The organism is Streptomyces sp. NPDC000983 (assembly GCF_040299205.1).
Lineage (GTDB): Bacteria > Actinomycetota > Actinomycetes > Streptomycetales > Streptomycetaceae > Streptomyces.
Window position 1 is genome coordinate 1 of record NZ_JBEPBM010000018.1, and the last position, 55,712, is coordinate 55,712.

Consider the following 55,712-nt stretch of genomic DNA (forward strand, 5'->3'; position numbering starts at 1 on the left):
CTTGTCTGTGAGGGCTCCTGACCCGCGGGACGCAGATCGGCCCACGGATGCATTTCGTATCCGGTCGGCATCTGGATGCGTCGGCCGCCGGCCCGGGTCCCGCCGTGCGCGTCAGCCCTGGGTGCGGGCGGGGAGCCGCCAGCCGGGGCGCGGGAAGTGGCAGGTGTAGCCCTCGGGGTACCGCTGGAGGTAGTCCTGGTGCTCGGGCTCGGCCTCCCAGAAGGGGCCGACGGGCTCCACCTCGGTGACGACCTTCCCCGGCCAGATGCCGGAGGCGTCCACGTCGGCGATGGTGTCCTCGGCGACGCGCTTCTGCTCGTCGTCGACGTAGTAGATCGCCGAGCGGTAGCTGAGGCCGATGTCGTTGCCCTGCCGGTTCCTGGTGCTCGGGTCGTGGATCTGGAAGAAGAACTCCAGGAGTGCCCGGTAGTCGGTCCGCTCGGGGTCGTACAGGATCTCGATGGCCTCCGCGTGCGTGCCGTGGTTGCGGTACGTCGCGTTCGGCACGTCGCCGCCGGTGTAGCCCACCCGGGTCGCCGTCACGCCCGGAAGGTGGCGGATCAGTTCCTCCATCCCCCAGAAACATCCGCCCGCCAGCACGGCCCTCTGCGTCTGCGCGGCCATCACGACCCCTTTCCCTGTCCGTCGTCTCGATAGGAGCGGGCAGCCCGGTCCACACACCCCCGGCACTCCCTGCCCGCTCCCCTCAACACATCGAACCGCCGCCCCATTCCATCGCCGCCGCCGGCCCGGCCCCCGCCCGAAATCGGGTGGCTCCCCGGACCGGGCCGCCTGCACGCTGTTCCCATGGACGCACCGCAACGCGTGATCCGCGCGGCCCACACGGATTCCACGATCACCGTCTACCAGGCCTACTCCCCGGAGATCGGCCTGCCGGCAGCCCGCGAGGGCCGCTTCCCGGCGGGGTGGAAGCGGGAGCGCATGACGTGGATCAAGCCCTCGTTCCTGTGGATGATGTACCGCTGCGGGTGGGGGCTGAAGCCGGCGCAGGAGACCGTTCTGGCGGTCGAGATCGAGCGGGCCGGGTTCGACTGGGCGCTGCGGAACGCGTGCCTGTCGGGCTATGTCCGGGGGCTGCACACCGACCGGGCCGCCTGGCAACGGGAGTTGAGGCGGGCGCCCGCGCGGGTGCAGTGGGATCCCGAACGGGACCTGCGGCTGCGGCCGTTGCCGTACCGGTCGCTGCAACTGGGTCTGTGCGGTGAGGCGGTGCGGCGTTACGCGGACGAGTGGATCGTCGGCATCCGCGACGTGACACCGCTCGCCCGGGAGGTCCACGCCCTCGTCGATCGCGGGGACCTGGACTCCGCGGCCCTGCTGCTGCCCCGCGAGGACGCCTATCCCGCCGCGGAGGAGAGCCTTGCCCATCTGCGGGGATGACCGCTCGGCGGGCGGGAGCCGGTGATTACCTTGGCGGCATGACGGAGTTCGATGTGGTGGTGCGGGGGCGCGTCGGTGGTGGGGGCCGGGTGGAGCGGGTGCTGTGTCATCCGCTGCTGCCGCTGGCCGTCGCCTGGGACGTGGAGCGGCCGGCCGTGCGGGTGCTGGACCTGTCCGCGGGGCGGTTGCGCGAGGTCGGGTGCGTGGGGGGCGAATCAGCGCCGTACGAGCGGGAGTTGGGGTGGAATCGGATGCGGCGTACGCCTGCCGCGGCCTGGCATCCTGAGCTGCCCTCCCTCGTCGTGGCGACGGAGGAGGGGCTGGTCGGGTGGGGGGCCGAGGGCGGGGTCGTTCCGTTTCCGGGCGCCGGGGGCGTCGCGTTCCCCGACTCCGGGGGCGACCGGGGCACCGCGTTCCCCGAGGCGGGCGTGAACAGCGCGGGCGCGGGGGCACCGGGTGGGGTTCGGTATCGGGATGTCGCGTTCAGTCCCGGTGGGCGGTCCCTGTGGGCCTCGCCCTCGCCGGAGGGCGGGAGTGATTCGTGGGAGCGGTCCGATGTGATCGATCCCGGGTCGGGGCGGGTGCTGGCCGGGGCCGGTACGCGGTGGGACACCGGGGTCGCGGCGCACCCGGGCGGCGGGCTCGTGGCCACCCTGCGCAGTGATCAGGGCGCCACCCATGTGATCTTCGGGCGGGTCGCGGACGAGGCCGGGCCCGCGCCGATGCGGGTGCTGCGGCGGGCCCTGATCCTCGACGCCGACGGCTACGGGACGCCGGTGTTCAGTGCGGACGGGCGCCATCTGGCGGTCAGGGGCAACGCCTACTTCAACTCCGTCGACGTCTTCGCCTTCCCCTCCCTGGAGCGCGTGCTGTCCGTGCCGCTCGGCGAGCCCAGCCCGGGCTTTCCCTACCCGGACGAGTGGCTCGCCGAGATGCGGTCCTGGTCGCGGCAGAACATCGCGTTCGGCCCGCGGCCGGGCGAGCTGTGGATCGGCACGCCGAAGGGCACGCTCGTCGCGGTCGGGGTGGACGGCGGGGAGGCCGTCGAGCACGACGTACTGACCGGTGCCCCGGTCACGGCGCTCGACGCCACCGCGACCGGTGACCTCCTCATGGCGGACGGACAGGGTGACCTCACGCTCCTGGCCGTACGGTCCGGCACGGCGCCACCCGACCGGGGTGAGCCCGCGGCCGCCGTCGCGGCCTTCCTGGCCTCCACCTCCGAGGTGCCCGAGGACGGCGCCGACCTGCAGGAACACCTGGTGATCACGGACGGGGACCGGTCCTGGGCGGCTGAGGACCTCGCGACCGTGGACACCGCCGCCGAGACCGATCCGAGCTGGCTCCAGATCCAGGCGGCCGTGAACCGGGCGGGCGGTGAGGGGGTGTAGCAGCCCACGAAACACGCCCTAATTGGGTTGCGGGTCCCCGGAGGGGGCGGGCTTGATGGTCGTATGGGCGACATCCAGGGCTCCGGCATCGAGGGCTCCGACATCCAGGGCTCCTACGACGAACTCTTCGCCGCCGTGCCGCAGGCACTGGCCGACCTGCTGGACGGCGGTGACGTCGGCGGCTCGGTCGCGGTCTTCGTGGACGGCGAGCCCGTGGTGGACGTGTGGGGCGGGTACGCCGACCCGGCGCGGACGGCGCCCTGGCGGCGGGACACCCTCGTCAACGTCTGGTCCGTCACCAAGACCATGACCTCGCTGTGCGCCCTGGTCCTCGCCGACCGGGGCGACCTCGACGTGGACGCGCCCGTCGCCCGGTACTGGCCCGAGTTCGCCGCCGCCGGCAAGGAACGGGTGCTGGTACGGCATGTGCTCGCGCACACCGCCGGGCTGCCCGACTGGGATCCGCCGCTCGCCACCGAGGAGCTGTACGACCGGTCCGGGGTCACGGCGAGGCTGGCGGCGCAGGAGCCGCTGTGGGAGCCGGGTACCGCCGCCGGGTACCACTCGCTGACCCAGGGTTTCCTGGTGGGCGAGCTCGTCCGGCGGGTCACCGGCCGCGGCCTGGGCGTGTTCTTCGCCGAGGAGGTGGCGGGTCCCCTCGGCGCCGACTTCCACATCGGGCTGCCCGCCGAGCACGACGTACGGGTCGCGCCCGCCGTTCCGCCGCCGGGCCTGGACGAGGAGTACGCCAGCGGTCCGGGCCCGGCGACCGCGCTCCGGGTCCGCGACGGCAACACTCCGGCCTGGCGCCGGGCCGAGATCCCGGCCGCGAGCGGGTTCGGCAACGCCCGGTCGGTGGCCCTGGTGCAGTCGGCGATGGCCTGCGGCGGAACCGTGGGCGGGGTGCGGCTGCTGTCGCCGGCCGGCTGCGAGCGGGCGTGGCAGGAGCAGTTCAGCGGCGAGGACCGTGTCCTGGGCATGCCCACGCGCTGGGGGCTCGGCTACGGGATGTTCGGCTCGACGTGCGGGTGGGGCGGCTGGGGAGGCTCGCTGGTGATGATCGAGCCGGAGACCCGGTCGGTGGTGGCGTACATGACCAACCAGATGCGCGAGCCCACCGAGGACACGAGAGGACTGGAGATCGTGATGTCCGCGCAGGACGGGATAGGGGCGATGCGCAAGTGACCAGTACGTATCAGCGGGGGCTGCGCGACCGGCTCCTCGCGGCGCCGGTGGTGCCGGCGCCGGAGCCGTGGCGGCCGGTGTTCGGGTCGTACACGGCGAGCGGTCACGCGCCCTGTGCCGCGGTGGGCGGTCTGCTCGGCATCGGTTTCGCCGTCCACCCGGGCAGCGGGCGGGATCTGGTGATGGCCGTGTCGCACGACGGGCACGGTCTCTTCGACGCGGTGAGCGGGGAGAGGATCGCCCGCGACCGCGAGCCGGACTTCGAGGACAGCACGCCCGACTCGGCCCCCGACCTGACCTGCCCGGGACTCGGCCCGGTCGCCGGTACCCGGGTGCACATCGCCGGTCTGTACGGCGGGGGGCTGCACCTGGGCACCGGGGACGGCTGGTTCCTGAGCGTCGAGACACCTCAGTGGCCGGAGGAGCGGGTCCTGCTGGAGAACGGCGGGCAGTTCCACGACAAGCCGCACGGGGAGGGCTGGTGGCACGTCTTCCACTCCACCTGGTCCACCTTCCGGGCCGCGGGCTTCTCCCCCTCGGGCCGGACGCTCGCCGTGGCGACGAGCAGCGACCTCACCCTGTGGATCCGCGAGGCCCCGGCCGAGGGCCCGCGCTGACAGCCTCCGCAGACCCCCGGCCCGGCCCCGCCCTCAGATCGTCGCCGTGTCGATCACGAACCGGTACCGGACATCGCTGGCCAGGACCCGCTCGTACGCCTCGTTGATCTCGCTCGCGGCGATCAGTTCGATCTCGGCGCCGAAGCCGTGCTCCGCGCAGAAGTCGAGCATCTCCTGGGTCTCGGCGATGCCGCCGATCGAGGACCCGGCGAGGGTCCTGCGCTGGCCGATCACCGAGAAGAGGTTGAGGGAGATCGGCTCCTCGGGGGCGCCGACGTTGACGAGGGCGCCGTCGGTCTTCAGCAGGGAGAGGTAGGAGCCGAAGTCCAGGGGCGCGGAGACCGTGGAGACGATCAGGTCGAAGGTGCCGGCCAGCTCCTGGAAGGTCTTGGGGTCGCTGGTGGCGTGGTAGTGGTCGGCGCCCAGCTTCAGCCCGTCGTCCTTCTTGCGCAGGGACTGGGAGAGCACGGTCACCTCGGCGCCGAGGGCGTGCGCGATCTTGACGCCCATGTGGCCGAGGCCGCCCATGCCGAGGATCGCGACCTTCTTGCCGGGGCCGGCGCCCCAGTGCTTGAGCGGGGAGTACAGGGTGATGCCCGCGCACAGCAGCGGCGCGGCCACGTCGAGGGCGAGGCCGTCGGGGATGCGGACGGTGTAGTTCTCGTCCACGACGATCTGCCGGGAGTACCCGCCGTAGGTGGGCTCGCCGCTGCGGTCGACGGCGTTGTACGTGCCGGTCATGCCGCCGTCGGTGCAGTACTGCTCCAGGCCGGCGCGGCAGTTGTCGCACTCGCGGCAGGAGTCGACCATGCAGCCGACGCCCACCCGGTCGCCGACGGCGAACTTCGTGACGCCGGGGCCGACCTCGGCGACCACGCCGGCGATCTCGTGGCCGGGCACCATCGGGAAGATGGCCTCGCCCCAGCCCTCGCGGGCCTGGTGGATGTCCGAGTGGCAGATGCCGGCGAACTTGATGTCGATCAGCACATCGAACTCGCCGACGGCACGGCGCTCGATGGTGGTGCGCTCCAGCGGCGCCTTGGCAGCGGGAGCGGCGTACGCGGCGACAGTGGTCATGGGAGTGGTTCTCCTAGGGGTCGCGTGCCCGGCCGCCTTCCGCCCGGGCACCACTCCAGCCTGCCCCCCGGATCGCGTTCCACCCAGGTCACGGCTTTGCGTACGTCTGCTGTGCCTACCACTGGCGGGGTCAGGCTGGTGGGCGTACGACCGGGAATACTGGACGTATGAACGAGCAGCCCGCACCCCCCGTGGAGCCAGGCGGCGGCCTGGACCGGCGCGCCGAGCTGAGTGAGTTCCTGCGCACCCGGCGCGCCCGGCTGAAGCCGGAGGACGTGGGCCTGCCGGACTTCGGTCGGCACCGCCGGGTGCCGGGGCTGCGGCGCGAGGAGCTGGCGCAGCTGGCCGGGGTGTCGGTGGCGTACTACACGCGGCTGGAGCAGGGCAACGGGCGCAACGTGTCGGCGGAGGTGCTCGACTCGATCGCGCGGGCGCTGCGGCTGAGCGACGCCGAGCACGCGCATCTGACGCATCTGGCGCGGCCGAAGCAGCACAAGAAGAAGTCCGCGGGGCGTCCGGAGCAGGTGCGCAGCGGGCTGCGGCAACTGCTGGACTCCATCGACGGCGTCCCCGCGTACATCAGCGGGCGGCGGGCGGACATCGTCGCCTGGAACCCGATGGCGGCGGCCGTGTTCGGGGACTGGGGCGAGCTGCCGGCGGCTGAGCGGAACTGGGCGCGGCTGGTCTTCCTCAAGCCGGAGTACCGCGAGCTGTTCGTGGAGTGGGACCAGAAGGCGTACGACGTCGTCAGCTATCTGCGGATGGACGCCGGCTGTCACCCCGACGACCCGCGGCTCTCCGCGCTGGTGGGTGAACTCTCCGTCAAGAGCGAGGAGTTCAGGCGTCTGTGGGCCACCCACGACGTCAAGGAGAAGAGTTACGGCATCAAGCGGGTGCGGCATCCGCTGGTCGGTGAACTGACCCTGAACTTCGAGACGTTCGCGCTGACGGACGGCTCGGAGCACCATCTGGTGACGTATCACCCGGAGCCGGGTTCGCCGTCGGCCGAGGCGCTGCGGCTGCTGGCGAGCTGGGGTGCGGACGCCACCCGGGCCGGGGCCTCGGCACCGTCCGCGCCCTGAACCTCGGCACCGCCCGCACCCCCGGCCTCAGCCCTGGTAGGGCGGGGCGGCTCCCCAGGTCCACTTGGGCACCGGCTGCGGCGCCGGGGCCTGCGCGTCGGGGCCGGAGAAGTACACCGCGAGCCGGGTGCCCCACTCCACGTAGGCGAGGAAGGCGGAGCGGAACTCCGCGTCCGTGGGCAGGCCGGCGTCGTCCGCCGCGTCCTGGACGAGGTTGACCCAGCGGCGGCGCTGGGTCTCGGTGATGCCCAGGCCCCGGTGTTTGGCGACCATGTGGTCGTGGCCGCCCTGGGTGCCGGAGTAGGCGGGCGGGCCGCCGAAGACCTCGCCGAGCCAGAGGGCGACATGTTCCGCGTGGTCCGGGTCGAGTCCCTCGAACAGCGGGGCGAGCAGGTCGTCCTTGCGGACCCGGTCGTAGAAGGCCGCGGTCAGGCGGCTGAGGGCGTCGGCGCCGCCCGCCCAGGCGTACAGGGTCGGCACCGCGGAGCCGGTGCCGCGCACCTCGGTCGGCCGGTAGTGGCGCATCTCCTCGATGTCGCCGATGTACGGGCGGATCTCGGCGAGGAAGCCGGGGAAGAGGTCGGAGGTGCGGAAGCCCTCGATGTGGTCCTGGGCCGAGGTCCAGGTGATTCTCAGGATGTAGTGCGCCAAGTCCTCCTCGCAGCGGGTCAGTTCGTAGTCGACGCACTGCGGGGCCGCCGCGAGGGAGGCGGCGGCGAGGGCGTAGGCGGCGAGGAACTCCGCAGCCTGTTCCTCGGGGACGCGGTACCGGACGTATTCCACCGTGTGAGCCGTCATGGGCCCACACAAGCACGGCGAAACGGTGGAAGGCGGGCTTCCGGCAGGGCGCCGGGCGGTGTCAGCGCTGGGCGAAATCCGGCCGCTCTGACAGGGGCGTGCGGGGCGGCTGACGGGTCACGGACAGCCTTCTCATCCTTCTCTTATTTCCGCCTTACCCCTTCATCACAAGCCCTCCATAGCTTGCGGCGCATGTTCTTCACCTACCTGAGGCGCGAGTTGCGCCGCCGCAGAAAGGCGGCCCTCGTCGTCGCCTCCGGGCTCGCGCTGGGCATCGCCCTGGTCATCGTGGTCAACTCCGTGTCCTCGGGCATGGGAAAGGCCCAGGACAAGGTCCTGGAGTCGCTGTACGGGCTCGGCACCGACATGACCGTCACCAAGGCGGCGCCCGCCGAGGGGAGCCGGCCCGAGCGGCCGCGCTTCGAGTTCGACGCGCGGGACGAGGGCTCCGACGAGGAGCAGAGCAGTGACCAGGTCATGGTCCAGGGCTTCCAGACCCTGGCCGGCTCGACCGTGGACAAGGTCGGCGCGCAGAGCGGTGTGTCGGACGCGGTCGGCGGGCTGAGCCTTCAGGTCATCAAGGTCGACGGGCAGTTCCGCCGGGGCGAGTTCCAGCAGGACGGCGACGGCGGGCAGGGCGGTCGCGGCGGCGGGACGCAGATGCCCGAGGGCCGGGTCGAGGGCGGCGGCGCCGAGTTCGACGTCAACAGCTACTCGGTGTACGGCACCGATGTCACCGAGCCCGCGCTGGGCCCGCTGACCTCCTCGAAGATCACCAGTGGTCGTACGTTCAAGTCGTCGGAGACGAACGCGAAGGTGGTCGTCGCCGACGCCGCCTACGCCAAGGAGAAGGAGTTGAAGGTCGGCTCCGAGGTCACCATCAAGGGCACGAAGTTCGAGGTCATCGGTATCGCGACGCCGGAGAGCGGTGACGCCTCGGCCAATCTGTACATCCCGCTGAAGCAGGCGCAGACGCTGAGCGACTCCAAGGACAAGGTCACCACGATCTACGTCAAGGCGACGGACTCGCAGCGCATCGAGGCCGTGAAGTCTCAGATCCAGAAGAACATCTCCGGTACGACGGTGACGACTTCGGCGGATCTGGCGGACACCGTGTCGGGCTCGCTGTCGACGGCGTCGGACCTCGCGAGCAGTGTCGGCAAGTGGCTGTCGATGGCGGTGCTGGCGGCGGCGTTCCTGGTCGCGGGGCTGCTGACGTCCTCGGCGGTGTCGCGCCGGGTGCGGGAGTTCGGCACGCTGAAGGCGCTGGGCTGGAAGTCGGGCCGGGTGACCCGTCAGGTCGTCGGTGAGGCGGTCGTCAACGGGCTGGTGGGCGGTGTCCTCGGCATCGCGGTCGGCCTGGCCGGCGCGTACGCGGTGACGGCGATCAGCCCGACGCTGGAGGCGCAGCTCGGCTCGACCGGCGGCGGCTTCGGCGGCCCGGGGGGCGGCGGCATGGGCGGCGGCCCCGGTGGAGGCATGGGCGGCGGTCCGGGTGCCCAGCAGACGTCGAACGCGCTGGAGGTGGCCCTCACCGCCCCGGTGAGCGCCACCACGATCGCCCTGGCGGTGGGTCTGGCGGTGGCGGGCGGTCTGATCGCCGGCGCCTTCGGCGGCTGGCGCGCCTCCCGGCTGCGTCCGGCGGACGCGCTGCGCCGGGTCGAGTAGCGGCCGCTCCACCCCCACCGACCCCAATCCACCAGGAGCCACCTCATGTACGAACTCAGAAATGTCACCAAGGTCTACAGCCGCGGCAAGGAAACCGTGCGCGCCCTCGACGGGGTCGACCTCACCATCCCCGACGGGGACCGGCTGGTCATCCAGGGGCCGACCGGCGGCGGAAAGTCCACGCTTCTGCAGATGCTCGGCGGACTCGACCGGCCGACGTCGGGAGAGGTGGTTCTGGACGGCACGGATCTGGCCAAACTCTCCGAGGGCAGGCTGACCGGCGTGCGCAGCGAGAACATCGGATTCGTCTTCCAGAGTTTCAATCTGATCCCCACGCTGACCGCTCAGGAGAATGTCGAGACGGCGCTCGTCCCGCTCGGCGTGAAGGTGCGGGACCGGCGTGAACGGGCGGCACAGGCACTGAAGTCGGTCGGTCTCGGGGAGCGGCTCGCGCATCTGCCCTCGGAGATGTCCGGCGGTCAGCAGCAGCGCGTCGCGATCGCCCGGGCGCTGGTCAAGGAGCCGAAGGTGCTGCTGGCCGACGAACCCACCGGAAACCTCGACGAGTCGATGCGCGACGAGATCATGGAGGTGCTCGAACGGATGTGGAAGGAGCTGGGACTCACCTTCATCATGGTCACGCACGATTCGTCGATCGCGAGAAAGGCCCCCCGCGTCGCGACCATCCGCAAGGGCAGGATCTCCGTCAAGGAGAACGCGCAGAACACCTGATATGCCGCCAGTACGGCGCCATATCCGGCCGGTTCTGTCCGTAGCCGTTCTCTTGAGGTAACTGATCACCCCCCGGCATACTTGCGTATTCCGGGGGGTGCACGTACGTCTGTGCAGGACCACCCCCGGCCGGGTGAACGGGGAAATCCACCCGGTACTTCAGCAAGGGGGAAACTTGCGCAGACAAGTGAAAAAGGCATGCGCGGCCACGGTCGCCACGGCGGCCGCCGTCGCCCTCGCCGCCGGCATGACCAGCCCGGCGTCGGCGAAGCAGGAGCAGGAGCGGGCGGGTTCCGCCGCACAGCTCGGCGCCCACCACCGCATCACCCTGATCACGGGGGACCGGGTCGCCGTGGACGCCAAGGGCCGGGTCGTCGGCCTGGAGCGGGCGGAGGGGCGGAAGCACATACCCGTCCAGGTCCGGAAGATCGAGGGGCACACCCTCGTCATACCCGCCGACGCGGCCCGGCTGATCGCCGCCGGCAAGCTCGACCAGCGGCTCTTCGACGTCACCGAGCTGAGCAAGTCGGCGACCCGCAAGTCGCAGGCCAAGGGCCTGAAGGTGATCGTCGGCTACAAGGGCGCCGCGGCCGGTGCCAAGGCCGACGTCCGGGACGCCGGTGACCTGCGGCGCACCCTGAAGTCCCTGAACGCGGACGCCGTGCAGACGCCGTACGCGGAGACTCCCGAGCTGTGGGACGCCGTGACCAACGGCGACCGCACAGCCTCGGGCATCGCGCACATCTGGCTCGACGGCACCCGCAAGGCCACGCTCGACACGTCCGTGTCCCAGATCGGCGCCCCCAAGGCGTGGTCGGCGGGGTACGACGGCAAGGGCGTGAAGATCGCGGTCCTGGACACCGGTGTCGATGTGAACCACCCGGACCTCAAGGACCAGGTGATCGCCTCGAAGAACTTCACCCCGGCGGCGACCGCCGAGGACAAGGTCGGCCACGGCACGCATGTCGCGTCCATCGCGGCGGGCACCGGCGCGAAGTCCGGCGGCACGTTCAAGGGCGTGGCGCCCGGCGCCCAGGTCCTCAACGGCAAGGTCCTGGACGACACCGGTTCCGGTGACGACTCCGGGATCCTCGCCGGCATGGAGTGGGCGGCCGAGCAGGGCGCCCAGGTCGTCAACCTCAGCCTCGGCGGCACGGACACCCCCGAGGTGGACCCGCTGGAGGCGGCGGTCAACAAGCTGTCCGCGGAGAAGGGCATCCTGTTCGCCATCGCGGCGGGCAACTCGGGCCCGGAGACGGTCGGTTCGCCGGGCAGCGCGGACGCCGCGCTCACCGTCGGCGCCGTCGACGACAAGGACGAGCTGGCCGGCTTCTCCTCCACGGGCCCGCGGCTCGGGGACGGCGCCGTCAAGCCGGACGTGACCGCGCCGGGCGTGGACATCACGGCCGCGTCCGCCAAGGGCAGCCTGATCGAGCAGGAGGTCGGCGAGAAGCCGGCCGGCTACCTGACCATCTCGGGTACGTCGATGGCGACGCCGCATGTCGCCGGTGCCGCCGCGATCCTCAAGCAGCAGCACCCGGAGTGGACGTACGCCGAGCTGAAGGGCGCGCTGACGGCGTCCACGAAGGGCGGCAAGTACACGCCGTTCGAGCAGGGTTCGGGCCGGATCCAGGTGGACAAGGCGATCAAGCAGACCCTGATCGCCGACCCGGTGTCGCTGAGCTTCGGCGTGCAGCAGTGGCCGCACACCGACGACACCCCGGTCACCAAGGAGCTGACGTACCGCAACCTCGGTACGGCGGACGTCACCCTGAAGCTGTCCTCGACCACGATGGACCCCAAGGGCCGGCCGGCCCCGACGGGCTTCTTCAAGCTGAGCGCCACCTCGGTGACCGTCCCCGCGGGCGGCAAGGCGACCGTGAACGCGACGGTCAACACCAAGCTGGGCGGCACCCTGGACGGCGCCTACTCCGCGTACGTCACGGCAACGGGCGGCGGCCAGAGCGTCCGCACGGCGGCGGCGGTGCAGCGGGAGTCGGAGTCGTACGACGTCACCGTCAAGCACATCGGCAAGGACGGTCAGCCGTCCGACACCTACCTCACCGACCTGATCGGCTACGCAGGTCTGGGCAAGGACCGCGCTTACAGTGTTCCGCCGGTCGCCTCCGGCACCACAACGTTGCGTGTCCCCAAGGGCACCTATCTCCTGGACGCCTGGATCGTCAAGGACTTCGACACCTTCGAGGGCGGCGTCGACTGGCTGGTCCAGCCGAAGCTGAACGTCACCAAGAGCACCTCGGTGACGATCGACGCCCGGAAGACCGAAGCGGCCGACATCACCGTGCCGGACGCGCAGGCGAAGCCGCACTCCGCGATGATCAGCTACATGTACGACCCGGCCATGATGGGCATCGGCCTGGGCGCGGACAGCTTCGCCAACATCCGCGTGGCTCACCTGGGCGGCGAGGTCTCCGGTCTCCAGCAGACCTGGAGCGGCCAGTGGGCCAAGGGAGCCGACGCCGAGTACGACGTGGCCACCAGCGCGACGGTGAAGAAGTTCCAGGGCGACAAGGTCCGTCACTTCAAGGCGGGCGAACTCGCCACGGTGAAGAACAAGTTGGGTGCGGCCGCGGCCGGCAAGACCGGCGGGCTGAGGGCCATCGGCCTCTTCCCGAATGACATCAGCATCGGAAGTCTCATCGAGCAGAAGCTGCCCGACACCCGTACGGTCTACGTCTCGACCTCGGACCAGGTCCAGTGGACGTTCGACTTCGAGCAGTACAGCGGCCACGACGCCGACGGCTGGCCGATCGCGGACGCGTACTACACCCTGGGTGACCCGAAGACCTTCAAGGCGGGCAAGACCTACTCGCAGACGTTCAACACGGCCGTCTTCGGACCGCACCTGAACAGCGATTTCGGCCTGTACCGCGACGGCAACAACATCTACGGGTACCTGCCGCTGTTCGCCGACGGCGCCAAGCACGCCGGCTCATCGAACTTCACCTCGGTGAACACCACCCTGTATCGCAACGGCACCAAGATCGGCTCCAACGCCGACCCGCTGTTCGGCGAGGCCTTCAAGGTCCCGGCCGCCGAGGCCGAGTACAAGCTGACGACCTCGGTGAAGCGGAGCGTCAAGGTGGCGGCCGCCTCCACGCGGATCGACGCGAGCTGGACCTTCAAGTCCAAGAAGCCCGCGGGCGGCGACCTGGCCAAGCTGCCGGCCTCCAGCGTCCGTTTCGCGGCCACCACGGGCCTGGACAGCCGGGTCGTGGCGGGTCACACGAAGACCGTCCCGGTCGTCGTGGAGGGCGCGGCCAAGGGCGCCAACCTCAAGTCGCTCGCGGTGTACGTGTCGTACGACTACGGCCAGACCTGGAAGAAGGTCACCGTCACGGGCGGCAAGATCAAGGTCAAGAGCCCGGAGAAGGGCAAGGCGATCTCGTTCCACGCGAAGATCACCGACAAGAAGGGCAACAAGTCCACCGTCTCGATCTACAACGCGTACTACGGGAAGTAGTCCGCAGGCGGTGACAGACGGAGCGGCCCCCGGGACTCAGGTCCCGGGGGCCGCTTCTCGTTGGTGGAGGGAGGAGGCGGATCAGACCGCCGAGCCCGCCTTCCAGTCAGCCCAGCTCATGTTCCAGCCGTTGAGGCCGTTGTCCGGGGAGACCTGCTTGTCGCCGGTGTTCTCGACGACCACGACGTCGCCGACCATCGAGTTGGTGTAGAACCAGTAGCCTTCGGTGCCCTTGTCGTCGGCGCCCTTGGTGTCGTTCAGGCCGACGCAGCCGTGGCTGGTGTTGACGTTGCCGAAGACCGAGTCGGCGCCCCAGTAGTTGCCGTGGATGAAGGTGCCGGAGTTGGTCAGGCGGATGGCGTGGGGCACGTCCTTGATGTCGTACTCGCCCTTGCCGTCGTCGTCGGTGAAGCCCACTGTCGCGCCGTTCATGCGCGTTTCCTTGAACATCTCGGACATCACCATGGTGCCCTCGTACGTCTTGTTCTCCGGCGAACCCGCGGAGATCGGGATGGTCTTGACGATCTTCCCGTCCTGCGTGACCTTCATCTGCTTGGTGTTCGCGTCGACGTAGGAGACCTGGTTGCGGGCGATGGTGAAGGTGACCGTCTTCTGCTGGACGCCGTAGACGCCCTCGGCGCCCTCGACACCGTCGAGCGCGAGCTTCAGCGTGACGGTGGAGCCCTCCTGCCAGTACTCGTCCGGCCGGCAGTCCATGCGGGTGTCGTTGAACCAGTGGCAGGCCACTTCCTGGCCGCTGCTGGAGGTGACGGTGACGCCCTTCTGGACGTCCGCCTTGTTGGTGATCGCCTTGTCGAAGTTGAGCGACACCGGCATGCCCACGCCGACCTTGGAGCCGTCCTCGGGGGTGAAGTAGCCGAGGAAGCTGTTGTCGGGGGAGACCGTGCTGAACGAGGCGTTCTCGTGGGCGACGCGCCCGTCGGCGTCCTCGGCCTCGACCGCGATCTTGTAGGTGGTGGAGCGCTCCAGCTGGGCCTCGGGCTTCCAGCTCTTCTTGTCGGCGGATATCGCGCCCGCGACGGCGGTGCCCTCGGAGGTGGTCATCGTCACCTTGGTGAGCGTGCCCTTGCTCACGGTGACGGCCGCGGAGTTGTTGATGGAGGCGTTGTCGGTGCCGTCCTTGGGCGTGATCTTGATCTGCGCCTCGGAGGTCTTCTGGGCCGCCGCCTCGTCCACCTTGGCCTGCGAAGTGTCCTCACCGTCGCCCGCGGAGGCTTCACTGCCACCGGAGCACGCCGAGAGCAGCAGCACGCTGCCGAGCATGGCGGACGCGACCGTCAGGCCCCTGCGCCGCTTACCGACCGTCATCACACGCTTCTCCATCGTTGCCGAAATCCCCAAAACCCCGAGAGTCCCCGTTAAGAATCTTCAACGCTACGACCGGTTCGTCCCGTTCCACATCCCTGGAATGTGTGGGCCACACCACGTTCGCCGGGGCGGGTGGTGCTGGTGTTCGGCCTGTGCGCCCGTTGAGACGACGAAACCCCGGACGGCGGTTGCCGTCCGGGGTCACGATTTCCCCAAGCGGGCTCAGCCAACCGTCTCTTCTTCGTCGTCCTCGTCGCCATCATCCTCGTCGAGGTCCCAGTCCGGCGAATCCGGGTCGTAGTCGATCCGCTCGCTGGACCAGGACGCCTGCGCGAGTTCGACCCCGGGCACCCCACTGACCAGGTCGAACGGGTCGACGAGATAGGCGAGGGCCTCGGCGGTGTCTTCCGTCACAGCCTCCTCGGCGTGCACCCGCTCACCGTCGGGCATGTCGGTGTCGCCGGCGATCCGCTCCAGGGCGGCCTTGGTCACGGCCTCCGCTTCGTCCACTTCCAGAACGAGTTCAACTCGAATCCGGACAAACCGTGATGTCTCTTCAGTGCTCATGGTCGGAGCGTACGTCCCTGGCCGAGCTCGAGGCTCCCACGACTTTCCCGCGACCCGGCCCTTTCATTAACATCGCCCCACACGGCCAATTCGCCAGCGCCACAAGGGGATCGATATTCCGTGTCATCCGCTCGCCGTCCGTTGCTGACCGCCACCGCCGCGGGGGCGCTGCTGTGCGCCCTGTGGTTCGTCCCGTCCGCGAAAGCGTCCGCGGACGAGCCGTACAGACCCGCGTCCGCGTCGGGCCCGACGACGCAGATGACGCAGACGACCCCGTTGACCGGGGCGACCGAGGTGACCGAGGCGACCAAGATGGCGCAGATGACGCAGCAGGTGCCCGCCGGCACCACGAGCGTCTCCCACGTCGAACTCGCCGACACCGGCAGCTTCGACACCACGCCGTACGTGCTGGGCGGGACCGCCTCGCTCGCCCTGGGCGCCGGGTTCGTCGTGTACTCGATTCGCCGGGAACGCCACGGTTTCTGAACTGACTTGACGATTCTTTAAACAAACCTTCATAGTCCGGCCCATGAAGAGATCATCGAGGGCGCGCATGGGCGCCACGGTCGCCATGGGCGCGGTTGCGCTCGCCCTCATCACGGGCTGCTCCAGCGAGGAGTCCGGCGGCTCCGAGTCCACGGACAAGGGGAACGCCTCCCCCACCCAGGCCGCGAAGGCGCTGAGCGCCACGGAGCTGGAGAAGCTGCTGCTCGCGCAGGGCGACGTCAAGGGCTACAAGGTCGACGCCGGGGACGACACGCTCCCCAACTCCAAGTCCGAGGTGAAGACGGACAAGCCCGCGTGCGACCCGCTGGCTTGGGCCACGGCCGCCCTGGCCCCGGGCGACACCGAGGCGAGCGCCTCCAACACCCTCGCCGAGGACAAGGCGGCCTCCGCGACCGCCGCCCCGGAGAGCGTCGAGGACGCCTTCGACATCAACATGACGTTCGTGGGCCTGTCGTCGTACGACGGTGACGGCGCCGAGCAGGCCGTGAAGGCCGTCAAGGACGGCGTCGCCGCCTGCTCCGGCGGCTACGGCATGAAGGCGGCCGGCGAGAACTCCAAGGTCGTCGAGGTCGCCGAGGCGAAGGGCTCCGGCCAGGGCGACGAGTCGGTCGCGTTCTCCCAGGGCGTCGACATGGACGGCGAGGGCACGGCCACCTTCACCACCGAGGTGGTCCGCAAGGGCAACACCGTGGCCACGTTCTACACCGTGAACTTCGCCTCCCTCGGCACCGGCAAGGCCGCCACCACCCCGGCGGCGCTCGTCGAGGCTCAGGTCGGCAAGATCAAGTAGATCCCACGGAGCCCCGCCGTCACGTCCGGACGGCGGGGCTCCGTGCTGTCCGCTACCGGAGCGGCCCGGTGACGCTCTCGGCGGCCGCCACCAGGAGCCCGTCCCGTACGAAGGCGTCGGCGGCGGCGAGGTCGGGGGCGAGGAAGCGGTCCGGCCCGGGGCCCTGGACGCCGGCCTTGCGCACGGCGTCGATGACGGCCCGGGAGGCCGGGGCGGGGGCGAGCCCCTCGCGCAGTTCGATACCGCGGGTGGCGGCGTACAGCTCGATCGCGACGACCCGGGTGAGGTTGTCGATCGCGGTGCGCAGCTTGCGGGCGGCGGACCAGCCCATGGACACGTGGTCCTCCTGCATCGCGGAGGACGGGATCGAGTCCGCCGACGCCGGTACGGCGAGCCGCTTCAGCTCGCCGACCAGGGCGGCCTGCGTGTACTGGGCGATCATCAGCCCGGAGTCGACACCGGCGTCGTCGGCGAGGAACGGCGGCAGGCCGTGGCTGCGGTTCTTGTCGAGGAGCCGGTCGGTGCGCCGCTCGGCGATGGAGCCGAGGTCGGCGGCGGCGATGGCGAGGAAGTCCAGCACATAGGCGACCGGGGCGCCGTGGAAGTTCCCGTTGGACTCCACCCGGCCGTCCCGCAGCACCACGGGGTTGTCCACGGCCGAGGCCAGCTCCCGCTCGGCCACCAGCCGGGCGTGCGCCATGGTGTCCCGCCCGGCGCCCGCGACCTGCGGGGCGCAGCGCACGGAGTAGGCGTCCTGGACCCGCGGGGCGTCGTCCTGGTGGTGGCCGGTGAGCTGGGAGTCCTTCAGTACGGCGAGCATGTTGGCGGCGGAGGCGCCCTGGCCCGGGTGGGGGCGGATGGCGTGCAGCTCCGGCGCGAGCACCCTGTCGGTGCCGAGCAGCGCCTCCAGGGACAGCGCGGCGGTGATGTCCGCGGACTTGTACAGCGTCTCCAGGTCGGCCAGGGCCATGACCAGCATGCCGAGCATGCCGTCGGTGCCGTTCAGGAGGGCCAGGCCCTCCTTCTCGCGCAGCTCGACGGGGGTGATGCCGGCCTCCGCGAGCAGTTCGCCGGCGGGGCGCACGGTGCCGTCGGGGCCCTCCGCGTCGCCCTCGCCCATGAGTGCGAGGGCGCAGTGGGAGAGCGGGGCGAGGTCCCCGGAGCAGCCGAGGGAGCCGTACTCGTGGACGACCGGGGTGATGCCGGCGTTCAGGACGTCGGCCATGGTCCGCGCGACCTCGGGGCGGACGCCGGTGTGGCCCGAGCAGACGGTCTTCAGGCGCAGGAACATCAGCGCGCGCACGACCTCGCGCTCCACGCGCGGCCCCATGCCGGCCGCGTGCGAGCGGACGATGTTGCGCTGGAGCTGGGCGCGCAGTTCCTGGCTGATGTGCCGGGTCGCCAGGGCGCCGAAGCCGGTGGAGACGCCGTAGACCGGTTCAGGCTTGGCCGCGAGCGCGTCCACGATCTCGCGGGCGGCGGCCAGGGCGGCCACCGCGTCCTGGCCCAGCTCGACGCGGGCGCCGTCGCGCGCCACGGCGAGGACGTCGGACGCGGTGACCCCGGACGTCCCCACCACCACAGTGTGCATATCCATATTCAGGAGCGTACGCAGTGAATTCCGAGATGTCACCAGTGGGGGCCGGGTTCGCCCCTTACCGCCTCCGGCGGTCAGCGGCGCCCCCGGAACCGGCGGCGCTCGGCGGTGGACGGCTGCCCGGAGGGCTCGTCGGCGAGCTGGACGACCGGGTCGTCGGGGCCCTCCCGGCCCGCGACCACCGGCTTCGCGGCGTGTACGGCCTTGGCCCGGTACTGGGCGGCGTCGGCCAGCCGGAAGAGGCGGCGGGCGGAGCGGACCGGGCCGATGGGGTCGCCCGTGGAGGCGACCCCGCAGGCGACCCCGTCACCGAGCTCCAACTCGGACGCCCTGCGGCACAGTTCGTCGGCGGCGCCGACGACCTCGTCGGCCGACGGGCCGACCGCGAGGAGGCAGAACTCGTCGCCGCCGAGGCGGGCGGCGAGGGTGCCGGGGAGCATGGCGCCGCACAGTGAGAGCACCGAGCCGAAGCGCTCCAGCAGCCGGTCGCCGACGGCGTGCCCGAGGGTGTCGTTGACGCGCTTGAGGCCGTTCAGGTCGCAGACCACGAGGCTGACCACGACACCGTCCCGGCGGTGCCGGTCGACCGCCTCGTCCAGCCGCCCGTCGACGGCACGCCGGTTGGCGAGGCCGGTCAGCGCGTCCGTGAACGCCAGCCGCCGGGCCTCCTCCAGCCGTTCCGCCTGCGCGATCCCGGCGGCGACGACCGCGGCGAGGACGGTGGCGAAGTCGGCGTCGGCTCGCTCGAAGACGGGCACGCCGGCCGGGCGGGCGACGTAGAGCTCGCCCCAGGCCCGGCCGTTGAGCACGATGGGCGCGACGACGCAGCAGCCCCGGCCGCGCCGGCGCAGCGCGGCCACCCGCTGGTGGACGTACCCGGGGCGGCGGCCGGCCGCGGGCCCCTCGGCCGTCTCCACCCAGGCGTCGGGCTCACCGCCCCCGGCCCACCGCTCGTGCAGGAACTCCGTGATCTCCGGGAACTGGTGGACGGGATAGGCCTCGTCGTCGGGGAACTCCGCCTCACCGGCGGCCCGGTCCCCCACGTTCACCAGCACCCGCAGCCGCCCCAGTTCCCGCTCCCACACCGACAGTGCGGCGAAGCTCCCGCCGAGCGCCCGGCAGGCCCCACCCGCGGCGGCCCGCCAGGCTTCCCGTGAGCCATGAGCCGCCGCCATCCCCTGCGCCAACCCCACAACGGCCGCCAGCCGATCGTCCTCTCCCATCACCCCAGGCTAGGGAGGTTCACGACAAACAGGGACATTGATACGGCGAACAGGTGTAGCCCCCCAGGTCCGACCTCGCCCGTCCCCGGCCGCCCCGGCGTCACTCCCCCGGCCAGGCGGGCCTGCGCTTCTCGTTGAAGGCGGCCACACCCTCCGCCCGGTCCCCGGAGAAGGCCACCGACCGCCAGGCCGCGTCCTCCACCTCCAGGCCGGCGCGCAGGTCAAGACCGTGCCCGAGCCGCAGCGCCCGCTTCGCCGCACGCAGCCCCACCGGCGAGTTCGCGGCGATCCGCCCGGCCAGCGCGAGCGCCTCCGTACGGTCCTGCCCGGCCTCGACCAACTGGTCCACCAGGCCCAACTCCCGCGCCTCCGCGGCCTCCAGCCGCCGCGCCGTGAAGATCAGCTCCGCCGCCCGGGCCGCCCCGACCCGGCGCGGCAGCAACTGCGTACCGCCGCCGCCCGGGATCACGCCCACCGACACCTCCGGCAGGCCCACCACGGCCGTGGCGTCGGCCACGATCAGGTCGCAGGAGAGCGCCAGCTCGAACCCGCCGCCCAGCGCGAACCCGTGCACCGCGGCGATCGTCGGCACCGGAAGCTCCAGCACCCCGGTGTACGCCCCGCGCGCCACCGGCCGCTGGCGCACCAGGTCGGCGTCGGTGAAGGAGTTCCGCTCCTTGAGGTCGGCGCCGACGCAGAACGCCCGCTCGTGCGTCGAGGTCAGCACCACGACCCGTACCTCCCGGTCCGCGCCCAGGGCCGCGCAGGCCGCGCCGACGGAACGGGCCATCTCCGTCGAGACGGCGTTCATGGCCTTGGGCCGGTCCAGGGCGAGTTCCGCGACATGCCCGCCGTCCCCGTGCCGCCGCACCAGCACGAACTCCCCGAACCGCTCCTCGCTCATGACACCCTCCGGTTAACGCGGGTTAACAACAGACGCCCTGATCATCGCAGCCCGGCCGCCCCGACGGAAGGCACCCCGTTCGGGTGACATGCCCGCAAACCGCGCTCCGGCGCCCACCGGAGCACATAGCGTGCGTCCGCCACGGCGCACCGGGAGGATCGTGATGGCGGTGACACAGGCACCGGAGTCGGTGTCCACGGACGGCACCTCGGACTCACCCGCGCCCCGGCTCTTCGGCCCGCGCGGCCGGCACCGCAGGCCCCGCCCCCGCAAGGTCCTGCTCGCGGCGGGCGGCCTGGCCCTGGTGGCCGGCGCCCTGACCCTCGTACGGCTGTCCCCCGGACCGGGGCCGGACACCCTCGGCGCGCCGGGGGCGGAACCCTGGGCGGACCGGGAGGGGACCGCGGGTCCCCGTACGGACCGGGCCACCAACGCCGCCGCGACCGTGGACACCGTCCCCCGGGCCGACCCCTCGGCGACCTCCGCCCAGGGCGGCCGCACCGCCTCGCCCACGGCGACCGCGAGCCCCGTGCCGACGGCACCCGCCACGGCCGTACGGCCCCAGGACCCGGTGGCGCCCGCCCCGCGACGCCCGGACACCGCGCCCGGGCCGACCGAGTCGCCCGAGCCGCCCGCCGCCACGACAGCCCCCGCACCTCCGCCCGCGGCCGCGCCGGCCCCGGCGCCCGGTACGAGCAGCAGGCCCCCGCAGACCCCGAGCCCGAAGCCGACGCCCAGCCCCTCCGGCCTGCCCGGCGTGTGCATCCCGGTGATCGGCCTGTGCGTGGACACGCTGGACGCGCGGCGTCCGTGAGCGGGCCTGCCTAGGTCGTGTCTGACAATTCCCGTCTGCCCTGCGGGCGACGACGGGAATTGTCAGACACGACCTAGAGCGGAGGCGCGTCCCGGCGGGAGAGGAGCCAGGGTTCGACGACGCCGAGGCCGCGGACGGGCCGCTGCCACATCGGCTGGAGCGCGAAGCGGTACACCGGCGGCTCCTCGCCCTCCTTCTCGGCGGCCGCGGCGGCCTCCGCCGCCTCCGCCTCGGAGGCGGGTGCCTCACCGGTCCTGATCAGCTCCTCGGCGAAGGCGCTGTCGACCAGGACGGCGTCCCGGGGCGCTATCGACGTCAGCCGGGAGGCCAGGTTCACGGTGGTGCCGAAGACATCGCCCATCCGGGTGGTGACCGTGCCGAAGGCGATGCCGACCCGCAGTTCGGGCATGGTCTCGTCGTTCGCCATGGTCTCGATCAGCCGGATCGCGATCTCGGCGGCGACGCCCGCGTCGTCGGCGGCGTAGAGCACCTCGTCGCCGAGCGTCTTGATGAGCCGTCCGCCGCGGGCGGCCACCAGGTCGGCGGCGGTGGTCTCGAAGGCCTCGACGAGCTCGCCGAGCTCCTCCTCCTCCATCCGCCGGGTCAGCCGGGTGAAGCCGACCAGGTCGGCGAAGCCGACGGCCAGGCGCCGGTCGACCATCTCCTCGTCGTCGGCGGCCTGCACGACCCGGCCGGTCGCGGCGGCGAGCTGCCGCCGCCACACGTAGACGAGGAACTCCTCCAGCTCGGGCAGGAGCAGTTCGACCAGCGGATAGGTGACCTCGGTGCGGGTCATGCCCGGCTCGGGGGGCTCGGTCAGGCCCTCCAGGAAGGAGTCGATCTGCCATTCGGCCAGCCGGGCGGTGGTCTGCCCGGTGGACCTGGCCACCTGCACGGCCATGGCCTCGCTCAGCAGCCCCGCCTCGACCAGACCCGCCAGACGCCTCAACGCCAGCACGTCGGCCTCGGTCAGCGCCTTGGCCTGCCCGATGTCGGCGAAGCCCATGGCCCGCCAGAAGCGGGACGCCAGCTCCATGGAGACACCGGCGCTGCGGGCGGCCTGAAAAGGGGTGTAGCGCCGCTCCGCGCCGAGGATGAGCTGTTCGAGACGCAGGGCGAGGGGGTCCTCGCCGGGGTCGGCGGCGTAAGGGTCCATGCCGGAGCCCGTGTCGTCGACGGTCACGCCTGCTGCCCTTCCGATCTGCCGCGGTCAGGTATCGACCGGCCCCAACTCTACGGCAGGTGTGCGCCAGCTCACTCCGTCGAGCGGTGCCGAGGGTTTCCCGATCGCGTCCGGTCCTGTACGTGCGGTCGTTCCGCCGGGAGCCTGGGTACCCGGGCACCGGCCGGGCAGACCTGCCCGATCCGGCCACCGCGGCTCAGGCCGGGCGCAGGTGCACGATGTCGCCCGCGCCGACCGGCGCCTGTACGCCGTCCTCGGTGGCGATCACCAGCCGGCCGTCCCCGTCCACCGCCACGGCCTCGCCGACCAGCGTGCGGTCACCGGGCAGCTCCGCCCGCACCTGCCGCCCCAGCGTGGCGCAGCCCGCCGCGTAGGTCTCCAGCAGCCCGCTCGCCGAGGGGTCGCCGCCGGCCGAGCGCCAGCGCCCGTACCAGTCCTCCAGCGACCGCAGCACCGCCCGCAGCAGGGGGTCGCGGTCCGTGTTCGCGGCGCCCGCCAGGGCCAGCGAGCCCGCCTGGGGCACCGGCAGCTCGTCCGCGGCGAGGGTGACGTTGATGCCGACCCCGACCACCACGCCGTCCTCCCCGGCCCGCTCGGCGAGGATGCCGCCGGCCTTGCGTTCCGCGCCGTCGACGGTCACCAGCACGTCGTTGGGCCACTTGAGTGCCGTGTCGACGCCGGCGGCCCGGGACAGCCCCGTCGCGACCGCCACCCCGGTGAGCAGCGGCAGCCAGCCCCAGCGGGCCACCGGGACCTCGGCGGGGGTCAGCAGCACCGAGAAGAACAGGCCGGAGCGGGCCGGTGCCGTCCACTGCCGGTCCAGGCGGCCCCGCCCGGCGTCCTGCTCCTCCGCGACCAGCACCGCGCCCTCGGCGGCCTTGCCCGCGGCGGCCAGGGCCACCAGGTCGCTGTTGGTGGACCCGGTGCGCCGCACCACCTCCACCCCGCTCCACAGTCCACCGTCGCGGACCAGCGCGCGGCGCAGCGCCGCGGCGTTGAGCGGAGGGCGGTCCAGGTCGGACCAGCGGCTGTCGTCTGAGGCATCCTGAGGCGTCATGCAAGCCACCCTAGGTGTGGTAAACGCCGCACTGCCGATCGGTAGGCGCGCCACTACTCTACGGATGAGTAACCGTCCCCCCTTTTGAGCAGGCAGGGAGCCGCGATCCCGATGTCCGAGCCGGAAGAGCAGATCGACATCCACACCACCGCGGGCAAGCTCGCGGATCTTCGGCGTCGTGTCGAGGAAGCGACACACGCCGGCTCGGCCCGTGCGGTGGAGAAGCAGCACGCGAAGGGCAAGCTGACGGCCCGTGAGCGGATCGAACTCCTCCTGGACGAGGGGTCGTTCGTGGAGCTGGACGAGTTCGCCCGGCACCGTTCGACCAACTTCGGCCTGGAGCACAACCGCCCCTACGGGGACGGTGTGGTCGTCGGCTACGGCACCGTCGACGGGCGTCCGGTGGCGGTGTTCTCGCAGGACTTCACCGTGTTCGGCGGCGCGCTGGGCGAGGTGTACGGGCAGAAGATCGTCAAGGTGATGGACTTCGCGCTGAAGACGGGCTGCCCGGTCATCGGCATCAACGACTCCGGCGGCGCCCGTATCCAGGAGGGGGTGGCCTCGCTGGGCGCGTACGGGGAGATCTTCCGCCGCAACACCCACGCCTCGGGGGTGATCCCGCAGATCAGCCTGGTGGTGGGGCCGTGCGCGGGCGGCGCGGTGTACTCACCGGCCATCACCGACTTCACCGTGATGGTCGACTCGACGTCGCACATGTTCATCACCGGCCCGGACGTCATCAAGACGGTCACCGGCGAGGACGTCGGCTTCGAGGAACTCGGCGGCGCGCGCACCCACAACGCGGTCTCCGGGGTGGCGCACCACATGGCCGGCGACGAGAAGGACGCGGTCGAGTACGTCAAGCAGCTCCTGTCGTATCTGCCCTCGAACAACCTCTCCGAGGCGCCGGCGTTCCCCGAGGAGGCGGACCTCGACCTGTCGGACGAGGACCGCGAGCTGGACGTGATCGTCCCGGACAGCGCGAACCAGCCCTACGACATGCACACGGTCATCGAGCACGTCCTGGACGACGCGGAGTTCTTCGAGACGCAGCCGCTGTTCGCGCCGAACATCCTGACCGGGTTCGGGCGGGTCGAGGGACGGCCGGTGGGCATCGTGGCCAACCAGCCGATGCAGTTCGCGGGCTGCCTGGACATCGACGCGAGCGAGAAGGCCGCGCGGTTCGTGCGGACCTGCGACGCGTTCAACGTGCCGGTGCTGACCTTCGTGGACGTGCCCGGCTTCCTGCCCGGCGTGGGCCAGGAGCACACCGGCATCATCCGCCGCGGCGCCAAGCTGATCTACGCCTACGCCGAGGCGACGGTCCCGCTGATCACGGTGATCACCCGCAAGGCGTTCGGCGGCGCCTACGACGTGATGGGCTCCAAGCACCTGGGCGCGGACCTGAACCTGGCCTGGCCGACCGCGCAGATCGCGGTGATGGGCGCGCAGGGCGCGGTCAACATCCTGCACCGGCGCACCATCGCCGAGGCGGAGAGCGCCGGCGAGGGCGAGACCACCCGCGCCCGCCTGATCCAGGAGTACGAGGACACCCTCCTCAACCCCTACATCGCGGCCGAACGCGGCTACGTCGACTCCGTCATCATGCCCTCCGAGACCCGCCGCCACATCGTCCGCGGACTGCGCCAACTGCGCACCAAGCGGGCCTCCCTGCCCCCGAAGAAGCACGGCAACATCCCCCTCTAGCCCAGGAGCCGTCATGACGATCAAGGTGCTGCGGGGCAACCCGACACCGGAGGAGCTGGCCGCCGCCCTGGCGGTGGTCCGCGCCCGCGCCGCGGCGGCCGCGGCCGTGCCGTCCGGCGCGGAGCGCCCGAGGGACGCCTGGTCCGATCCGTCCCGGATCGCCGCCCACCGCCTGCCCCAGCCCGGGCCGACGACCTGGGCCCGCAGCCACTGGCCCGGCTGACCCCGCGGCCCAGGTGGAATGCCGGGCGCCACTTTGAGTACGCGTACTCAGGCGCCCGGCGCAGGCCGGCCGCACCCTGGAGGCATGCTGTGGTCCGACCCCGAAGACGAGCCGCCCCAAGAGCTGCGCGACATGCAGAACATGCTGCGCAGACTGGGCGTGTTCGTCGCGCTGGCCATGGTGCTCGCGATGCTGGTCACCGGTCTACGCTGACCCCATGACAGATCAGCCCCGCCGCCGGCTCGTCCTCGCCTCCCAGTCCCCCGCCCGGCTCGGTCTGCTGCGCCAGGCCGGTCTGGACCCCGAGGTGATCGTGAGCGGCGTCGACGAGGACGCCGTCACCGCACCCACCCCCGCCGAGCTGGCGCTCGCCCTCGCCGAGGCCAAGGCGTCCGTGGTGGCGGCCCGGCCCGAGGTCATGGGCGCCCTGGTGATCGGCTGCGACTCGGTCCTCGACCTGGACGGCGCGGCGCTCGGCAAGCCCGCGGACGCCGAGGAGGCCACCGCGCGCTGGAAGGCCATGCGGGGCCGCGCCGGGACGCTCCAGACGGGCCACTGCGTCTGGGACACCGTCAGCGGGCGGTACGCCTCCGCGACCGCCTCCACCGTCGTCCGGTTCGGCGAGCCCAGCGACGAGGAGATCGCCGCGTACGTCGCCTCGGGCGAACCCCTCCACGTCGCGGGGGCGTTCACGCTCGACGGCCGCTCGGCCCCGTTCATCGACGGCATCGACGGCGACCACGGCAATGTCATCGGCATCAGCCTGCCGCTGCTGCGGCGGCTGCTGGGCCGGCTGGGCACCCCGATCACCGACCTGTGGACGTGACCGCGCCCGCCGCCGGGTGACGTTCCCTCAGCGGCGGCGCGGCAGGGGGCGCGTCACGCCGGTGCCGCCCCGTTCGTCGGCTCGGGGCCGCTCTCCGGGCGGGCGTCGGCCGGTGCGGCCGGCTCCGGCCGGACCTCGTACGTCATGAGCAGCAGCACGATCAGTGCCAGCACCACCATCATGAACAGGAACGCGGTCCATCCCACGAGGCCCCAGGAGAAGGCGCCGAGCAGGCCGTGCACGACCGCCGCGCTGATCAGCAGCGCCCGGCCCAGCGCCGACGCCGGCCGGTCCCGCAGGGCGACCAGCAGGGCCACCAGGCCGCACAGCGCGAAGTAGAGCCCGAAGGCGATGCCGCCGATCTTCGAGGACAGCGACATCACGTCCGGGTCGAGGCCCGCGAGGGACATGTCCTGACGGTCGACCACGACGCCCATGAACCACTGGACCGCCGCGATGCCGAACCCCTCGGCGAACAGCACGACCGCCACCACCCATGCCACCGGTCTGCGCACCACCGGCCCCCACCCACTTCCGCGGCTCCAGCGCCGTCCTAGCAGGACTGCGGTTACTCCAAGTACGTTCGAGACATCGCGAACGCTACTAACGGGTAAACCTCGGGACAAGGGTTCTGGGAGGGGCAAAGAATCATTGGGCCATTCGTAGGGACTCCACAAAGAATCGGAGTGCGGCGCGGCACGCTCTCACAGAGACCTTGACCACATCAGAGGGCTAGGGTTTCCCCGAGGAGTCCTGGTTACCGCGGTGCGACAAGGGATTTCGCGGGTCGAGCGAGCCTCGAATCACGCTCCGTGTGGGCAAGCTCACCATTGGGGACGGGTCGAAGTGCCGTGTCGGCTGTCCCTAAACTCGGCTTGTTTCAAGGAGGGAGCCTCAATCGTGCGCAAGGTGCTCATCGCCAACCGTGGCGAAATCGCTGTCCGCGTGGCCCGGGCGTGCCGGGATGCCGGTATCGCGAGCGTGGCCGTCTATGCCGACCCGGACCGGGACGCTCTGCATGTCCGCGCCGCGGATGAGGCGTTCGCCCTGGGCGGTGACACCCCGGCGACCAGCTATCTGGACATCGGCAAGGTGTTGAACGCGGCCCGTGAGTCGGGGGCGGACGCGATCCACCCCGGTTACGGGTTCCTGTCGGAGAACGCCGACTTCGCGCAGGCGGTCCTGGACGCGGACCTGATCTGGATCGGCCCGCCCCCGCAGGCGATCCGGGACCTCGGTGACAAGGTCGCCGCCCGGCACATCGCCCAGCGCGCCGGCGCCCCGCTCGTGGCGGGCACCCCCGACCCGGTCGCGGGTGCGGAGGAGGTCGTGGCGTTCGCCAAGGAGCACGGCCTGCCCATCGCGATCAAGGCCGCGTTCGGCGGCGGCGGGCGTGGCCTGAAGGTGGCCCGCACGCTGGAGGAAGTGCCGGAGCTGTACGAGTCGGCGGTGCGTGAGGCGGTCGCCGCGTTCGGCCGCGGCGAGTGCTTCGTCGAGCGCTACCTCGACAAGCCCCGCCATGTGGAGACCCAGTGCCTGGCCGACTCCCACGGCAACGTGGTCGTGGTCTCCACCCGTGACTGCTCCCTGCAGCGCCGCCACCAAAAACTCGTCGAGGAAGCCCCGGCGCCGTTCCTGTCGCAGGCGCAGGTCGAGGAGCTGTACGCGTCGTCGAAGGCCATCCTCAAGGAGGCCGGCTACGTCGGCGCCGGCACGGTGGAGTTCCTCGTCGGCATGGACGGCACGATCTCCTTCCTGGAGGTCAACACCCGCCTGCAGGTCGAGCACCCGGTCACCGAGGAGGTCGCCGGCATCGACCTGGTACGGGAGATGTTCCGCATCGCCGACGGCGAGGAACTCGGCTACGGCGACCCCGCCCTGCGCGGTCACTCCTTCGAGTTCCGCATCAACGGCGAGGACCCGGGCCGGGGCTTTCTGCCCGCCCCCGGCACCGTCACCCTCTTCGAGGCGCCCACCGGCCCCGGCGTCCGCCTGGACGCGGGCGTGGAGTCCGGCAGCGTCATCGGCCCGGCCTGGGACTCCCTGCTCGCCAAGCTGATCGTCACCGGCCGCACCCGCAGGGAAGCCCTCGAGCGGGCGGCGCGGGCGCTGGCGGAGTTCCGGGTCGAGGGCATGGCCACCGCCATCCCCTTCCACCGCGCGGTCGTCACCGACCCCGCCTTCGCCCCCGAACTGACGGGCTCCGCCGACCCGTTCACCGTCCACACCCGGTGGATCGAGACCGAGTTCGTCAACGAGACCAAGCCCTTCGCCGCCCCCGCCGACACCGAGGGCGACGAGGAATCGGGCCGGGAGACGGTCGTCGTCGAGGTCGGCGGCAAGCGCCTGGAGGTCTCCCTGCCGTCCTCGCTGGGCATGTCCCTGGCCCGCACCGGCCTCGCGGCCGGCGCCCGCCCCAAGCGCCGCGCGGCGAAGAAGTCCGGCCCCGTCGCCTCCGGCGACACCCTCGCCTCCCCGATGCAGGGCACCATCGTCAAGGTCGCCGTCGAGGAGGGCCAGGAGGTCAAGGAAGGCGACCTGATCGTCGTCCTGGAAGCCATGAAGATGGAACAGCCCCTCAACGCCCACAAGTCCGGCACCATCAAGGGCCTGTCCGCCGCGGTCGGCGGCTCCCTCACCTCCGGCGCCCCGATCTGCGAGATCAAGGACTGAGCGACACCGGCATCGGGGCGCCCGGCGGACCAAGCGGTACGGTCCGCCGGGCGCCCCGATGCCGTGGTCCGCGATGGCATCCTGAGTACAGACCCTGGCGCGGACGAGAGCAGGTGGGAGCCATGGCGGACGGCGACGCGGTGGCATCGCGGGTCGCGCCGCGCGCGATGCGTGCGGATGCCCGGCGCAACTACGACCGCCTGCTGTCCGAGGCCCGCTCCGCGTTCGCCGCGCACGGTACGGACGCCTCGCTGGAGGACGTGGCCCGCCGGGCCGGCGTCGGTATCGGCACGCTCTACCGTCACTTCCCCAACCGTCACGCCCTGCTGAGCGCGGTCTTCGAGGACGCGGTGAGCGATCTGCTCGCCCGGGCCCGTGAACTGGGCGGGGCGGCGGAGCCGTGCACGGCCCTGGTGACCTGGCTGCGCGAGATGGTCGAGCACGCGGTGGAGTACCGGGGCCTGTCCCGGGCCCTGATGTCGGTGACGAACAACAACGGTTCGGCCCTGTCCCGATGCAGCGACCCGATCCGCGAAGCAGGCACGACCCTACTGACCCGAGCCCAGCAACAGGGCACGATCCGCAACGACGTGGCCATCACCGACCTGCTCCAACTGACCCACGCCATCGCTCTGGCAGCAGAGGAATCCCCAGGAGACCCCCACCTGACCGACCGACTCCTCAACCTAACCCTCAAGGGCCTGAAACCAGCCCACCCCTAGCCCGAGCCAACCAACCCCGCCCGGGCAAACCCACCCAGCCGACCAACCCCGCCCGGGCAAACCCACCTAGGGGCGCGGGGAACTGCGCGACAAGCCACGACGGCGCCGCACAAACCCCCAACACGCACCCCCACTCACCCAGGGGCGCGGGGAACTGCGCGACCAGCCACAACAGGCGCCGCACCCAACACACAACCCCCCTGCCACATCACAGCGAAGCGCTCAGCGACGCCGCAAATCAGCCACCCGAGCCCGCTCGGCCCCCGGGACAGGCTCCCGCTCCCTCTCCCCCAGCACCGTGGACCGAATCCCCGGCGCCGCCCGCCGAGGGCCCGGCACCGCCCGAGCCCTCCGCGCCGCCGGAACCTCATCTCCCCCCTGCCCCCCACTCGCCCCGGCCACGGCGATCTGCACCCCCTGATCGGCAAGGGCCTGCAGCTCGGTCTGGGCGCGGTCGTCATGCCCCGGCGGCTCGTCGGTTACCAGCCGCGTGATCACATCCGTGGGCACGGTCTGGAACATCGTGTCCGTACCGAGCTTGGTGTGATCGGCGAGCACGACGACCTCCGCCGCCGCCTGCACCAGCGCCCGGTCGACGGACGCCGAGAGCATGTTGGACGTGGAGAGACCGCGCTCGGCGGTGAGCCCGCTCCCGGACAGGAAGGCCCGGGAGACCCGCAGCCCCTGCAGGGACTGCTCCGCGCCGGAGCCGACGAGGGCGTAGTTGGAACCGCGGAGGGTACCGCCGGTCATCACGACCTCCACGCGGTTGGCGTGGGCCAGCGCCTGGGCCACCAGCAGGGAGTTGGTGACGACGGTCAGACCGGGCACCCGGGCCAGCCGGCGGGCCAGCTCCTGGGTGGTCGTACCGGCCCCGACCACGATGGCCTCGCCCTCTTCGACGAAGTTCGCGGCGAGGTCGGCGATGGCCGTCTTCTCGGCGGTCGCGAGATGTGACTTCTGCGGAAAGCCGGACTCCCGCGTGAACCCGCCCGGCAATACCGCACCGCCATGCCGGCGGTCGAGGAGTCCTTCTGCCTCCAGAGCGCGCACGTCCCGCCGTACGGTCACTTCGGAGGTCTGGACGACGCGGGCGAGTTCACGGAGCGACACGGCCCCGTTCGCTCGCACCATTTCGAGGATCAATTGGCGACGTTCTGCAGCGAACACGAAACTGACAGTAACCCCAACGACCGTCTGGTTTCAGCAGTTTGCGCCGAATTACAGAAGTTGTTCGCACGGTGATACGGGAAGTGGTATAGGGCTTAACCCGGGCGCCTATGCCGTACGCATGCTCGACAACTCCCCGTGACCAGCGGGGAGTCGGTTCGAGCCGTCAGCCCTCGCCGCCGGCCTTGCGGGTGTGCAGCTGCCGTGCGACCTCGGCGATCGACCCCGAAAGAGACGGGTACACGGTGAACGCGTTCGCGATCTGTTCGACCGTCAGATTGTTGTCGACGGCGATCGAGATCGGATGGATGAGTTCCGAGGCGCGGGGCGCCACGACCACACCGCCGACCACGATGCCGGTGCCGGGGCGGCAGAAGATCTTGACGAAGCCGTCCCGGATGCCCTGCATCTTGGCGCGCGGGTTGCGCAGCAGGGGCAGCTTGACCACGCGCGCGTCGATCTTGCCGGCGTCCACGTCCGCCTGGCTGTAGCCGACGGTGGCGATCTCGGGGTCGGTGAAGACGTTCGAGGAGACCGTCTTGAGGTTCAGCGGGGCGACCGCGTCACCGAGGAAGTGGTACATCGCGATCCGGCCCTGCATCGCGGCGACGGAGGCGAGTGCGAAGACGCCGGTGACGTCGCCGGCCGCGTACACGCCGGGGGCGGTGGTGCGGGAGACCTTGTCGGTCCAGATGTGGCCGGAGTCGCGGAGCCTGACGCCGGCCTCCTCCAGGCCCAGTCCGGCGCTGTTCGGGATGGCGCCGACGGCCATCAGACAGTGCGAGCCGGTGATGACGCGGCCGTCGGCGAGGGTGACCTCGACGCGGTCGCCGACGCGCTTGGCGGCGGCGGCGCGGGAACGGGCCATGACGTTCATGCCGCGGCGGCGGAAGACGTCCTCCAGGACGGCGGCGGCGTCCGGGTCCTCGCCCGGCAGCACCCGGTCGCGGGAGGAGACGAGGGTCACCTTGGAGCCGAGTGCCTGGTAGGCGCCGGCGAACTCGGCGCCGGTCACACCGGAACCGACCACGATGAGTTCCTCGGGCAGTTCGTCGAGGTCGTAGACCTGCGTCCAGTTGAGGATGCGCTCGCCGTCGGGCTGGGCGTCCGGCACCTCGCGCGGGTGGCCGCCGGTGGCGATGAGGACGGCGTCGGCGACGAGGGTCTCCTCGGTGCCGTCGGCCGCGGCGACGACCACCTTGCGGGAGCCGTCGAGGGCCTGCATGCCGTCGAGCCGGGCCCGGCCGCGCATGACGCGGGCGCCCGCACGGGTGACGGCGGCGGTGATGTCGTGCGACTGGGCGAGCGCGAGCCGCTTCACCCGGCGGTTGACCTTGCCGAGGTCCACGCCGACGACCCGGGCGGGCGTGTCGACGTGCGGGGTGTCGTCGGCGACGATGATGCCCAGCTCCTCGTAGGAGGAGTCGAAGGTGGTCATCACCTCGGCCGTGGCGATCAGGGTCTTCGACGGCACGCAGTCGGTGAGCACCGACGCCCCGCCCAGACCGTCGCAGTCGACGACGGTCACCTCCGCGCCGAGCTGAGCGGCGACCAGCGCCGCTTCGTATCCGCCGGGTCCGCCACCGATGATCACGATCCGAGTCACGTACTCCATTGTCCCGCACGCGCCCCGGTGCTCCTGCCCAGGGGCCCTCCCGAGACCCCACTGTTACGGGAGGGACGGCCGTTGCGCCTGCCGTACCCTCTCCCCATGTCGCTCTACGCCGCCTACGCCGGCAACCTCGACGCCCGGCTGATGACGCGCCGCGCCCCGCATTCGCCGTTGCGCGCCACCGGCTGGCTGAACGGGTGGCGGCTGACCTTCGGCGGTGAGCAGATGGGCTGGGAGGGCGCCCTGGCGACGCTCGCCGAGGACGCCGATTCGCAGGTCTTCGTCGCGCTGTACGACATCGCCCCCATGGACGAGGAGTCGCTGGACCGCTGGGAGGGCGTGGGCCTCGGGGTGTACCGCCGGACCCGGGTGAGGGTGCTCACCCTGGACGGCGAGGCGTCGGCCTGGACGTACGTCCTCAACGGCTACGAGGGCGGCCTGCCCTCGGCCCGCTACCTGGGTGAGGTCGCCGACGCGGCGGAGTCCGCGGGCGCGCCCCACGACTATGTGATGGAGCTGCGCAAACGGCCCTGCTGAGGCCCGCAGCGGGCGGGTCGGCGTGTCCTCTTCGTCGGAAACAACAAGACAACGATCGCCATCCCGTGGGCTCTGTCATCTACGCGCGTAGGCATTGACCGGCTACCCTCGTCGCGTGAACGCATCTCTTCTTCCGGACGACATCCAGGGCGACCCCTACGCCGCCGCCGACGCCGCCGCCGTTCGCCTGCGCGAACTGACGGGCGCCGAGACCCACGACGTCGCCCTCGTGATGGGCTCCGGCTGGGCTCCGGCCGTGGACGCGCTCGGCGCCCCCGACGCGGAGTTCCAGGTCACCGAGCTGCCCGGGTTCCCGCCGCCCGCGGTCGCCGGCCACGGCGGCAAGGTCCGCTCGTACCGGATCGGCGACAAGCGTGCGCTGGTCTTCCTCGGCCGTACGCACTACTACGAGGGCCGGGGCGTGGCCGCGGTCGCGCACGGGGTGCGGACCGCGGTCGCCGCGGGCTGCAAGACGGTCGTGCTGACCAACGGCTGCGGCGGTCTGCGGGAGGGCATGCGGCCGGGTCAGCCGGTGCTGATCAGCGACCACATCAACCTGACCGCGACGTCGCCGATCGTGGGCGCGAACTTCGTGGACCTGACGGACCTGTACTCGCCGCGGCTGCGGGCGCTGTGCAAGGAGATCGACGGGACGCTGGAGGAGGGTGTCTACGCCCAGTTCCCCGGCCCGCACTACGAGACCCCGGCGGAGATCCGGATGGCTCGGGTCATCGGGGCGGACCTGGTGGGGATGTCGACGGTGCTGGAGGCCATCGCGGCGCGGGAGGCGGGGGCCGAGGTGCTGGGGATCTCGCTGGTGACGAATCTCGCCGCGGGGATGACGGGGGAGCCCCTCAACCACGAGGAGGTCCTCCAGGCCGGCCGTGACAGTGCCACCCGGATGGGTGAGCTGCTGACGCGGGTGCTGGACCGGCTGTAACGGCTCTCAGTCGCCCCCGCCGCCCCTTCCCGTCCCGACCCCAGGGGGCTCCGCCCCCTGACCCCCGCTCCTCAAACGCCGGAGGGGCTGAATTCAGCCGCAACCGGCACTTTCAGCCCGTCCGGCGATTGAGGACGAGGCCCCTTCAGGGCCGAACGGGGGTCCGGGGGCGGAGCCCCCGGGGTCGGGACGGGAAGGGGCGGCGGGGGCGGAAGACATCACTCGAACACACCGAGAGGTTGACCCGTCGTGCACGACGATCTCATCGCCCGGGCCGAGGCGTGGCTGGCCGAGGACCCCGACCCGGAGACCCGGACCGAACTCGCCGGGCTCATCGAGACCGGCGACGTCACCGAACTCACCGCCCGCTTCGCCGGCACCCTCCAGTTCGGCACCGCCGGCCTCCGCGGCGAACTCGGCGCCGGCCCGATGCGCATGAACCGCACCGTCGTGATCCGCGCCGCCGCCGGCCTCGCCGCGTACCTCAAGGCCGAGGGCAGCTCCGGCGGCCTCGTCGTCATCGGCTACGACGCCCGGCACAAGTCGGAGGAGTTCGCCCGCGACACCGCGGCCGTGATGACCGGCGCCGGCCTCCGGGCCGCCGTACTCCCCCGCCCGCTGCCGACCCCCGTCCTGGCCTTCGCCATAAGGCACCTCGGCGCGGTCGCCGGGGTCGAGGTCACCGCGAGCCACAACCCGCCCCGCGACAACGGCTACAAGGTCTACCTCGGCGACGGCTCCCAGATCGTGCCGCCCGCCGACGCCAAGATCGCCGCCGAGATCGACGCGGTCGCCTCCCTCGCCGACGTCCCCCGCCCCTCCGACGGCTGGGAGACCCTCGACGACAGCGTCCTGGACGCCTACCTCGCCCGCACCGACGCGGTCCTCGCCGCGGACTCCCCGCGTACCGCCCGCACGGTGTACACGGCCATGCACGGCGTCGGCAAGGACGTCCTGCTCGCCGCGTTCGCCCGGGCCGGGTTCCCGGCGCCGGAGCTGGTCGCCGAGCAGGCCGAGCCGGACCCGGAGTTCCCCACCGTCGCCTTCCCCAACCCGGAAGAGCCCGGCGCGATGGACCTCTCCTTCGCCAAGGCCCGCGAGACGGCCCCCGACCTCGTCATCGCCAACGACCCGGACGCCGACCGCTGTGCCGTGGCCGTCCCGGACGGCGGCGACTGGCGGATGCTGCGCGGCGACGAGGTCGGCGCGCTGCTCGCGGCGCACCTGGTCCGGCGCGGCGCGCGCGGCACGTTCGCCGAGTCCATCGTCTCCTCCTCGCTGCTCGGGCGGATCGCCGGGAAGGCGGGTCTGCCGTACGAGGAGACCCTCACCGGGTTCAAGTGGATCGCCCGTGTCGAGGGCCTGCGCTACGGCTACGAGGAGGCCCTCGGCTACTGCGTCGACCCCGACGGGGTGCGGGACAAGGACGGCATCACGGCCGCGCTGCTCGTCGCCGAGCTGGCCTCCGAGCTGAAGGAGCGGGGCCGGACCCTGCTGGATCTCCTCGACGACCTCGCCGTGGAGCACGGCCTGCACGCCACCGACCAGCTCTCGGTGCGGGTGGAGGACCTGTCGGTCATCGCGGACGCCATGAGCAGGCTGCGTGAGCGGCCGCCGGCCGAGCTGGCGGGTCTCGCGGTCACCCGTGCCGAGGACCTGACGCGGGGCACGGACCGGCTGCCGCCCACGGACGGCCTGCGCTACACCCTGGACGGGGCCCGGGTCATCGTCCGCCCCAGCGGCACCGAGCCCAAGCTCAAGTGCTACCTGGAGGTCGTGGTCCCGGTCACCGACCACTCCGCCCTCCCGGCGGCCCGGAAGCGAGCGAGCGAACTGCTCACCGCAATCAAGCAGGACCTGTCAACAGCAGCCGGCATCTGATCCAACCCCCGAACCGGCACTTTCTCCGCCCCCGCCGCCCCTTCCCGTCCCGACCCAGGGGGCTCCGCCCCCTGACCCCCGCTCCTCAAACGCCGGAGGGGCTGAATTCAGCCGCAACCGGCACTTTCAGCCCGTCCGGCGATTGAGGACGAGGCCCTTTCGGGGCCGAACGGGGGTCCGGGGGCGGAGCCCCCGGGGTCGGGACGGGAAGGGGCGGCGGGGGCGGAAGACGTCACCTTCGGTCGTGGAACTCGATGGCAAGCGGCAGGGCGGTGAAGAGGGACGAGTACGTGCCTACCGCCAGTCCGATCAGGAGCGCGAGGGCGAAGTCCGTCAGGGAGTCGCCGCCGAGTACGACCAGCGCGGTGACGATGAAGGCCGCGCCCATACCGGTGTGGACGGTCCGGGGCAGGGTCTGCAGCAGCGCCTGGTCGGCGATGCGGGACAGGGGTGCCGTACGGTCTCGGCGGCTGAGTTCGCGGACGCGGTCGAAGACCACGACGGAGTCGTTGACCGAGTAGCCGATGACGGTCAGGAGCGCGGCGAGGAAGACACCGTCCACCGGTTTGTCCAGCCAGGCGAAGACGCCGACGAGGATCACCACGTCATGGGCGAGCGCGGCGACCGCCGCGGTGCCGAGCAGCGGGCGGAACCGTGCCGCGAGGTAGACGAGCTGGGCGCCCAGGGCCACGGCGAGGGCGATCAGGGCGCCCCGGCGCAGCTCGTCGCCGAGGCTCGGGCCGACGGCCTCGTCGCGGAGCTTCTCCGCGCCGCCGCTCAGTCCCCGGACCACGTCGGTGATCTCCGCGGCCCGCGCGTCGGTGAGCGGCCCCGTCCGCACGGTGACCAGGCCGTCGCCGGAGGACTGCACGACGGCCTGCGGGAACCCGGCGTCGGCGAGTGCGGCGCGAGCCCGGTCGGGCCCGGCCGGGGCGGCGTACTCGATGAGGCGGCCGCCGGTGAACTCGACGCCGAGGTCGAGCCCGCGCAGGGCGATCCCGGAGCCGGCCAGCACCAGCGCGACCGCGGAGACGGCCAGCCAGCGGCGGGGCCGGCGCAGCAGCCGGGGGCGGGCCCGGGCGAGGCGGGCGCGGACGGCGCCGGTGTGCGCGATGCCGGTGAGACGGGGCCGGCGGCGCAGCGCGGGGCGTGCCACGGCGTACTCGGCGAGTGCGCGGGTGACCACCAGCGCGCTGAACATGGAGGCGAGGACGCCGATGCCCAGGGTGACGCCGAAGCCCTTCACGGGCCCGGAGGCCAGCAGGAACAGCAGGCCGGCGGCGATGAGGGTGGTGACGTTGGAGTCGGCGATCGCCCCGAAGGCGCCGCGGAACCCGGCGGCCAGGGACGAGCGCGCGGTGGGCCGGTGGCGTACGGCGTACTCCTCGCGGGCGCGTTCGAAGACGAGGACGTTGGCGTCCACGGCCATGCCGATGGCCAGCACGAACCCGGCGAGTCCGGGCAGGGTGAGGGTGGCGCCGAGGGCGGCCAGGGCGGCGTAGGAGATCAGGCCGTAGCAGGCCAGGGCGACGGTGGCGAGGACGCCGACGAGCCGGTAGACGGCGATGACGAACAGGGCGGTCAGGGCGGTGCCGACGGCGGCGGCCCAGGCGCTCGCCTCGATGGCCCGCTCCCCCAGGGTGGCGCCGACGGTGCGCTGTTCGACGGTCTCGACCGGTACCGGCAGGGCCCCGCCGTTGATGAGCAGGGCCAGTTCGCGTGCCTCGTCGGCGTCGAAGGAGCCGGTGATCAGGGTGGAGCCGCCGCCGATGCCGGTGCGGCAGCCGACCGAGGGGTCGACCTGCGGCGAGGAGATGATCCGGTCGTCGAGGGCGATGGCGACGCGGCGGGCCGGGTCTCCCACCGGTTGGCAGGCGGCCTCTCCGGTGAGGCGGGCCCAGCCGGACCGGCCGGAGTCCTTGAAGTCGAGGGTGACGTGCCAGCCGGCGCCGCCGGCGGGGTCGAGGCGGGCGGCCGCCTCCTCGACGTCGTCGCCGGTCAGGAGGGGCGCCTGGAGACGCAGGGGGCGGCCGGTCTCGTCGGGGAGGACCTGTGCGCGGGGCCGCTTGGGCAGGGGGTGCTGCGGGTCGTCGCCCGTGCCGAGCACCTGGTGGAAGGAGAGCTGGGCGGTGCGGCCGAGGACGGCGGCGGCCTCGGCCGGGTCCTGGACGCCGGGCAGGTCGACGACGATCCGGTCGTCCCCGGAGCGGGTGACGGTGGGTTCGGTGACGCCGAGGGCGTCGATGCGGCCGCGCAGCACTTCGGCGGTGCGGTCGGTGACCTCGCCGTCCGTCGCCGCGGTGTCGGCGGGCCGGGTCTCCAGCACGATGCGGGTACCGCCCCGCAGGTCGAGCCCGAGGTCGACGGGGACGGTCAGGGTGACGTAGAGGGACAGGGCTACGGCGACGAGGGCGAGCAGCCCCCGTACGCGCGGACGTCGTTTCACACGGGCCTCCGGCAGGCACGCCGCGGCCAGGTGGGTGACCGCGGTCAGGGGAAGGGGGTGGTGGTGACTTCGGTGCCTGGAGGTGGAGGGGGTGCCCGCAGCGGGTGCCGGGCCGCCTTCCGCGTGGGGCGGGGTGCCGGGGGCTGCTGGGAGGGTGTGACGGCGGGCGCGTGCGGGCCGGCGGTCGTGCGGCGGGCGGGGACCGTGGCGGGGCCGGGCGGGGAGGGGCGCTCACCGGTGTCGCGGGCGGTGAGGGCGGTGAGGCTTCGGAGTGCGGCGGCGGTGTCGTCGGCGCGGAGGGCCTGGTCGGCGTAGGGAGCGGCCCCGGCCCACGACGGGGAGCGTTCGTGCCGTCCGGCGTGGGCCGGGGCGGCGAGCAGGGCCGTCAGCAGGGCGAGGAGTGCGGTGATCGCCGCTGCGGCGCGCAGGCCGGGGGCGGTGTGCGTGGAGCGTGTCATGCCGGGCCGTCCCCTCCTCGGTGCGTGCCGGTGCCGGTGCGGTGATGGGCGTGATGGGCGTGATGAGCCTCAAGGCCCCGGCCGGGGAGTGGGCAGCCGGGGCCTTGAGGCGGTCGGGAGGATCAGGGCTCGATCAGGCCGGCCCGGATCGCGTAGCGGGTGAGTTCCAGCCGGTCGCGCAGGCCGAGCTTGTGCAGGAGGTTCGCCCGGTGCCGGTGGACGGTCTTGATGCTGATGAAGAGCATCTCGGCGATCTCCTTGGAGGAGTGGCCCTCCGCCACCAGCTTGAGCACCTCCTCCTCGCGGACGGTCAGCACCCGGTCGGGGGGTTCCTCGCCGTGGCGGACCCGGTCGAGGTAGTTGCGGATGAGGGCGGTGACCGCGCCCGGGTAGAGGAACGGCTCGTCGCGCATGGCCGACCGGCAGGCGGCGACCAGGTCGCGGTCGGCCACGGACTTCAGTACGTATCCGCTGGCGCCGGCCTTGAGCGCCTGGAAGAAGTACTGCTCGTTGTCGTGCATGGTCAGCATCAGCACCTTCAGGCCCGGCCTGATGCCGACGAGTTCCCGCGCGGCCTGGAGGCCGGTCATACGGGGCATGGCGACGTCCAGCACGGCGAGGTCGACGTCGTGGGTGCGGGCCAGGCCGACGGCCTCGGCGCCGTCACCGGCCTCGGCGACGACCTCCAGATCCGGTTCGCGTTCGAGGATGAGGCGCACCCCGCGGCGGACCAGCGCGTGGTCGTCGGCGAGGAGGATGCGGACCTTGGGCGGCTGGGTCATGGTGACGGCTTTCTGGGGACGGGCACGGTCAGTCGGATCCGTGTGCCGGCCCCGGGTCGGGAGGTGATCTCCAGCGTGGCCCCGACCAGCAGGGCCCGCTCACGCATGCCGCGGATGCCGGCGCCCTCGCGCGGGACGCCGGTGCCGCGGCCGTCGTCGACGACCGAGAGGACCACCGTTCCCGTGCCGTGGTGCAGGCTCACCTCGACATGGCCCGCCTCGGCGTGCCGGGCGGCGTTGGTGAGCGCCTCCTGGGCCACGCGGTAGAGCACCAGCTCCGTCTGGTCGTCCAGGGCGGGCAGGTCGGTGTCGAAGCTGCGCCGCACCCGCAGGCCGGCGTGGGTGGCGAACTCGGTGGTCAGCGAGGTGAGGGCGCTGATCAGCCCGAGGTCGTCCAGGACGCCCGGGCGGAGCCGGCGGACCAGGCGGCGGACCTCGTCCAGGCTCTCCCGGGTGATCTCCTGGGCCTGTCTCAGCTCACCGCGCAGGGGCTCGTGCGCCTCGTCGGCCGCGCGCTCCAGGCCGAGCAGGATCGCGGTCATGCTCTGGCCGACCTCGTCGTGGAGGTCCTGGGCGATACGGCGGCGTTCGCCCTCCTGGGCGAGCAGGACGCGTGCGCTGCTGGTGGCCCGTTCGTGCTCCAGGCGGGCGAGCATGGCGTTGAAGGTGCGGACCAGTTCGGCGATCTCCCCGCGGCCGTTCTCGGGCAGCCGGTGTCCGGGGCGCAGCAGATCGACGGTGGTCATCAGCTTGGTGAGCCGGTCCAGTGGGGCCAGTCCGATCCGCAGCAGGGCGGCGTTGGCGACCAGCATCACGGCGAGGCCCGCCACGAGGATGACCGCCTCGGTGAGCACGACCGGTACGGAGACGGTCACCGGAGCCCACAGCAGCAGCGCGGTGGCGGTGCTCAGCACCACCGCGTTGAGAGCGAAGATCCGCCAGAACAAGGACACCGGGGTGACGCCTTCCTATGTGACACGGCTCTGTGTCTCCACTGTCGGTCACCGCGCACTCCTGGCGTGAACCGCTGTCGCCGGTCCCGACCGGCTCGCGGCTCCAGGCTGCCCTGCCCCGCACAGGGCCGTCGATGGGGCGCAGGCCCCATTTCCGGGGCGTGTCGTGCCCAGGGCCGGATGGGCGGCGGGACCCGGCACAGATGGGTATCGGACCCGATGGGATTCGCGCGGCGCTTCGGCCACGGTGGGAGCAGCGGGCCGGCCGTTCCCCCCGGTCGGCCCGTCGAGGGCGACGGCCGGGGCCTCCCGTGCCGCGCCCTCGACGTACGCCCCTGTGGTGCCGTACGCCCCCGTTGCGGAGAGAAGGAAGGTCGCACCATGTCGCTCGACACGCCGCGCGCCGAAGCCCGTCCCGAGCGTCTGCCCGCGCACGACGTCCACCAGCGCCTCGAACACGAGCGGAACGCGCGGCTGACGCAGCTGCGGGCCGTCGGTGAGGCCGGGCCGAGCGCCGACGAGCACATGATGTCGGCGCAGCGGGAGACCATCGAGCGGGTCCTCAAGGAGATCGACGACGCGTTCACGCGCGTCGAGGACGGCAGCTACGGGGTCTGCCGGGGCTGCGAGCGGACCATCCCGGTGGAGCGGCTGGAGATCCTGCCGTACACCCGGTTCTGCGTGCCCTGCCAGCGGACCGGGGTCTGACCTCCGGGCCCCGCCCGCCCGTTCCGCCGTCTCCCGCGTCCCGAGGGGTGAAGTGATGAACCGCCGTACCGTCGCCGACCACGGCACGTCGTCCCTGTCCGCCGAGGACCTCGCCGCGCTCCGCGAGAACCTGCACGAGCAGCGGCTGTTCCGCCAGGAGCAGTTGCGGCAGATCGCCGGTGCCGCGTGCGTCGCCGCGGGCCGCGCGGAGGGGCCGTCCGACGAGGGGGCCGCGTCCCTGACCGAGGTACGGGAGAAGCTCGCCGCGTCGGCCCGTATGGTCCTGGCCGATGTGGAGGCCGCGCTCTCCCGGATGGACCAGGGCCGGTACGGGGCCTGTCGGCTGTGCCGGCGGCCCGTCGCCCGGGAACGGCTGATGATCGTGCCGCAGGCCCGCTACTGCGCCCGCTGCCAGCAGGTGCGGGAGGCCGACCGATGACCACGGCACCGGCCTCCTGGCACCTCCCCCGGCCCCGGCGGCTCGGGTGTTCGGGCCTCGCCCTCGACCTGGGCAGCTCCCGCACGCGGGCCTGGATCGCGGGCCGGCGGGGTGTCCTCGACATGCCCACGGTGACGTTCCCCGGCGACGGTGACATCCACCCGGTCCGGCGCGGGGTGATCGTCGACACCCCGGGTACGGCCCTCATGCTCGACCGGATGCTCGGCCACCGCATGCCCCGGTTCGGCCGGCGCGTGATCGTGCTGACCGCTCCGGTGCTCGGCGGGAACGCCTTCCGGGCCGCGGCCCGCGCCGCGGTGGAGGTCCTCGGGCCGCGGACCGTGCTGACCGTCCCGGCCCCGCGCGCCGTGGCCATGGCGGCCGGCGCCGACCAGTCCCGTCCCCTGCTCGTCGTCGACCTCGGAGCCCACCTCACCGAGGTGGCGCTCCTCGTCGACGGCGCGGTGACCGACGCCCGGCACACCGCGCTGGGTACCGGGGACCTGGACGGCTCCACCCCGCCCGCCCGGATCGTCGACGCGGTGGTCGCCATGGTGACCGCGATGCTGGCGGAGGACTCCACGTCCCAGGTCTTCGACGCCCTGCGGGCGGGCGCGCTGCTGGCCGGCGGCGGCGCCCTGCGCCCCGACCTGACCTACCGCCTCGCCGACCGGCTGCACGCCCCCGTCAGCCCCGTGCCGGCCCCGCACACCGCGGCGGTACGCGGCGCCGCCAAGCTCCTGCTGGCCGCGACCACCCACCCCTCGGCGGCCCCGCCCCATCCTTGATCAGGCGCGCCCCGCCGCTTCCTTGAGAAGGCGCGCCCCGCCTACATCCCCGCCCGCGCCACGACGACCGCCGCGGTCCAGCCTGCCGCGAGGAGCAGCGCCCAGGGCCACAGCGCGCGTCCGCGCCCCCGCTCGTCGCTTTCGGCCGTGGGCCGCAGTTCCGGGTCGGTGCGCAGGGCGGTGAGCCGGGCCGCCGTCCGGACGTAGGGGTGGGTCAGCCCGCGCCGCCGCTCCAGCCACTTCCAGCGGGGCGCGGAGACCGCCCAGTGGCCCCCGCCCCGCCATCGCAGCCGCAGCTCCAGCGACTGGGCCCGGGCCAGGCGGAAGTCGTCCCAGGGGACGTGGGTCGCGCTGAACAGCCCGTTGATCCACAGCCCGGTCCGGTCGGCGGTGATGCGCCAGCCCACCTTCACGGGCAGCCGGGCCGCTCCGGCCACACCCACCAGGACCACCAGCGCCGTCTCCCAGAGCGGGGTCCCGGGGTCCGTGAAGGTGCCCCAGCCCAGCCAGACAGCCCACTGCGCGAGCAGCAGCGCCGCGAGCAGGTCCAGCCACCCCGCACGCCAGGTCAGCACGGCCTTCGGGGCGATCGTCACGTCCTGGACGGCCGCCCGGTCCCCGGGTGCGGCCGTCACACCCTCGCCGGACATCCGGTGACCGGGGGCGGCCGTCACACCCTCGCCGGCCACCGGTGACTCGGACGCGGACCGGTCCGCCAGCGGTCGTACGGGGCCGCTGGAGCGCTCCACGACGGGCGGCCCGTCGGGGTCCTCGTCGGCGCTGACGATCACGATCTCGGCGCCGTCGTAGGGCGCCCCGTAGAGCACGGCCTCCCGCAGCGGACCGGGCTCGTCGTCGTCGAGCGCGTCGAGGAGGGCCTCGGCGGTGTCCTCGTCGAGCTCGCCCTCGTCGGCCTCGTCGGCCTCGCCGGGTTCCGCTTCGTCCTCGTCGAGGTCCAGCGGCATCGCGGACACGATGAACAGCGGGCGCAGCGCGTCCACGTCGTCGGCGGCGAACACCTCGGTACGGGCCGCCGGGTCGTCCCGTACGAGCACGCGCAGCACCGGCGCAGGTCGCGACCGCAGCCGTGCGGCCCGGCTCCGTCCGAGCGCGGCGGAGGCGAGCGCGGTGAGCCCGAGGCCCGCCAGCAGGAATCCCGGGGCGGCCCAGACCCCGCCGAGGGCGGCCGCCGCCCAGCCGACGGCCAGCGCCAGCAGGCCGCCCGTGCCGAGCCACACCCCCCGTCGCAGCGACAGGTGCGCGCCGGGCACGGGCGCGGTGACGTCCCCGGCGGCGGTCAGCGCGGCCGCCCGCTGGCGTCGGCGCGTCCACAGCCGGGTCTCGGCGAGGGCGAGGGTGACGGCGGCGAACAGTACGGCCGCCACGAGGGCGGGCCGGCCCGCCTCCTCCAGCACGGCGACGGTCACCAGTCCGGGCGCGGCGAGCCGCAGCAGTTCGGGCCGCAGCACCACCCACAGGACCTGGAGCGGCAGCAGCGCGGCGAGATACGGCTCCACCCCGGCGAGCCCGAGGGCGAGCGACACTCCGACCAGGGCGAAGGTGACGAGCTCGCCGTGGCGCCCGTACACCCGGGCGGGGACCCAGCGGGGCGGCAGTGCCCGGGTCCACCGGCGGGCCTGCTCGCCGCTCCAGGGCAGACAGCCGTCGGGCACGGCGGAGCCGGGCAGGGTCCGGGGCAACGGCGGCTGAACTTGAGTACTCATCGCTGGTCAGACACCCGTACGAACGAATTGGTTGCGAAGGAGACGCGGCTCACCGGTGCCGTCGGCGGCACGGGAACCAGCCGGAGTGACAGCCGGCAGGACCGGCGGCGCGGTTCCCGCTCAGCCCACGGCGAGCAGCACCAGCAACAGCACCGCTCCCGCCACCACAGGCGCGATCACCTCGTACGCCCACCGCACGGTCACCTCGGCCGGCGCGGAGTCGGAGCCGGTGCCGTTCTTCTGCGCGGCCTCCCACAGTTCCCGCAGTTCGTCCATCGCCTTGTCGGTCTCGGCGCGGACGGGTCCCTCGGCGTCGGCGTCGAAGCCGCCCTGGCCGAAGCCGATGCCGAAGCCGAGGCCGCCGCCCCGGCCGCGGCCGCCGCCCTTGCGCTCGGCCTCCGCCCGCGCGGTGCGCCTCGCCGCCTTCTTCCGGGCCCGCAGGGACACGGGGACGGCCCACAGCGAGTACTTCGCCTCGGAGTCGGCGACGACCTCGTTGGAGTAGCCGGAGCGCAGGGACGCGACCCGCTCCCAGGGCAGGACGACGGTCCGCAGCGGGTTGCGGACGCGCAGCCGCTCCTCGTTGGCGTAGACGGCCGGCCGCAGGGTGAACGCGGCCACCACGGGCACCAGCAGGATCATCGTGGCCAGCGCCAGCCAGGGCACCCGCCCCGAGCCCTGCGTCAGCGCGTCGATGCCCAGCCACAGCACAATCCCGATCAGCAGCACCCCGCCCACGAAGCCCATGGGCGACCGGTACACGCGGTCCGGGTACGGGGATCGCGGCGCTGATGAGGAGGGTTCCGGGGTCGTCATGGCCCCGATTGTGCCCGACGCGCCCGCCGGCGCTCATCCGTGGTGGCGGCTCCGAGGAAGAGCACGCGGGGGTGTACAGCAGCTACGCGCGTAGATATGCTCGTCTGGTGACCATGCCCACCAATGCACCTACCGCAGCCGAGGCCCTCTCGGACGTGACCGCGTCCGACACCACGCTGCGCCGCTTCCTCCACGGGCTGCCCGGCGTAGACGCGGTCGGCCTGGAGGCACGCGCCGCTTCCCTCGGCACCCGTTCCATCAAGACGACCGCCAAGGCGTACGCGATCGACCTCGCCATCTCGATGGTCGACCTGACGACGCTGGAAGGCGCGGACACCCCGGGCAAGGTCCGGGCGCTCGGCGCCAAGGCGGTCCTCCCCGACCCGACCGACCGCTCCACGCCCACCACGGCCGCGGTCTGCGTCTACCCCGACATGGTGGCCGTCGCCAAGGAGGCCGTCGCCGGTTCCGGCGTCAAGGTCGCCTCGGTCGCCACCGCCTTCCCGGCCGGCCGTGCAGCGCTGGACGTGAAGCTGGCCGACGTGCGCGACGCCGTCGCCGCGGGTGCGGACGAGATCGACATGGTCATCGACCGCGGGGCCTTCCTCGCGGGCAAGTACCTGAAGGTGTACGACGAGATCGTCGCCGTGAAGGAGGCCTCCGGCGCCGCCCGCCTGAAGGTCATCTTCGAGACCGGCGAGCTCTCGACGTACGACAACATCCGCCGCGCCAGCTGGCTCGGCATGCTGGCCGGCGCCGACTTCATCAAGACCTCGACCGGCAAGGTCGCCGTCAACGCGACCCCCGCGAACACCCTCCTGATGCTGGAGGCGGTCCGTGACTTCCGCGCCCAGACCGGGGTGCAGGTCGGTGTGAAGCCGGCCGGCGGCATCCGCACCACCAAGGACGCGATCAAGTTCCTGGTGCTGGTCAACGAGACCGCGGGCGCGGACTGGCTGGACAACCACTGGTTCCGCTTCGGCGCCTCCTCGCTGCTGAACGATCTGCTGATGCAGCGCCAGAAGCTGGCCACCGGCCGCTACTCCGGCCCCGACTACGTGACGGTGGACTGATCGACATGACTTTTGAGTACGCACCGGCACCCGAGTCCCGCTCGGTCGTCGACATCGCCCCGTCCTACGGCCTGTTCATCGACGGCGAGTTCACCGAGGCGGCCGAGGGCAAGGTCTTCAAGACCGTCAGCCCCGCCACCGAGGAGGTCCTCTCGGAGATCGCCCAGGCCGGCGAGGCGGACGTGGACCGGGCGGTCCGGGCCGCCCGCAAGGCGTTCGAGAAGTGGTCGGCGCTGCCCGGCTCCGAGCGCGCCAAGTACCTCTTCCGCATCGCCCGGATCATCCAGGAGCGCAGCCGCGAGCTGGCGGTCCTGGAGACCCTGGACAACGGCAAGCCGATCAAGGAGACCCGCGACGCGGACCTCCCCCTGGTCGCCGCGCACTTCTTCTACTACGCGGGCTGGGCCGACAAGCTCGGCCACGCCGGGTACGGCGCGGACCCGCGCCCGCTGGGCGTGGCGGGTCAGGTCATCCCGTGGAACTTCCCGCTGCTGATGCTGGCGTGGAAGATCGCCCCGGCGCTGGCGACCGGCAACACGGTCGTCCTCAAGCCCGCCGAGACGACCCCGCTGTCCGCCCTGTTCTTCGCGGACATCTGCCGCCAGGCGGGCCTGCCCAGGGGTGTCGTCAACATCCTCACCGGCTACGGCGACGCGGGCGCCGCGCTCGTCGCGCACCCGGACGTCAACAAGGTCGCCTTCACCGGCTCCACCGCGGTCGGCAAGCAGATCGCGCGCTCGGTCGCGGGCACCCACAAGAAGGTCACCCTCGAACTGGGCGGCAAGGGCGCCAACATCGTCTTCGACGACGCCCCGATCGACCAGGCCGTCGAGGGCATCGTCAACGGCATCTTCTTCAACCAGGGCCAGGTCTGCTGCGCGGGCTCGCGCCTGCTGGTCCAGGAGTCGATCCAGGACGAGCTGCTGGACTCGCTCAAGCGGCGGCTGTCCACCCTCCGGCTCGGCGACCCGCTGGACAAGAACACCGACATCGGCGCGATCAACTCCGAGGAGCAGCTGAGCCGTATCACCTCGCTCGTCGAGCGCGGCGAGGCGGAGGGCGCCGAGCGCTGGTCCCCGGCGTGCGAACTGCCCGAGAGCGGCTACTGGTTCGCCCCGACGCTGTTCACCAACGTCAGCCAGGCGCACACCGTCGCCCGGGACGAGATCTTCGGCCCGGTCCTGTCGGTGCTGACCTTCCGTACGCCCGACGAGGCCGTCGCCAAGGCCAACAACACGCCGTACGGCCTGTCGGCGGGCATCTGGTCGGAGAAGGGCTCCCGCATCCTCGCGGTGGCGAACAGGCTCCGGGCCGGTGTCGTCTGGTCCAACACGTTCAACAAGTTCGACCCGACCTCGCCGTTCGGCGGTTACAAGGAGTCGGGCTTCGGCCGCGAGGGCGGTCGCCACGGCCTGGAGGCGTACCTCGATGTCTGATGTCTCTCGACTCTCCGTCTTCAAGACCTACAAGCTGTTCGTGGGGGGCAAGTTCCCCCGTTCCGAAAGCGGCCGGGTGTACGAAGTGACCGACTCCAAGGGCAACTGGCTGGCCAACGCGCCCCTTTCGTCCCGCAAGGACGCCCGTGACGCGGTGGTCGCCGCCCGCAAGGCCGTCGGGCCCTGGTCGGGCGCGACCGCGTACAACCGCGGGCAGATCCTCTACCGCGTCGCCGAGATGCTGGAGGGCCGCCGCGAGCAGTTCGTGCGCGAAGTCGCCGACGCCGAGGGCCTGTCGAAGTCGAAGGCCGCGGCGCAGGTGGACGCGGCGATCGACCGCTGGGTCTGGTACGCGGGCTGGACCGACAAGATCGCCCAGGTGGTGGGCGGCGGAAACCCGGTCGCGGGCCCGTACTTCAACCTGTCGAGCCCCGAACCGACCGGCGTGGTCGCGATCCTGGCCCCGCAGGAGTCGTCCTTCCTGGGCCTGGTCTCGGTGCTCGCCCCGGTGATCGCCACGGGCAACACGGCCGTGGTCGTCGCCTCGGAGAACGCCCCGCTCCCCGCCCTCTCCCTGGGCGAGGTCCTGGCCACCTCCGACGTCCCCGGCGGCGTGGTCAACATCCTGTCCGGCCGTACGGCGGAGATCTCCGCCCCGCTGGCCGCGCACCAGGACGTCAACGCGATCGACCTGGCCGGCGCCGACGAGGTGCTCGCCAAGGAGCTGGAGATCGCCGCGGCCGACAACCTCAAGCGCGTCCTCCGTCCACAGCCTGTGGACAACTGGTCCGCCCCGGCGGGCACGGACCGCATGACGGCCTTCCTGGAAACCAAGACGGTCTGGCACCCCACAGGCAGCCTCGGCGCCTCGGGCTCCGCCTACTAACCCAGAACACAAGTTCCCCGCACCCCCAAAGGGGGCGCGGGGAACTCCCCAAGGGGCGCGGGCAACCTCCGGAGGCACAGCGGGCCGCCCTCCAGAGGCACAGGGAACCGCCCTTCAAAGGGCGCGGGGAACTCCCCTAGGGGCGCGGGGAACTGCGCGACCAGCCACACACGGCCCGCAGCCAAACAAGACCCAAGCCACCCCGAACAGGGGCGCGGGGAACTGCGCGACAAGCCCCCCACAACCCCCGCCGCTCACTCGCCGAGCAGATCCACCGCCTGACCCACCAGCGGAATCGACCCGATCGACTCCGCCTGAGCCACCGGCCCGGTCAGCATCTTCGACGTCAACGGCCGAAAGTCCGCCAACTGCGTCCCGATCCCGTTGTCCAACGGATCCGCCCCCGTCCCGGCCAGCGGATTCGGCTTGAGAGAGGACACCGTCCCGGTCGCATACCGCAGGGACAGCGTCAGCGCGTCCACCCCCGCCCGCGGGTCGATCTGACCGAGCGCGGACGGGGCCGCCCGCCCCGCGTCCCCCACGGCGTCGCCGTCCGCCGCCGCGGCCGTCGCCGCGGACGCGCCGAGCGCCACACCGGCCGTCGCCAGTACGGCCAGCGCCCGCCGTCCGGCGGAGTGCGGATTCCTCTCGGCGTCGCCGGTCTTTTCGGTCCTGCCGTGTCGGGCCATCGCTGCCACCTTCTGCTGCGCAAGGTAATCGGTTCGACACGAAGGGTAGTTGAGGTGTGATGCGGGCTTCAAAGGCGACCCGCGAGGGGGTGAACGGCGCGTGAATGCCTCAGACTGGTGTCCCGTGAGCTCCCATCCGCCCATTCCCACGCGCGTCGTGCTGCTCTGCGGCCCGTCCGGCTCCGGCAAGTCCCTCGTCGCGGCCCGCTCCGGTCTCCCGGTGCTGCGGCTCGACGACTTCTACAAGGAGGGCGACGACCCGACGCTGCCTCTGGTCCTGGCGAGCTCCGACATCGACTGGGACCACCCGGAGTCCTGGGACGCCGACAAGGCGGTGGCGGCGATCGAGGAGCTGTGCCGCACGGGCCGTACGGACGTCCCCGTCTACGACCTCTCACTGAGCGCCCGCACCGGCGGCAAGCCCGTCGACATCGGGCGGACCCCGCTCTTCATCGCCGAGGGCATCTTCGCGGCGGAGATCGTCACCCGCTGCCGTGAGCTGGGGCTGCTGGCCGACGCGCTGTGCCTGAGCCGCGGCCCGGTGACGACGTTCCGCCGCCGTTTCCTGCGCGACCTGCGGGAGGGCCGCAAATCGGTGCCGTTCCTGCTGCGCCGCGGCTGGCGCCTGATGCGCGCGGAGCGGGCGATCGTGGCCCGGCAGACGGCGCTCGGCGCGTACGCCTGCGACCGGGACGAGGCGGTGGGCCGCCTGGCCGACGCGGCCGCCGGACGCCGCACGACGGCCAGGACACCGGCCTAGAAGCACTCCGAACGCACGAAAAGAAAGCGGGACCGGACGGACCCCCCGGCCCTCCGGTCCCGCTTCCTTCGGTGCTTCCCCCGTACTTGCTTCCCCCGTGGCGCTCTCCCCCGAGATCCCCCGTGAGCCCCCCGGTTACCGCTCCCCCGTTACTCGTTCCCCCCAGCCTCAGGCGACCAGCTCGCCGAAGGCGTCCTCCTCGTCACGGCCGAAGCTGAGGACCTCGTCCTCGCGCAGCCGGCGGAGCGACCGCCAGATGCTGGACTTCACCGTGCCGACACTGATGTCGAGGATGTCCGCGATCTCCGGGTCGGTGCGGCCCTCGTAGTAACGCAGGACCAGCATCGTCCGCTGGAGTTCGGGCAGCCGGGCCAGCGCCTGCCACAGGACCGCGCGCAGTTCGGTGCCGCGCATCGCGTCCGTGTCGCCGGGCGTCTCCGGCAGTTCCTCGGTCGGGTACTCGTTCAGCTTGCGGCGGCGCCACGCGCTGATGTGCAGATTGGTCATCGTCCGCCGCAGGTAACCCCCGACGGCGGCCTTGTCGCTGATCCGGTCCCAGGCCCGGTACGTCGAGAACAGCGCGCTCTGGAGCAGGTCCTCGGCCTCGAAGCGGTCACCGGTGAGGTGGTAGGCGGTGGCGTACAGGGAGGCGCGGCGCTCCTGGACGTAGGCGGTGAACTCCGCCTCCGACAGCGAACGACGCTCCCCCGTGTCCTCCCTGTACGCGCTTCCCCCGTGTGCTTCCCCCGTGAAGCCGTCAACCACCGTCATGTACGCGGTGTGCTGACGTCCGGTGCCGCGAGCGCACCCCCGCCCGCTCACGGCACCGGACTTCTCCGAACCCCGGCCCCCGTGCACGTCGTGCAGACGCGTGACAACCGCGCTGGTGCTTGAGCTGTGCAGCGTGTTCATCTCGCGCCCCCCGTCGTGGACTTCCGGACTTCGGTCTGTTTTCCTGCTGTGCCGAGAACTCTGCCGGGGCCACTTCATGGCCGTGTCCGCCGACTGTCACAGACCTGTCACAGGGGTCCGTGCCGCGCGGCACCGCGATGGTCACGGAGCGCAGCGGTCCGGCCACGTACCTGTACAGGTGTCGAAACACGGGCCTGCCATGGGCCAGAATGAGCCCGTGCCTTCCCTGTTGCTGATCGAGGACGACGACGCCATCCGCACGGCCCTGGAGCTGTCTCTTACGCGCCAGGGTCATCGGGTTGCCACGGCTGCCACCGGCGAGGACGGCCTGAAGCTGCTGCGCGAGCAACGGCCGGACCTGATCGTGCTGGATGTGATGCTGCCCGGCATCGACGGCTTCGAGGTGTGCCGTCGTATCCGGCGCACCGACCAGTTGCCGATCATCCTGCTCACCGCGCGCAGCGACGACATCGACGTGGTGGTCGGTCTGGAGTCCGGTGCGGACGACTACGTCGTCAAGCCGGTGCAGGGCCGCGTCCTCGACGCCCGGATCCGGGCCGTACTGCGGCGCGGGGAGCGGGAGTCCAACGACGCGGCCGCCTTCGGCAGTCTCGTCATCGACCGCGCGGCGATGACGGTGACGAAGAACGGCGAGGACCTCCAACTCACCCCGACCGAGCTGCGGTTGCTGCTGGAGCTGAGCCGACGGCCCGGGCAGGCGCTGTCGCGGCAGCAGTTGCTGCGGCTGGTGTGGGAGCACGACTACCTCGGTGACTCGCGGCTGGTCGACGCCTGTGTGCAGCGGCTGCGCGCCAAGGTGGAGGACGTGCCCTCGTCGCCGACGCTGATCCGTACGGTCCGTGGTGTCGGCTACCGGCTGGACACGCCTCAGTGACACAGGCGCAAGGGGGGGTCCGCGGCTGGTTCGCGGGTCGCAGGGGAGTCTGGTCACGGCTGCGGTTCACCAGCCTGCGGCTGCGTCTCGTCGTCGTGTTCGGCGCGGTGGCGCTGACCGCGGCGGTGTCGGCGTCCGGGATCGCGTACTGGCTCAACCGTGAGGCCGTGCTGACCCGTACCCAGGACGCGGTGCTGCGGGACTTCGAGCAGGAGATGCAGAACCGGGCGGGGGTGCTGCCCGAGCGGCCGACGCAGGACGAACTCCAGCGCACCGCGGGGCAGATGGCCAACAGCAGCCAGCGCTTCAGTGTGCTGCTCGTCGCCGAGAACCCCGACGGCCGTAACGTGTCGGGCAGTTCGGGCGGTCTGAGCGGCTTCACGCTGGAAGACGTGCCCGAGTCGCTGCGCGAGGCGGTGAACGAGGAGCAGGAGATCACCTCCGCCAACAAGTACGCGTACCACCTGTACTGGCAGCGGATGGTCGCCGAGGACGACACCCCGTACCTGGTCGCCGGGACGCGGGTGATCGGCGGCGGGCCGACCGGCTACATGCTCAAGTCCCTTGAGCCGGAGGCCAAGGACCTCAACTCGCTGGCCTGGTCGCTGGGGATCGCCACCGGTCTGGCGCTGATCGGTTCCGCGCTGCTGGCGCAGGCCGCCGCCACGACCGTGCTCAAGCCCGTGCACCGGCTCGGGGTGGCCGCCCGCCGGCTGGGCGAGGGCAAGCTGGACACCCGGCTCAGGGTGTCCGGGACCGATGAACTGGCCGATCTTTCGCGGACGTTCAACAACGCCGCCGCGGCGCTGGAGAAGCGTGTCGCGGACATGGCCTCGCGGGACGACGCCTCGCGCCGGTTCGTCGCCGACATGAGCCATGAGCTGCGTACCCCGCTCACCGCGATCACCGCCGTGACGGAGGTGCTGGAGGAGGAGCTGGAGGCGGAGACCGGGTCGATGGACCCGATGATCGAGCCCGCGGTGCGGCTGGTGGTCAGCGAGACCCGGCGACTGAACGACCTGGTGGAGAACCTGATGGAGGTCACCCGCTTCGACGCGGGCACCGCCCGTCTCGTCCTGGACGACGTGGACCTCGCCGACCAGATCACCGCCTGCATCGACGCGCGCGCCTGGCTGGACGCCGTCGACCTGGACGCGGAGCGCGGTGTGCACGCCCGGCTCGACCCGCGCCGGCTGGACGTCATCCTGGCCAACCTCATCGGCAACGCCCTCAAGCACGGCGGCTCCCCGGTGCGGGTCTCGGTGCGCGTCTCCGAGCCGCAGGACGCCCAGGACGCCGAGATCGTCATCGCGGTGCGGGACCACGGCCCCGGTATCCCCGAGGACGTCCTGCCGCACGTCTTCGACCGCTTCTACAAGGCGAGCGCCTCCCGTCCCCGCTCCGAGGGCAGCGGTCTGGGCCTGTCCATCGCCCTGGAGAACGCCCATATCCACGGCGGGGAGATCACCGCCGCCAACTCCCCCGAGGGCGGTGCGGTGTTCACGCTGCGGCTGCCCCGGGACGTCTCGGCGCTGACGGAGGCCGAGGAGCACAAGGGCGCGGAATCGAAGGGTGACGCCTGATGACCGTTCGCCGTCTGCTGGCGCTCCCGCTGCTCGCCGGGCTGCTCGCCGGGTGCGGTATCCGGGCCACCGAGGTGCCCACCGACTTCGGGCCGGCCCCGTCGCGGGTGCGGTGCTCGATGGTGGAGCCCGAGGTGTCGACGCAGGCGTCGCGCGGGGTGCCCGCCCAGGTGTTCCTGCTGTGCCGCTCCTCGCTGGTGGCCGTCGACCGGACGGTACGGGTGCCCGAGGGCGCGCCGGACTCGCAGCGGCGGGTGCTGGTCGCCGAGGGGCTGCTGGACCAGTTGGAGGCGCCCCCGTCGGAGGAGGAGCTGGAGGCCGGGTACACGACCGAGGTGCGCGGCGGCCTGTCCGTGACCGGCCCGCGCTCGGGCGACCCCGAGGAGACCCTCCGGCTGAGCACGCCGCCCGACGCGCTCGCACCGGCGGCCCTCTCGCAGATCGTGTGCACCTTCTCCGACTCCGAGGCCGGCGAGGGTGACGGCTCGGTGGTGCTGGGCGGCCCGGACAACAGCCCACTGCGGCGCTACGAGTGCACGGACGAGGTACGGGCGCGGCCGGCGACCGAGGAGCCGCCTTCCTCGGTGGTCAGGGGCGACTGACGCGGACCGGCGGCGGGTGCCCGGAACCAACCGCACCGAGGACCGCGTCTAGGGGGTCGTGCAGCGTCAAGGCTCCAGCGACGGCGGCAGCGCCGCCTTTCGCACCCGTGTGACAGCCGGCGGCCTCCTGGCCGCCCACCTCGTGTTTGTCGCCTGGCTCACACTGCGTCCGCTGGACGTCCCCTGGGTGCTGCCACCCAACCTGCGTCCGTTCGCCGGGATCGAGGCCGAGCTGGCGCTGGGCTGGCGGGAGGGCGCGCGGCGGATCGTCGAGGGGCTCGCGCTGCTGGCCCCGCTGGGGGTGCTGCTGCCCGCCGTGCACGGCAGGATCGCCGTCTCCCCGCTCGCGTCGCTGATCCGTACGGTGGCCGCGGGCGCCCTGATCTCGCTGGGGATCGAGCTGCTCCAGACCGCGGTGCCCGGTCAGGTCGTGGACGTGGACTCGCTGCTGCTCAACACGGTCGGCGTGGCCCTGGCGCACGCGGTGGTGGTGCCGGCGGCCCGGCACTGGCTCCGCCGCAGGGGTGAGCGGGAGCGGGTGACGACGGCCCTGAAGGAGGAGGCCCTTCAGGGGAGGACCCCGACGATTCCCAGGGTCGGGATCGCCCCGTAGAGCGACGCTTCGCCCCCTTCGTCTCCGTAGCGTGGACGGCAGATGAGGCAGCCCCCGGTGGCCGCCTCCGACCGACGCTCACGAAGGAGCCGCAGATGTCCCGCCTCGCCCGACCCGCCAACGGCCGCATGATCGGCGGAGTGTGCGCCGCGCTGGCGCGACGCTTCGGTATGTCCGCGAACACGATGCGGGTGCTGTTCCTGGTGTCCTGTCTGCTGCCGGGCCCGCAGTTCCTGCTCTACATAGCGCTGTGGATCTTCCTGCCCGCGGAGGACAAGGCGCGCACCGCCTGGTAGCCCGCGGGCCGCGCACACGGCGACGGGGCGCACCTCCCGGGTCCGGGGGGTGCGCCCCGTCGGCGCGTTCGGGGACGGCTCAGCCGAGCGGCACGCCGTTCACGGGCAGGCCCTTGGTGGGCAGGCCCTGCACGGGCAGTCCGCCGAGGAGGCCGGCGACCGGCTTGGTGGGGCCGTCGGCGAGCATCTTCTCGGCGATCGGCTGCGCGGCGGCGACGCTCGTGCCGAGTGCGCTCTGCCCCTGGGCCACGGCCTCGCCGGCACCCGGGAGCGCCTTGGTGACGTTCTCCGCGGGCAGCGTCCGGGTCACTGTGTCCAGCGCCGAGCCGGTGTCCGGCAGGGCCGGGGCCGCGTTCGCGGCGCCCGCACCGGCGGCGGCGAAGGCGGCCCCGAGGGCGGCGACACCGAGGGTCTTGGCAGCAGACTGCTTCATTGAATGCGTCCTCGAAATGGGGTGACGGGGATTTGAGCGGTCCACGACCGTAAACATGTCCGGCCGCCCGCCGCAAACATCGAAATGCGGACGGATGGTGAACGCCCGCCCGCATTTCTTGCCCCACAAAGCCCGCAATCAGCTCTCTTCGACCGCAGAACCGCTGGTGGAGGCGGTCTGCTGGAACAGCCACTCGGATTTCAGTTCGGCGTAGCCGGGCTTGATGACGTCATTGATCATCGCGAGTCGTTCATCGAAAGGAATGAACGCTGATTTCATCGCATTGACGGAGAACCACTGCATGTCGTCGAGCGTGTAACCGAATGCATCGACAAGGTGCTCGAATTCCCGGCTCATGCTGGTGTGCGACATCAGCCGGTTGTCGGTGTTCACGGTGGTCCTGAAGTGGAGCCGCCGCAGCAGTCCGATCGGGTGCTCGGCGTAGGAGGCGGCGGCGCCGGTCTGGAGGTTGGAGCTGGGGCACATCTCCAGCGGGATGCGCTTGTCGCGGACGTAGGAGGCGAGCCGGCCGAGGTGGACGGTGCCGTCGTCCTTGACCTCGATGTCGTCGATGATGCGCACCCCGTGTCCGAGCCGGTCGGCACCGCACCACTGCAGGGCCTGCCAGATGGAGGGCAGGCCGAACGCCTCGCCGGCGTGGATGGTGAAGTGGTTGTTCTCGCGCTTGAGGTACTCGAAGGCGTCGAGGTGCCGGGTGGGCGG

Annotated in this window: 55 protein-coding genes (1 of these 55 running past the window's edge); 32 read left to right on the forward strand and 23 right to left on the reverse strand. The window is 72.1% G+C overall.

What is annotated here, in order from left to right; genetic code table 11:
• Positions 1-111 precede the first annotated feature (111 nt).
• Positions 112-624 (reverse strand): peptide-methionine (S)-S-oxide reductase MsrA, encoded by a 513-nt coding sequence (gene msrA / locus ABT296_RS21275; protein ID WP_351929581.1) that lies wholly within the window; start codon positions 622-624, stop codon positions 112-114.
• Between the two features lie 183 nt (positions 625-807).
• On the opposite strand from msrA, the gene ABT296_RS21280 reads away from it, so the two are divergent.
• The 4 genes from ABT296_RS21280 to ABT296_RS21295 all read left to right on the forward strand — a co-directional run bounded on the left by ABT296_RS21280 (position 808) and on the right by ABT296_RS21295 (position 4,594).
• Positions 808-1,401 carry a DUF4291 domain-containing protein gene (locus tag ABT296_RS21280; RefSeq protein ID WP_351929583.1) on the forward strand — a complete coding sequence of 198 codons (594 nt, stop codon included), beginning with the start codon at positions 808-810 and terminating at the stop codon, positions 1,399-1,401.
• 38 nt (positions 1,402-1,439) lie between these two features.
• Positions 1,440-2,792, forward strand: coding sequence for a hypothetical protein (locus ABT296_RS21285; protein WP_351929585.1), 1,353 nt, complete (start codon positions 1,440-1,442; stop codon positions 2,790-2,792).
• 63 nt (positions 2,793-2,855) lie between these two features.
• Positions 2,856-3,977 (forward strand): serine hydrolase domain-containing protein, encoded by a 1,122-nt coding sequence (locus ABT296_RS21290; protein ID WP_351929587.1) that lies wholly within the window; start codon positions 2,856-2,858, stop codon positions 3,975-3,977.
• Positions 3,974-4,594: a hypothetical protein gene (locus ABT296_RS21295; RefSeq protein WP_351929589.1), complete on the forward strand. Its 621-nt coding sequence runs from the start codon at positions 3,974-3,976 to the stop codon at positions 4,592-4,594. Before ABT296_RS21290 ends, ABT296_RS21295 begins: the two co-directional genes overlap by 4 nt.
• A 33-nt stretch (positions 4,595-4,627) precedes the next feature.
• Here the strand turns inward: ABT296_RS21295 and ABT296_RS21300 are convergent, their stop codons facing one another.
• A complete protein-coding gene (locus tag ABT296_RS21300; protein ID WP_351929591.1) occupies positions 4,628-5,671 on the reverse strand; it encodes an NAD(P)-dependent alcohol dehydrogenase in 1,044 nt (347 codons plus the stop codon).
• Positions 5,672-5,838: 167 nt separating this feature from the next.
• Here ABT296_RS21300 and ABT296_RS21305 point away from each other — a divergent pair, with 167 nt between their 5' ends.
• On the forward strand, positions 5,839-6,753 hold the full coding sequence (locus ABT296_RS21305; protein WP_351929592.1) for a helix-turn-helix domain-containing protein: 915 nt from the start codon (positions 5,839-5,841) through the stop codon (positions 6,751-6,753).
• Between the two features lie 27 nt (positions 6,754-6,780).
• On the opposite strand, the gene ABT296_RS21310 is transcribed toward ABT296_RS21305, so the two are convergent.
• Entirely contained in the window at positions 6,781-7,551 is a 771-nt protein-coding gene (locus ABT296_RS21310; protein WP_351929594.1) for a group II truncated hemoglobin, read from the reverse strand.
• A 192-nt stretch (positions 7,552-7,743) separates the two neighbouring features.
• On the opposite strand from ABT296_RS21310, the gene ABT296_RS21315 reads away from it, so the two are divergent.
• The 3 genes from ABT296_RS21315 (at position 7,744) to ABT296_RS21325 (ending at position 13,435) form a co-directional block, all read left to right on the forward strand.
• Positions 7,744-9,219 carry an ABC transporter permease gene (locus tag ABT296_RS21315; protein ID WP_351929596.1) on the forward strand — a complete coding sequence of 492 codons (1,476 nt, stop codon included), beginning with the start codon at positions 7,744-7,746 and terminating at the stop codon, positions 9,217-9,219.
• 45 nt (positions 9,220-9,264) lie between these two features.
• Positions 9,265-9,951: an ABC transporter ATP-binding protein gene (locus ABT296_RS21320; RefSeq protein ID WP_351929598.1), complete on the forward strand. Its 687-nt coding sequence runs from the start codon at positions 9,265-9,267 to the stop codon at positions 9,949-9,951.
• 247 nt (positions 9,952-10,198) lie between these two features.
• Positions 10,199-13,435 carry a S8 family peptidase gene (locus tag ABT296_RS21325; RefSeq protein WP_351929851.1) on the forward strand — a complete coding sequence of 1,079 codons (3,237 nt, stop codon included), beginning with the start codon at positions 10,199-10,201 and terminating at the stop codon, positions 13,433-13,435.
• Between the two features lie 81 nt (positions 13,436-13,516).
• Here the strand turns inward: ABT296_RS21325 and ABT296_RS21330 are convergent, their stop codons facing one another.
• Both ABT296_RS21330 and ABT296_RS21335 read right to left on the reverse strand, forming a co-directional pair.
• Entirely contained in the window at positions 13,517-14,779 is a 1,263-nt protein-coding gene (locus tag ABT296_RS21330; protein ID WP_351929600.1) for a L,D-transpeptidase, read from the reverse strand.
• Positions 14,780-14,986: 207 nt separating this feature from the next.
• Positions 14,987-15,331 (reverse strand): hypothetical protein, encoded by a 345-nt coding sequence (locus ABT296_RS21335; protein WP_351929602.1) that lies wholly within the window; start codon positions 15,329-15,331, stop codon positions 14,987-14,989.
• Positions 15,332-15,451: 120 nt separating this feature from the next.
• Between ABT296_RS21335 and ABT296_RS21340 the strand changes: the two genes are divergently transcribed.
• Both ABT296_RS21340 and ABT296_RS21345 read left to right on the forward strand, forming a co-directional pair.
• A complete protein-coding gene (locus tag ABT296_RS21340) occupies positions 15,452-15,817 on the forward strand; it encodes an LPXTG cell wall anchor domain-containing protein (protein ID WP_351929604.1) in 366 nt (121 codons plus the stop codon).
• A gap of 43 nt (positions 15,818-15,860) precedes the next feature.
• On the forward strand, positions 15,861-16,628 hold the full coding sequence (locus tag ABT296_RS21345; protein WP_351929606.1) for a hypothetical protein: 768 nt from the start codon (positions 15,861-15,863) through the stop codon (positions 16,626-16,628).
• A gap of 52 nt (positions 16,629-16,680) precedes the next feature.
• On the opposite strand, the gene hutH is transcribed toward ABT296_RS21345, so the two are convergent.
• The 3 genes from hutH to ABT296_RS21360 form a co-directional block, all read right to left on the reverse strand.
• On the reverse strand, positions 16,681-18,219 hold the full coding sequence (hutH, locus tag ABT296_RS21350; RefSeq protein WP_351929853.1) for a histidine ammonia-lyase: 1,539 nt from the start codon (positions 18,217-18,219) through the stop codon (positions 16,681-16,683).
• 80 nt (positions 18,220-18,299) lie between these two features.
• Positions 18,300-19,448, reverse strand: a complete 1,149-nt coding sequence (locus ABT296_RS21355) for a GGDEF domain-containing protein (protein WP_351929608.1) — start codon at positions 19,446-19,448, stop codon at positions 18,300-18,302.
• Between the two features lie 100 nt (positions 19,449-19,548).
• A complete protein-coding gene (locus ABT296_RS21360; RefSeq protein ID WP_351929610.1) occupies positions 19,549-20,352 on the reverse strand; it encodes an enoyl-CoA hydratase/isomerase family protein in 804 nt (267 codons plus the stop codon).
• 169 nt (positions 20,353-20,521) lie between these two features.
• On the opposite strand from ABT296_RS21360, the gene ABT296_RS21365 reads away from it, so the two are divergent.
• On the forward strand, positions 20,522-21,166 hold the full coding sequence (locus tag ABT296_RS21365; RefSeq protein WP_351929612.1) for a hypothetical protein: 645 nt from the start codon (positions 20,522-20,524) through the stop codon (positions 21,164-21,166).
• A gap of 73 nt (positions 21,167-21,239) precedes the next feature.
• On the opposite strand, the gene ABT296_RS21370 is transcribed toward ABT296_RS21365, so the two are convergent.
• Together ABT296_RS21370 and ABT296_RS21375 are read right to left on the reverse strand one after the other, a co-directional pair.
• Positions 21,240-22,349 carry an adenylate/guanylate cyclase domain-containing protein gene (locus ABT296_RS21370; RefSeq protein WP_351929614.1) on the reverse strand — a complete coding sequence of 370 codons (1,110 nt, stop codon included), beginning with the start codon at positions 22,347-22,349 and terminating at the stop codon, positions 21,240-21,242.
• A 196-nt stretch (positions 22,350-22,545) separates the two neighbouring features.
• Positions 22,546-23,406, reverse strand: coding sequence for a biotin--[acetyl-CoA-carboxylase] ligase (locus tag ABT296_RS21375; protein ID WP_351929616.1), 861 nt, complete (start codon positions 23,404-23,406; stop codon positions 22,546-22,548).
• 111 nt (positions 23,407-23,517) lie between these two features.
• Between ABT296_RS21375 and ABT296_RS21380 the strand changes: the two genes are divergently transcribed.
• The 4 genes from ABT296_RS21380 to ABT296_RS21395 all read left to right on the forward strand — a co-directional run bounded on the left by ABT296_RS21380 (position 23,518) and on the right by ABT296_RS21395 (position 26,162).
• Complete coding sequence (locus tag ABT296_RS21380) at positions 23,518-25,113, forward strand: acyl-CoA carboxylase subunit beta (RefSeq protein ID WP_351929618.1); 1,596 nt, start codon at positions 23,518-23,520, stop codon at positions 25,111-25,113.
• A gap of 13 nt (positions 25,114-25,126) precedes the next feature.
• A complete protein-coding gene (locus ABT296_RS21385; protein ID WP_351929620.1) occupies positions 25,127-25,336 on the forward strand; it encodes an acyl-CoA carboxylase epsilon subunit in 210 nt (69 codons plus the stop codon).
• A gap of 84 nt (positions 25,337-25,420) precedes the next feature.
• Positions 25,421-25,549, forward strand: a complete 129-nt coding sequence (gene mmpB, locus ABT296_RS21390) for a morphogenic membrane protein MmpB (RefSeq protein WP_351929622.1) — start codon at positions 25,421-25,423, stop codon at positions 25,547-25,549.
• A gap of 4 nt (positions 25,550-25,553) precedes the next feature.
• Positions 25,554-26,162 (forward strand): nucleoside triphosphate pyrophosphatase, encoded by a 609-nt coding sequence (locus ABT296_RS21395; protein ID WP_351929624.1) that lies wholly within the window; start codon positions 25,554-25,556, stop codon positions 26,160-26,162.
• Positions 26,163-26,215: 53 nt separating this feature from the next.
• Here ABT296_RS21395 and ABT296_RS21400 read toward each other — a convergent pair whose 3' ends face one another.
• A complete protein-coding gene (locus ABT296_RS21400) occupies positions 26,216-26,680 on the reverse strand; it encodes a hypothetical protein (RefSeq protein ID WP_351929626.1) in 465 nt (154 codons plus the stop codon).
• Between the two features lie 382 nt (positions 26,681-27,062).
• Here ABT296_RS21400 and ABT296_RS21405 point away from each other — a divergent pair, with 382 nt between their 5' ends.
• Together ABT296_RS21405 and ABT296_RS21410 are read left to right on the forward strand one after the other, a co-directional pair.
• Positions 27,063-28,835 (forward strand): acetyl/propionyl/methylcrotonyl-CoA carboxylase subunit alpha, encoded by a 1,773-nt coding sequence (locus tag ABT296_RS21405; protein WP_351929628.1) that lies wholly within the window; start codon positions 27,063-27,065, stop codon positions 28,833-28,835.
• Between the two features lie 167 nt (positions 28,836-29,002).
• Entirely contained in the window at positions 29,003-29,557 is a 555-nt protein-coding gene (locus ABT296_RS21410; protein WP_351929855.1) for a TetR/AcrR family transcriptional regulator, read from the forward strand.
• Positions 29,558-29,779: 222 nt separating this feature from the next.
• Here the strand turns inward: ABT296_RS21410 and ABT296_RS21415 are convergent, their stop codons facing one another.
• Both ABT296_RS21415 and ABT296_RS21420 read right to left on the reverse strand, forming a co-directional pair.
• Complete coding sequence (locus ABT296_RS21415) at positions 29,780-30,703, reverse strand: DeoR/GlpR family DNA-binding transcription regulator (RefSeq protein ID WP_351929630.1); 924 nt, start codon at positions 30,701-30,703, stop codon at positions 29,780-29,782.
• 190 nt (positions 30,704-30,893) lie between these two features.
• Positions 30,894-32,342 carry an NAD(P)H-quinone dehydrogenase gene (locus ABT296_RS21420; RefSeq protein WP_351929632.1) on the reverse strand — a complete coding sequence of 483 codons (1,449 nt, stop codon included), beginning with the start codon at positions 32,340-32,342 and terminating at the stop codon, positions 30,894-30,896.
• Between the two features lie 96 nt (positions 32,343-32,438).
• Between ABT296_RS21420 and ABT296_RS21425 the strand changes: the two genes are divergently transcribed.
• The 3 genes from ABT296_RS21425 (at position 32,439) to ABT296_RS21435 (ending at position 35,697) form a co-directional block, all read left to right on the forward strand.
• Positions 32,439-32,876 (forward strand): gamma-glutamylcyclotransferase family protein, encoded by a 438-nt coding sequence (locus ABT296_RS21425; protein ID WP_351929634.1) that lies wholly within the window; start codon positions 32,439-32,441, stop codon positions 32,874-32,876.
• 115 nt (positions 32,877-32,991) lie between these two features.
• Positions 32,992-33,816, forward strand: coding sequence for a purine-nucleoside phosphorylase (locus ABT296_RS21430; RefSeq protein ID WP_351929636.1), 825 nt, complete (start codon positions 32,992-32,994; stop codon positions 33,814-33,816).
• Between the two features lie 249 nt (positions 33,817-34,065).
• Positions 34,066-35,697 (forward strand): phospho-sugar mutase, encoded by a 1,632-nt coding sequence (locus ABT296_RS21435; RefSeq protein ID WP_351929638.1) that lies wholly within the window; start codon positions 34,066-34,068, stop codon positions 35,695-35,697.
• Between the two features lie 232 nt (positions 35,698-35,929).
• On the opposite strand, the gene secD is transcribed toward ABT296_RS21435, so the two are convergent.
• The 4 genes from secD to ABT296_RS21455 form a co-directional block, all read right to left on the reverse strand.
• Positions 35,930-38,143 carry a protein translocase subunit SecD gene (secD, locus tag ABT296_RS21440; protein WP_351929639.1) on the reverse strand — a complete coding sequence of 738 codons (2,214 nt, stop codon included), beginning with the start codon at positions 38,141-38,143 and terminating at the stop codon, positions 35,930-35,932.
• A 44-nt stretch (positions 38,144-38,187) separates the two neighbouring features.
• A complete protein-coding gene (locus ABT296_RS21445; RefSeq protein WP_351929641.1) occupies positions 38,188-38,601 on the reverse strand; it encodes a hypothetical protein in 414 nt (137 codons plus the stop codon).
• 122 nt (positions 38,602-38,723) lie between these two features.
• Entirely contained in the window at positions 38,724-39,383 is a 660-nt protein-coding gene (locus ABT296_RS21450; protein WP_351929643.1) for a response regulator transcription factor, read from the reverse strand.
• Positions 39,380-40,336: a HAMP domain-containing sensor histidine kinase gene (locus ABT296_RS21455; RefSeq protein WP_351929645.1), complete on the reverse strand. Its 957-nt coding sequence runs from the start codon at positions 40,334-40,336 to the stop codon at positions 39,380-39,382. Before ABT296_RS21455 ends, ABT296_RS21450 begins: the two co-directional genes overlap by 4 nt.
• Before the next feature lie 381 nt (positions 40,337-40,717).
• On the opposite strand from ABT296_RS21455, the gene ABT296_RS21460 reads away from it, so the two are divergent.
• Genes ABT296_RS21460 through ABT296_RS21470 form a run of 3 tightly spaced genes read left to right on the forward strand, consistent with a single transcriptional unit; the run spans position 40,718 to position 42,271 of the window.
• On the forward strand, positions 40,718-41,044 hold the full coding sequence (locus ABT296_RS21460; protein ID WP_351929647.1) for a TraR/DksA family transcriptional regulator: 327 nt from the start codon (positions 40,718-40,720) through the stop codon (positions 41,042-41,044).
• A gap of 55 nt (positions 41,045-41,099) precedes the next feature.
• On the forward strand, positions 41,100-41,483 hold the full coding sequence (locus tag ABT296_RS21465; RefSeq protein ID WP_351929649.1) for a TraR/DksA family transcriptional regulator: 384 nt from the start codon (positions 41,100-41,102) through the stop codon (positions 41,481-41,483).
• Positions 41,480-42,271: a rod shape-determining protein gene (locus tag ABT296_RS21470; protein ID WP_351929651.1), complete on the forward strand. Its 792-nt coding sequence runs from the start codon at positions 41,480-41,482 to the stop codon at positions 42,269-42,271. The genes ABT296_RS21465 and ABT296_RS21470 overlap by 4 nt, the downstream gene beginning before the upstream one ends.
• Positions 42,272-42,312: 41 nt before the next feature.
• Here ABT296_RS21470 and ABT296_RS21475 read toward each other — a convergent pair whose 3' ends face one another.
• Together ABT296_RS21475 and ABT296_RS21480 are read right to left on the reverse strand one after the other, a co-directional pair.
• Positions 42,313-43,995 carry a hypothetical protein gene (locus ABT296_RS21475; protein WP_351929653.1) on the reverse strand — a complete coding sequence of 561 codons (1,683 nt, stop codon included), beginning with the start codon at positions 43,993-43,995 and terminating at the stop codon, positions 42,313-42,315.
• A 120-nt stretch (positions 43,996-44,115) separates the two neighbouring features.
• Entirely contained in the window at positions 44,116-44,811 is a 696-nt protein-coding gene (locus ABT296_RS21480; protein ID WP_351929655.1) for a PH domain-containing protein, read from the reverse strand.
• A 113-nt stretch (positions 44,812-44,924) separates the two neighbouring features.
• Here ABT296_RS21480 and deoC point away from each other — a divergent pair, with 113 nt between their 5' ends.
• The 3 genes from deoC to ABT296_RS21495 are packed head-to-tail and all read left to right on the forward strand — an operon-like array spanning position 44,925 to position 48,206.
• Positions 44,925-45,884: a deoxyribose-phosphate aldolase gene (gene deoC / locus ABT296_RS21485; protein WP_351929857.1), complete on the forward strand. Its 960-nt coding sequence runs from the start codon at positions 44,925-44,927 to the stop codon at positions 45,882-45,884.
• Complete coding sequence (locus ABT296_RS21490; RefSeq protein WP_351929859.1) at positions 45,884-47,320, forward strand: aldehyde dehydrogenase family protein; 1,437 nt, start codon at positions 45,884-45,886, stop codon at positions 47,318-47,320. Before deoC ends, ABT296_RS21490 begins: the two co-directional genes overlap by 1 nt.
• Positions 47,313-48,206, forward strand: coding sequence for an aldehyde dehydrogenase family protein (locus tag ABT296_RS21495; protein WP_351929657.1), 894 nt, complete (start codon positions 47,313-47,315; stop codon positions 48,204-48,206). The genes ABT296_RS21490 and ABT296_RS21495 overlap by 8 nt, the downstream gene beginning before the upstream one ends.
• Positions 48,207-48,460: 254 nt before the next feature.
• On the opposite strand, the gene ABT296_RS21500 is transcribed toward ABT296_RS21495, so the two are convergent.
• A complete protein-coding gene (locus ABT296_RS21500) occupies positions 48,461-48,895 on the reverse strand; it encodes a hypothetical protein (RefSeq protein WP_351929659.1) in 435 nt (144 codons plus the stop codon).
• 124 nt (positions 48,896-49,019) lie between these two features.
• Between ABT296_RS21500 and ABT296_RS21505 the strand changes: the two genes are divergently transcribed.
• Complete coding sequence (locus tag ABT296_RS21505; protein ID WP_351929661.1) at positions 49,020-49,655, forward strand: uridine kinase family protein; 636 nt, start codon at positions 49,020-49,022, stop codon at positions 49,653-49,655.
• Positions 49,656-49,823: 168 nt separating this feature from the next.
• Here the strand turns inward: ABT296_RS21505 and ABT296_RS21510 are convergent, their stop codons facing one another.
• Entirely contained in the window at positions 49,824-50,567 is a 744-nt protein-coding gene (locus tag ABT296_RS21510) for a SigE family RNA polymerase sigma factor (RefSeq protein WP_351929663.1), read from the reverse strand.
• A 217-nt stretch (positions 50,568-50,784) separates the two neighbouring features.
• On the opposite strand from ABT296_RS21510, the gene afsQ1 reads away from it, so the two are divergent.
• The 5 genes from afsQ1 to ABT296_RS21535 all read left to right on the forward strand — a co-directional run bounded on the left by afsQ1 (position 50,785) and on the right by ABT296_RS21535 (position 54,556).
• Positions 50,785-51,462, forward strand: coding sequence for a two-component system response regulator AfsQ1 (gene afsQ1 / locus ABT296_RS21515; RefSeq protein WP_250084844.1), 678 nt, complete (start codon positions 50,785-50,787; stop codon positions 51,460-51,462).
• On the forward strand, positions 51,459-53,045 hold the full coding sequence (locus ABT296_RS21520; RefSeq protein WP_351929666.1) for an ATP-binding protein: 1,587 nt from the start codon (positions 51,459-51,461) through the stop codon (positions 53,043-53,045). Before afsQ1 ends, ABT296_RS21520 begins: the two co-directional genes overlap by 4 nt.
• Positions 53,045-53,647 (forward strand): hypothetical protein, encoded by a 603-nt coding sequence (locus tag ABT296_RS21525; RefSeq protein ID WP_351929668.1) that lies wholly within the window; start codon positions 53,045-53,047, stop codon positions 53,645-53,647. The genes ABT296_RS21520 and ABT296_RS21525 overlap by 1 nt, the downstream gene beginning before the upstream one ends.
• Before the next feature lie 58 nt (positions 53,648-53,705).
• On the forward strand, positions 53,706-54,260 hold the full coding sequence (locus ABT296_RS21530) for a VanZ family protein (RefSeq protein ID WP_351929670.1): 555 nt from the start codon (positions 53,706-53,708) through the stop codon (positions 54,258-54,260).
• 95 nt (positions 54,261-54,355) lie between these two features.
• Positions 54,356-54,556: a PspC domain-containing protein gene (locus tag ABT296_RS21535; protein ID WP_351929672.1), complete on the forward strand. Its 201-nt coding sequence runs from the start codon at positions 54,356-54,358 to the stop codon at positions 54,554-54,556.
• Positions 54,557-54,635: 79 nt separating this feature from the next.
• Here ABT296_RS21535 and ABT296_RS21540 read toward each other — a convergent pair whose 3' ends face one another.
• Positions 54,636-54,989, reverse strand: a complete 354-nt coding sequence (locus tag ABT296_RS21540) for an ATP-binding protein (protein WP_351929674.1) — start codon at positions 54,987-54,989, stop codon at positions 54,636-54,638.
• Positions 54,990-55,127: 138 nt separating this feature from the next.
• Positions 55,128-55,712, reverse strand: partial view of an adenosine deaminase gene (locus tag ABT296_RS21545; RefSeq protein WP_351929676.1) — the 3' portion only. 573 nt of this gene lie beyond the right edge of the window; the window shows 585 of its 1,158 coding nt (coding positions 574-1,158); the start codon falls outside the window, past its right edge — the gene reads right to left on this strand; its stop codon occupies positions 55,128-55,130.

Coding starts and splice junctions, on each gene's coding strand:
- msrA (WP_351929581.1), bottom strand. CDS start 624: ATGGCCGCGCAGACGCAGAGGGCCGTGCTGGCGGGCGGATGTTTCTGG.
- ABT296_RS21280 (WP_351929583.1), top strand. CDS start 808: ATGGACGCACCGCAACGCGTGATCCGCGCGGCCCACACGGATTCCACG.
- ABT296_RS21285 (WP_351929585.1), top strand. CDS start 1,440: ATGACGGAGTTCGATGTGGTGGTGCGGGGGCGCGTCGGTGGTGGGGGC.
- ABT296_RS21290 (WP_351929587.1), top strand. CDS start 2,856: ATGGGCGACATCCAGGGCTCCGGCATCGAGGGCTCCGACATCCAGGGC.
- ABT296_RS21300 (WP_351929591.1), bottom strand. CDS start 5,671: ATGACCACTGTCGCCGCGTACGCCGCTCCCGCTGCCAAGGCGCCGCTG.
- ABT296_RS21305 (WP_351929592.1), top strand. CDS start 5,839: ATGAACGAGCAGCCCGCACCCCCCGTGGAGCCAGGCGGCGGCCTGGAC.
- ABT296_RS21310 (WP_351929594.1), bottom strand. CDS start 7,551: ATGACGGCTCACACGGTGGAATACGTCCGGTACCGCGTCCCCGAGGAA.
- ABT296_RS21315 (WP_351929596.1), top strand. CDS start 7,744: ATGTTCTTCACCTACCTGAGGCGCGAGTTGCGCCGCCGCAGAAAGGCG.
- ABT296_RS21320 (WP_351929598.1), top strand. CDS start 9,265: ATGTACGAACTCAGAAATGTCACCAAGGTCTACAGCCGCGGCAAGGAA.
- ABT296_RS21325 (WP_351929851.1), top strand. CDS start 10,199: ATGACCAGCCCGGCGTCGGCGAAGCAGGAGCAGGAGCGGGCGGGTTCC.
- ABT296_RS21330 (WP_351929600.1), bottom strand. CDS start 14,779: ATGGAGAAGCGTGTGATGACGGTCGGTAAGCGGCGCAGGGGCCTGACG.
- ABT296_RS21335 (WP_351929602.1), bottom strand. CDS start 15,331: ATGAGCACTGAAGAGACATCACGGTTTGTCCGGATTCGAGTTGAACTC.
- ABT296_RS21345 (WP_351929606.1), top strand. CDS start 15,861: ATGAAGAGATCATCGAGGGCGCGCATGGGCGCCACGGTCGCCATGGGC.
- hutH (WP_351929853.1), bottom strand. CDS start 18,219: ATGCACACTGTGGTGGTGGGGACGTCCGGGGTCACCGCGTCCGACGTC.
- ABT296_RS21355 (WP_351929608.1), bottom strand. CDS start 19,448: ATGGGAGAGGACGATCGGCTGGCGGCCGTTGTGGGGTTGGCGCAGGGG.
- ABT296_RS21360 (WP_351929610.1), bottom strand. CDS start 20,352: ATGAGCGAGGAGCGGTTCGGGGAGTTCGTGCTGGTGCGGCGGCACGGG.
- ABT296_RS21375 (WP_351929616.1), bottom strand. CDS start 23,406: ATGACGCCTCAGGATGCCTCAGACGACAGCCGCTGGTCCGACCTGGAC.
- ABT296_RS21380 (WP_351929618.1), top strand. CDS start 23,518: ATGTCCGAGCCGGAAGAGCAGATCGACATCCACACCACCGCGGGCAAG.
- ABT296_RS21385 (WP_351929620.1), top strand. CDS start 25,127: ATGACGATCAAGGTGCTGCGGGGCAACCCGACACCGGAGGAGCTGGCC.
- mmpB (WP_351929622.1), top strand. CDS start 25,421: ATGCTGTGGTCCGACCCCGAAGACGAGCCGCCCCAAGAGCTGCGCGAC.
- ABT296_RS21395 (WP_351929624.1), top strand. CDS start 25,554: ATGACAGATCAGCCCCGCCGCCGGCTCGTCCTCGCCTCCCAGTCCCCC.
- ABT296_RS21410 (WP_351929855.1), top strand. CDS start 29,003: ATGCGTGCGGATGCCCGGCGCAACTACGACCGCCTGCTGTCCGAGGCC.
- ABT296_RS21420 (WP_351929632.1), bottom strand. CDS start 32,342: ATGGAGTACGTGACTCGGATCGTGATCATCGGTGGCGGACCCGGCGGA.
- ABT296_RS21425 (WP_351929634.1), top strand. CDS start 32,439: ATGTCGCTCTACGCCGCCTACGCCGGCAACCTCGACGCCCGGCTGATG.
- ABT296_RS21445 (WP_351929641.1), bottom strand. CDS start 38,601: ATGACACGCTCCACGCACACCGCCCCCGGCCTGCGCGCCGCAGCGGCG.
- ABT296_RS21450 (WP_351929643.1), bottom strand. CDS start 39,383: ATGACCCAGCCGCCCAAGGTCCGCATCCTCCTCGCCGACGACCACGCG.
- ABT296_RS21460 (WP_351929647.1), top strand. CDS start 40,718: ATGTCGCTCGACACGCCGCGCGCCGAAGCCCGTCCCGAGCGTCTGCCC.
- ABT296_RS21465 (WP_351929649.1), top strand. CDS start 41,100: ATGAACCGCCGTACCGTCGCCGACCACGGCACGTCGTCCCTGTCCGCC.
- ABT296_RS21470 (WP_351929651.1), top strand. CDS start 41,480: ATGACCACGGCACCGGCCTCCTGGCACCTCCCCCGGCCCCGGCGGCTC.
- ABT296_RS21475 (WP_351929653.1), bottom strand. CDS start 43,995: ATGAGTACTCAAGTTCAGCCGCCGTTGCCCCGGACCCTGCCCGGCTCC.
- ABT296_RS21480 (WP_351929655.1), bottom strand. CDS start 44,811: ATGACGACCCCGGAACCCTCCTCATCAGCGCCGCGATCCCCGTACCCG.
- deoC (WP_351929857.1), top strand. CDS start 44,925: ATGCCCACCAATGCACCTACCGCAGCCGAGGCCCTCTCGGACGTGACC.
- ABT296_RS21495 (WP_351929657.1), top strand. CDS start 47,313: ATGTCTGATGTCTCTCGACTCTCCGTCTTCAAGACCTACAAGCTGTTC.
- ABT296_RS21500 (WP_351929659.1), bottom strand. CDS start 48,895: ATGGCCCGACACGGCAGGACCGAAAAGACCGGCGACGCCGAGAGGAAT.
- ABT296_RS21510 (WP_351929663.1), bottom strand. CDS start 50,567: ATGAACACGCTGCACAGCTCAAGCACCAGCGCGGTTGTCACGCGTCTG.
- ABT296_RS21525 (WP_351929668.1), top strand. CDS start 53,045: ATGACCGTTCGCCGTCTGCTGGCGCTCCCGCTGCTCGCCGGGCTGCTC.
- ABT296_RS21535 (WP_351929672.1), top strand. CDS start 54,356: ATGTCCCGCCTCGCCCGACCCGCCAACGGCCGCATGATCGGCGGAGTG.
- ABT296_RS21540 (WP_351929674.1), bottom strand. CDS start 54,989: ATGAAGCAGTCTGCTGCCAAGACCCTCGGTGTCGCCGCCCTCGGGGCC.